At 73.0% G+C, this 55,670-nt stretch carries 55 protein-coding genes (1 of these 55 running past the window's edge); 33 read left to right on the top strand and 22 right to left on the bottom strand.

Going from position 1 to position 55,670, the window contains the following annotated elements; translation table 11 throughout:
* Positions 1–996, bottom strand: partial view of a pyruvate dehydrogenase (acetyl-transferring) E1 component subunit alpha gene (pdhA, locus tag ACPCK6_RS04905; RefSeq protein ID WP_013473399.1) — the 5' portion only. The gene continues 183 nt to the left of window position 1, outside the view; the window shows 996 of its 1,179 coding nt (coding positions 1–996); it begins with the start codon at positions 994–996; its stop codon lies beyond the left edge, outside the window.
* Positions 997–1,481: 485 nt separating this feature from the next.
* Between pdhA and ACPCK6_RS04900 the strand changes: the two genes are divergently transcribed.
* The gene (locus ACPCK6_RS04900) at positions 1,482–2,240 is read left to right on the top strand and encodes a hypothetical protein (protein WP_423480445.1); all 759 of its coding nucleotides are present in this window, start codon (positions 1,482–1,484) and stop codon (positions 2,238–2,240) included.
* A gap of 394 nt (positions 2,241–2,634) precedes the next feature.
* Here ACPCK6_RS04900 and ACPCK6_RS04895 read toward each other — a convergent pair whose 3' ends face one another.
* The 3 genes from ACPCK6_RS04895 to ACPCK6_RS04885 form a co-directional block, all read right to left on the bottom strand.
* Complete coding sequence (locus tag ACPCK6_RS04895; protein WP_423480444.1) at positions 2,635–3,861, bottom strand: hypothetical protein; 1,227 nt, start codon at positions 3,859–3,861, stop codon at positions 2,635–2,637.
* A 52-nt stretch (positions 3,862–3,913) separates the two neighbouring features.
* The gene (locus ACPCK6_RS04890) at positions 3,914–5,572 is read right to left on the bottom strand and encodes a GTPase (protein WP_423480492.1); all 1,659 of its coding nucleotides are present in this window, start codon (positions 5,570–5,572) and stop codon (positions 3,914–3,916) included.
* 136 nt (positions 5,573–5,708) lie between these two features.
* A complete protein-coding gene (locus ACPCK6_RS04885) occupies positions 5,709–7,526 on the bottom strand; it encodes a GTPase family protein (protein ID WP_423480443.1) in 1,818 nt (605 codons plus the stop codon).
* Positions 7,527–7,736: 210 nt separating this feature from the next.
* On the opposite strand from ACPCK6_RS04885, the gene dnaK reads away from it, so the two are divergent.
* From dnaK to ACPCK6_RS04860, 5 genes are all read left to right on the top strand, one after another.
* Positions 7,737–9,605 carry a molecular chaperone DnaK gene (gene dnaK, locus ACPCK6_RS04880; protein WP_423480442.1) on the top strand — a complete coding sequence of 623 codons (1,869 nt, stop codon included), beginning with the start codon at positions 7,737–7,739 and terminating at the stop codon, positions 9,603–9,605.
* A gap of 48 nt (positions 9,606–9,653) precedes the next feature.
* Positions 9,654–10,391 (top strand): nucleotide exchange factor GrpE, encoded by a 738-nt coding sequence (gene grpE / locus ACPCK6_RS04875; RefSeq protein ID WP_396881712.1) that lies wholly within the window; start codon positions 9,654–9,656, stop codon positions 10,389–10,391.
* A 79-nt stretch (positions 10,392–10,470) separates the two neighbouring features.
* The gene (gene dnaJ, locus ACPCK6_RS04870; protein WP_396881711.1) at positions 10,471–11,658 is read left to right on the top strand and encodes a molecular chaperone DnaJ; all 1,188 of its coding nucleotides are present in this window, start codon (positions 10,471–10,473) and stop codon (positions 11,656–11,658) included.
* A 24-nt stretch (positions 11,659–11,682) separates the two neighbouring features.
* Positions 11,683–12,123 carry a heat shock protein transcriptional repressor HspR gene (locus ACPCK6_RS04865; RefSeq protein WP_120572381.1) on the top strand — a complete coding sequence of 147 codons (441 nt, stop codon included), beginning with the start codon at positions 11,683–11,685 and terminating at the stop codon, positions 12,121–12,123.
* 177 nt (positions 12,124–12,300) lie between these two features.
* Positions 12,301–12,507 carry a hypothetical protein gene (locus ACPCK6_RS04860; protein ID WP_013283368.1) on the top strand — a complete coding sequence of 69 codons (207 nt, stop codon included), beginning with the start codon at positions 12,301–12,303 and terminating at the stop codon, positions 12,505–12,507.
* A gap of 196 nt (positions 12,508–12,703) precedes the next feature.
* Here ACPCK6_RS04860 and ACPCK6_RS04855 read toward each other — a convergent pair whose 3' ends face one another.
* From ACPCK6_RS04855 to ACPCK6_RS04840, 4 genes are all read right to left on the bottom strand, one after another.
* Positions 12,704–13,132, bottom strand: a complete 429-nt coding sequence (locus tag ACPCK6_RS04855) for a hypothetical protein (protein WP_135242700.1) — start codon at positions 13,130–13,132, stop codon at positions 12,704–12,706.
* A 164-nt stretch (positions 13,133–13,296) separates the two neighbouring features.
* Entirely contained in the window at positions 13,297–14,514 is a 1,218-nt protein-coding gene (locus ACPCK6_RS04850; RefSeq protein ID WP_396881710.1) for a cation:proton antiporter, read from the bottom strand.
* Between the two features lie 5 nt (positions 14,515–14,519).
* The gene (locus ACPCK6_RS04845) at positions 14,520–15,020 is read right to left on the bottom strand and encodes a cation:proton antiporter regulatory subunit (RefSeq protein ID WP_013283371.1); all 501 of its coding nucleotides are present in this window, start codon (positions 15,018–15,020) and stop codon (positions 14,520–14,522) included.
* Between the two features lie 68 nt (positions 15,021–15,088).
* A complete protein-coding gene (locus tag ACPCK6_RS04840) occupies positions 15,089–15,319 on the bottom strand; it encodes a winged helix-turn-helix domain-containing protein (RefSeq protein ID WP_120572379.1) in 231 nt (76 codons plus the stop codon).
* 253 nt (positions 15,320–15,572) lie between these two features.
* Between ACPCK6_RS04840 and ACPCK6_RS04835 the strand changes: the two genes are divergently transcribed.
* The 16 genes from ACPCK6_RS04835 (at position 15,573) to ACPCK6_RS04760 (ending at position 28,513) form a co-directional block, all read left to right on the top strand.
* Positions 15,573–15,890 (top strand): DivIVA domain-containing protein, encoded by a 318-nt coding sequence (locus tag ACPCK6_RS04835; protein WP_423480441.1) that lies wholly within the window; start codon positions 15,573–15,575, stop codon positions 15,888–15,890.
* A complete protein-coding gene (locus ACPCK6_RS04830; RefSeq protein ID WP_120572377.1) occupies positions 15,887–16,141 on the top strand; it encodes a hypothetical protein in 255 nt (84 codons plus the stop codon). Before ACPCK6_RS04835 ends, ACPCK6_RS04830 begins: the two co-directional genes overlap by 4 nt.
* A gap of 157 nt (positions 16,142–16,298) precedes the next feature.
* Entirely contained in the window at positions 16,299–18,890 is a 2,592-nt protein-coding gene (clpB, locus tag ACPCK6_RS04825) for an ATP-dependent chaperone ClpB (RefSeq protein ID WP_423480440.1), read from the top strand.
* 187 nt (positions 18,891–19,077) lie between these two features.
* A complete protein-coding gene (locus ACPCK6_RS04820; RefSeq protein WP_423480439.1) occupies positions 19,078–19,458 on the top strand; it encodes a hypothetical protein in 381 nt (126 codons plus the stop codon).
* Between the two features lie 81 nt (positions 19,459–19,539).
* Complete coding sequence (locus ACPCK6_RS04815) at positions 19,540–20,178, top strand: DUF4178 domain-containing protein (RefSeq protein WP_423480438.1); 639 nt, start codon at positions 19,540–19,542, stop codon at positions 20,176–20,178.
* A 1-nt stretch (position 20,179) separates the two neighbouring features.
* Entirely contained in the window at positions 20,180–20,674 is a 495-nt protein-coding gene (locus tag ACPCK6_RS04810) for a DUF2617 family protein (protein ID WP_396881704.1), read from the top strand.
* Positions 20,671–21,096, top strand: a complete 426-nt coding sequence (locus tag ACPCK6_RS04805) for a DUF4247 domain-containing protein (RefSeq protein ID WP_135242708.1) — start codon at positions 20,671–20,673, stop codon at positions 21,094–21,096. Before ACPCK6_RS04810 ends, ACPCK6_RS04805 begins: the two co-directional genes overlap by 4 nt.
* A 31-nt stretch (positions 21,097–21,127) precedes the next feature.
* Positions 21,128–21,550, top strand: coding sequence for a DUF350 domain-containing protein (locus ACPCK6_RS04800; protein WP_030269725.1), 423 nt, complete (start codon positions 21,128–21,130; stop codon positions 21,548–21,550).
* Positions 21,550–22,323, top strand: coding sequence for a hypothetical protein (locus ACPCK6_RS04795; RefSeq protein WP_423480437.1), 774 nt, complete (start codon positions 21,550–21,552; stop codon positions 22,321–22,323). The genes ACPCK6_RS04800 and ACPCK6_RS04795 overlap by 1 nt, the downstream gene beginning before the upstream one ends.
* Positions 22,320–23,888, top strand: coding sequence for a polyamine aminopropyltransferase (locus ACPCK6_RS04790; RefSeq protein WP_396881702.1), 1,569 nt, complete (start codon positions 22,320–22,322; stop codon positions 23,886–23,888). Before ACPCK6_RS04795 ends, ACPCK6_RS04790 begins: the two co-directional genes overlap by 4 nt.
* Before the next feature lie 67 nt (positions 23,889–23,955).
* Complete coding sequence (locus ACPCK6_RS04785) at positions 23,956–24,954, top strand: hypothetical protein (RefSeq protein WP_396881933.1); 999 nt, start codon at positions 23,956–23,958, stop codon at positions 24,952–24,954.
* Between the two features lie 67 nt (positions 24,955–25,021).
* Positions 25,022–25,777, top strand: a complete 756-nt coding sequence (locus ACPCK6_RS04780) for a hypothetical protein (RefSeq protein ID WP_423480436.1) — start codon at positions 25,022–25,024, stop codon at positions 25,775–25,777.
* A 72-nt stretch (positions 25,778–25,849) separates the two neighbouring features.
* On the top strand, positions 25,850–26,578 hold the full coding sequence (locus tag ACPCK6_RS04775; protein ID WP_396881700.1) for a hypothetical protein: 729 nt from the start codon (positions 25,850–25,852) through the stop codon (positions 26,576–26,578).
* A complete protein-coding gene (locus tag ACPCK6_RS04770) occupies positions 26,575–27,384 on the top strand; it encodes an SDR family NAD(P)-dependent oxidoreductase (RefSeq protein ID WP_396881699.1) in 810 nt (269 codons plus the stop codon). Before ACPCK6_RS04775 ends, ACPCK6_RS04770 begins: the two co-directional genes overlap by 4 nt.
* Positions 27,385–27,538: 154 nt before the next feature.
* Complete coding sequence (gene pyrE / locus ACPCK6_RS04765; protein WP_018785504.1) at positions 27,539–28,078, top strand: orotate phosphoribosyltransferase; 540 nt, start codon at positions 27,539–27,541, stop codon at positions 28,076–28,078.
* A 57-nt stretch (positions 28,079–28,135) separates the two neighbouring features.
* Complete coding sequence (locus ACPCK6_RS04760; protein ID WP_007454255.1) at positions 28,136–28,513, top strand: ArsR/SmtB family transcription factor; 378 nt, start codon at positions 28,136–28,138, stop codon at positions 28,511–28,513.
* 175 nt (positions 28,514–28,688) lie between these two features.
* Here ACPCK6_RS04760 and ACPCK6_RS04755 read toward each other — a convergent pair whose 3' ends face one another.
* Genes ACPCK6_RS04755 through ACPCK6_RS04745 form a run of 3 tightly spaced genes read right to left on the bottom strand, consistent with a single transcriptional unit; the run spans position 28,689 to position 33,561 of the window.
* Entirely contained in the window at positions 28,689–29,534 is an 846-nt protein-coding gene (locus ACPCK6_RS04755; protein WP_318331804.1) for a DedA family protein, read from the bottom strand.
* Positions 29,535–29,557: 23 nt separating this feature from the next.
* A complete protein-coding gene (locus ACPCK6_RS04750; protein ID WP_396881698.1) occupies positions 29,558–32,074 on the bottom strand; it encodes a polynucleotide kinase-phosphatase in 2,517 nt (838 codons plus the stop codon).
* Positions 32,071–33,561, bottom strand: a complete 1,491-nt coding sequence (locus ACPCK6_RS04745; protein WP_423480435.1) for a 3' terminal RNA ribose 2'-O-methyltransferase Hen1 — start codon at positions 33,559–33,561, stop codon at positions 32,071–32,073. Before ACPCK6_RS04745 ends, ACPCK6_RS04750 begins: the two co-directional genes overlap by 4 nt.
* 117 nt (positions 33,562–33,678) lie before the next feature.
* On the opposite strand from ACPCK6_RS04745, the gene ACPCK6_RS04740 reads away from it, so the two are divergent.
* Both ACPCK6_RS04740 and ACPCK6_RS04735 read left to right on the top strand, forming a co-directional pair.
* Complete coding sequence (locus ACPCK6_RS04740) at positions 33,679–34,161, top strand: SigE family RNA polymerase sigma factor (protein ID WP_396881696.1); 483 nt, start codon at positions 33,679–33,681, stop codon at positions 34,159–34,161.
* On the top strand, positions 34,161–35,213 hold the full coding sequence (locus ACPCK6_RS04735; protein WP_423480434.1) for an LCP family protein: 1,053 nt from the start codon (positions 34,161–34,163) through the stop codon (positions 35,211–35,213). Before ACPCK6_RS04740 ends, ACPCK6_RS04735 begins: the two co-directional genes overlap by 1 nt.
* A gap of 12 nt (positions 35,214–35,225) precedes the next feature.
* On the opposite strand, the gene ACPCK6_RS04730 is transcribed toward ACPCK6_RS04735, so the two are convergent.
* On the bottom strand, positions 35,226–35,435 hold the full coding sequence (locus ACPCK6_RS04730) for a hypothetical protein (RefSeq protein WP_120572362.1): 210 nt from the start codon (positions 35,433–35,435) through the stop codon (positions 35,226–35,228).
* 138 nt (positions 35,436–35,573) lie between these two features.
* Here ACPCK6_RS04730 and ACPCK6_RS04725 point away from each other — a divergent pair, with 138 nt between their 5' ends.
* Together ACPCK6_RS04725 and fbaA are read left to right on the top strand one after the other, a co-directional pair.
* On the top strand, positions 35,574–35,957 hold the full coding sequence (locus ACPCK6_RS04725) for a phage holin family protein (RefSeq protein ID WP_135242722.1): 384 nt from the start codon (positions 35,574–35,576) through the stop codon (positions 35,955–35,957).
* A gap of 162 nt (positions 35,958–36,119) precedes the next feature.
* Positions 36,120–37,142, top strand: coding sequence for a class II fructose-bisphosphate aldolase (fbaA, locus tag ACPCK6_RS04720; protein WP_194800169.1), 1,023 nt, complete (start codon positions 36,120–36,122; stop codon positions 37,140–37,142).
* A 92-nt stretch (positions 37,143–37,234) separates the two neighbouring features.
* Here the strand turns inward: fbaA and ACPCK6_RS04715 are convergent, their stop codons facing one another.
* A complete protein-coding gene (locus ACPCK6_RS04715; protein WP_396881694.1) occupies positions 37,235–38,446 on the bottom strand; it encodes an LOG family protein in 1,212 nt (403 codons plus the stop codon).
* A 262-nt stretch (positions 38,447–38,708) separates the two neighbouring features.
* Between ACPCK6_RS04715 and ACPCK6_RS04710 the strand changes: the two genes are divergently transcribed.
* A complete protein-coding gene (locus tag ACPCK6_RS04710) occupies positions 38,709–39,137 on the top strand; it encodes a DUF3151 domain-containing protein (protein ID WP_396881693.1) in 429 nt (142 codons plus the stop codon).
* Positions 39,138–39,188: 51 nt separating this feature from the next.
* On the opposite strand, the gene ACPCK6_RS04705 is transcribed toward ACPCK6_RS04710, so the two are convergent.
* Entirely contained in the window at positions 39,189–40,970 is a 1,782-nt protein-coding gene (locus tag ACPCK6_RS04705) for a MinD/ParA family ATP-binding protein (protein WP_423480433.1), read from the bottom strand.
* A gap of 74 nt (positions 40,971–41,044) precedes the next feature.
* The gene (locus ACPCK6_RS04700) at positions 41,045–42,043 is read right to left on the bottom strand and encodes a diacylglycerol kinase family protein (protein WP_423480432.1); all 999 of its coding nucleotides are present in this window, start codon (positions 42,041–42,043) and stop codon (positions 41,045–41,047) included.
* A gap of 121 nt (positions 42,044–42,164) precedes the next feature.
* Between ACPCK6_RS04700 and ACPCK6_RS04695 the strand changes: the two genes are divergently transcribed.
* The 3 genes from ACPCK6_RS04695 (at position 42,165) to purD (ending at position 45,959) form a co-directional block, all read left to right on the top strand.
* Positions 42,165–43,454 (top strand): adenylosuccinate synthase, encoded by a 1,290-nt coding sequence (locus tag ACPCK6_RS04695; RefSeq protein WP_013473426.1) that lies wholly within the window; start codon positions 42,165–42,167, stop codon positions 43,452–43,454.
* Between the two features lie 237 nt (positions 43,455–43,691).
* Positions 43,692–44,621, top strand: a complete 930-nt coding sequence (locus ACPCK6_RS04690) for a type IV toxin-antitoxin system AbiEi family antitoxin (protein ID WP_423480431.1) — start codon at positions 43,692–43,694, stop codon at positions 44,619–44,621.
* Between the two features lie 90 nt (positions 44,622–44,711).
* Entirely contained in the window at positions 44,712–45,959 is a 1,248-nt protein-coding gene (gene purD / locus ACPCK6_RS04685; protein ID WP_423480430.1) for a phosphoribosylamine--glycine ligase, read from the top strand.
* Here purD and ACPCK6_RS04680 read toward each other — a convergent pair.
* The 4 genes from ACPCK6_RS04680 to ACPCK6_RS04665 form a co-directional block, all read right to left on the bottom strand.
* Positions 45,943–47,442 carry a N,N-dimethylformamidase beta subunit family domain-containing protein gene (locus tag ACPCK6_RS04680; protein ID WP_423480429.1) on the bottom strand — a complete coding sequence of 500 codons (1,500 nt, stop codon included), beginning with the start codon at positions 47,440–47,442 and terminating at the stop codon, positions 45,943–45,945. The two genes, purD and ACPCK6_RS04680, sit on opposite strands and share 17 nt — an antisense overlap.
* Positions 47,443–47,518: 76 nt before the next feature.
* Positions 47,519–49,084, bottom strand: a complete 1,566-nt coding sequence (locus ACPCK6_RS04675; protein WP_423480428.1) for an AMP-binding protein — start codon at positions 49,082–49,084, stop codon at positions 47,519–47,521.
* A gap of 167 nt (positions 49,085–49,251) precedes the next feature.
* Positions 49,252–50,466 carry an acyl-CoA dehydrogenase family protein gene (locus ACPCK6_RS04670; RefSeq protein WP_423480427.1) on the bottom strand — a complete coding sequence of 405 codons (1,215 nt, stop codon included), beginning with the start codon at positions 50,464–50,466 and terminating at the stop codon, positions 49,252–49,254.
* A 1-nt stretch (position 50,467) separates the two neighbouring features.
* Positions 50,468–50,920 (bottom strand): SCP2 sterol-binding domain-containing protein, encoded by a 453-nt coding sequence (locus ACPCK6_RS04665; RefSeq protein WP_194800159.1) that lies wholly within the window; start codon positions 50,918–50,920, stop codon positions 50,468–50,470.
* 78 nt (positions 50,921–50,998) lie between these two features.
* Between ACPCK6_RS04665 and ACPCK6_RS04660 the strand changes: the two genes are divergently transcribed.
* Positions 50,999–51,637 (top strand): TetR/AcrR family transcriptional regulator, encoded by a 639-nt coding sequence (locus tag ACPCK6_RS04660; protein WP_396883783.1) that lies wholly within the window; start codon positions 50,999–51,001, stop codon positions 51,635–51,637.
* On the opposite strand, the gene ACPCK6_RS04655 is transcribed toward ACPCK6_RS04660, so the two are convergent.
* Positions 51,612–52,289: a DedA family protein gene (locus ACPCK6_RS04655; protein ID WP_396883784.1), complete on the bottom strand. Its 678-nt coding sequence runs from the start codon at positions 52,287–52,289 to the stop codon at positions 51,612–51,614. The two genes, ACPCK6_RS04660 and ACPCK6_RS04655, sit on opposite strands and share 26 nt — an antisense overlap.
* 160 nt (positions 52,290–52,449) lie before the next feature.
* Between ACPCK6_RS04655 and ACPCK6_RS04650 the strand changes: the two genes are divergently transcribed.
* Complete coding sequence (locus ACPCK6_RS04650) at positions 52,450–53,592, top strand: sensor histidine kinase (RefSeq protein ID WP_423480426.1); 1,143 nt, start codon at positions 52,450–52,452, stop codon at positions 53,590–53,592.
* Complete coding sequence (locus ACPCK6_RS04645) at positions 53,589–54,233, top strand: response regulator (protein ID WP_423480425.1); 645 nt, start codon at positions 53,589–53,591, stop codon at positions 54,231–54,233. The genes ACPCK6_RS04650 and ACPCK6_RS04645 overlap by 4 nt, the downstream gene beginning before the upstream one ends.
* A gap of 9 nt (positions 54,234–54,242) precedes the next feature.
* On the opposite strand, the gene ACPCK6_RS04640 is transcribed toward ACPCK6_RS04645, so the two are convergent.
* On the bottom strand, positions 54,243–54,857 hold the full coding sequence (locus ACPCK6_RS04640) for a DedA family protein (protein ID WP_423480424.1): 615 nt from the start codon (positions 54,855–54,857) through the stop codon (positions 54,243–54,245).
* A 24-nt stretch (positions 54,858–54,881) separates the two neighbouring features.
* Positions 54,882–55,670 (bottom strand): adenylosuccinate synthetase (locus tag ACPCK6_RS04635; protein WP_423480423.1); only part of this gene is annotated, 789 nt, incomplete at its 5' end.

Genomic DNA, 55,670 nt, shown 5'->3' with positions numbered 1-55,670 from the left:
GAAGAACGACTCGTCGGCGATCTTCTGCTTGGTCAGGAACGCCTTCATCCGGGCGATCGGATCCTTCGCCTGCCACGCCTCGACCTCGCTGGCGATGCGGTAGCGGGTCGGGTCGTCGGAGGTGGTGTGCGCGCCCATCCGGTAGGTGTACGCCTCGATCAGGCTCGGGCCCTGGCCGTTGCGCGCGTTGTCCAGCGCGTGCCGGGTCACCGCGTACGACGCGAGCACGTCGTTGCCGTCCACCCGGACGCCGGGGAAGCCGAACCCGCCGGCCCGCCGGTACAGCGGCACCCGGGTCTGCCGCTCCAGCGGCTCGGAGATGGCGTACTGGTTGTTCTGGCAGAAGAACACCAGCGGGGCGTTGAAGACGCTGGCCCAGACGAACGACTCGTTGACGTCGCCCTGGCTGGTGGCGCCGTCGCCGAAGTAGGCGATGACCGCCTCGCCGTCCTCGCCGCCGGTCTTGCCGTCCATGGCGACACCCATGGCGTACCCGGTCGCGTGCAGGGTCTGCGCCCCGATCACGATCGTGTACATGTTGAACTTGAACTCGTTCGGATCCCAGCCGCCCTGGTCGACGCCGCGGAACAGGCCCAGCGGCATGATCGGGTCGATGCCGCGGCAGTAGAGCACGCCGTGCTCGCGGTACGTCGGGAAGGCCATGTCCTGCGTACGCAGTGCCCGGCCGGAGCCGACCTGCGCGGCCTCCTGGCCCAGCAGACTGGCCCACAGTCCCAGCTCGCCCTGGCGCTGCAGCGCGGTGGCCTCGGCGTCCAGCTTGCGGACCAGCACGAGGTCGCGGTACAGCCCGCGGTACTCCTCGTCGGTGAAGTCGACGCGGTACTCGGTCCCGTCCGGGCCGAGCGCGCTCTCGATCCGCTCACCCTCGGGGGTCAGCAGTTGTACGAGTTCCGGTTCACCGGTCGCGGCGGCGCGTCTGGTGCGGGGTGCGGCCCGCTTGCTGCGGGTGGCGGCCCCGGGGTCGCCCTTTGCCATCCGTCTCTCCCTGTCTGTCTGCGCCGGCGCCGGGGGTTACCCGAGCCGAGCACCTCGTGCGCCCGCCCGGCTGGTGCCGGGTCGGTCCCTGGCGACCGCGCCTGACCCCGGTAGGGGTTGCCGCGCGGCGTGAGCCGGAGTCGGTCGGGGACAGACCCAGGCCCGGGAGCGCCGGCGCCGTTCCGCACCAGCCGCGGGGTACGCGGAGGTGGCGGCTGCGTTGCCGTCGTGTCTGAATGATTGCAGAGGAGGTGAGCGGGCCCACAGTATGGCCTCCCTCGCCGGTGAGGTTCGATCTGGTTCACGACGGATAAGCGCTTTTGTCCGCAGTGGTGGATGCGGGCGACGTACAAAATGTGTGTCGACACGCGGTTGCGGCTGGTGAACTGAGCGTCACTGGGTCAAGCTTGCGGTGAGCTGTTGCGCGGCATTTGTCCGAATATCCGCGCGTGCTCTTCGTCCGTCCGTGCGTGAGGAGTGTGCCGGTGTCCGAACCAGAGGGTCCGCCCGGTACGCCCTTCCTCGGCCGGCACCGGGCACTGCCCGCCTCCCCGTACCGCCGGGTCGTGGGCGCCCACCGCGCCACCGGAACCGGCGGTCCCAGCCGTGGCTACCTGCTCACCGTGGCGTTGCTCGCCGGCACCGCGTCGATGCCGATCCTCGCCGCGATCAGCACCGGATCCGCCACCGTCGGCAACAGCGCCCTCCCCGACACCAGCACCCCGTTCCTGCCGACGCCCTCGGTCGGCCCGGTGGTCATCCCGATGCCCCAGGGCACCCAGGCCCCGGCGCCGTCCACGCCCGCCGTCGACGTGACATCGGTGCCCCCGGCACGGCCGGCGCTCCCGGCGGCGCCGGCCCTGCCCGACGACAGCGACCTCGGCTCCCGGCACCGGTCCCGCCCGGTCGCCGCGCCCCCGCCGCCGGCCGCGCCGGTCCGGCCCACCCCGGTCCGCCCGCCGCGCCCGTCGCCGGTGCCCTCACCGTCGCCGTCGCACTCGCCGTCGGACCCGGCCACGCCGACGCCCGAGCCGAGCCCGAGCCCCGAGCCGTCGGTCACGACGGCCGAGCCGACGCCCACCTCCGAGCCCTCGTCGGAACCGACGTCCGAGCCCTCCGGCCCATCGGGTACGTCCGGTCCACCAGACCCGTCCGGTCCTGCCGACCCGTCCGGTCCTGCCGACCCGTCCGGCCCTGCCGACCCGTCCGGCCCGGCCAGCCCGTCGGTTTCCCACACCTCATGATCGACACCACTCCGGCGTAGTGGTGCAGTCCCGGCTGCCCCGATGCACCCACTTCGCCGAGCTGGTGTGGATCAACGGGGTTGGTGTGGTTCCGGCCGGCTCGATGCCGCCACCTCGGCGAGGTGGTGTGGATCAACGAGGGGTCGGGGGGCATGCCCCACTCGTGTCGGGGCGGGGTGGTCGGAACACAGGCGGGCGCATGATCGACACCATTACGGCGTGGTGGTGTGGTTCCGGCCGGCCTGATGCCGCCACTTCGCCGAGCTGGTGTGGATCAAGCGAGGAGCGAGTCGGTTCTCGCATGATCGGCACCACTCCGGGTTGATGGTGTGGTTCCGGGCGGTCTGATGCCGCCACCTCGCCGACGTGGTGCCGATCATGCGAACGGGAATGCCTAGGCCGGGTCGTCGGTGAGGCGGTGGCGGTTCGCCTCGATCCAGGCGTTCAGCGCCTCCGGGTCGTCCGGGTCCACCCCGTCCGCCATGAGCTGGGCCACCGCCGCGGTGGCCGGGCTGCGCCGCTCACCGGTGCTGTAGAGCCGCGCGAACTCCGGGACCATCTCGGTGATCGCCTCGTCCGTCCGGGCGGCGGCCGGCTGCGACAGCCCGCGCTGCCGGGCCGCGTACGCCGCCCAGGCGCGCAGCACCCGGGGCAGCATCGCCGCGTCGTCCATGTCCAGCACGGCCCGGCGGTGCACCCAGTCGAGCAGGAACAGCTCGGCCACCATCGGACTCCACCGCATCGGGTCGGCATCCGGGAAGCTGGCCGCGTGGTCGAGCAGCAGGCCGAGGCAGAAGTGCAGCGAGGCCAGCTCGCCGTCGGCCACCTCGGGCAGCCCGAACCGGGTCGCCTCGGGTGAGTCGAGGAAGGCGCGCACCAGGCGGGTGCGCTCCTCGTCGGTGGGCGGCGGCACGACCGCCGGACCGGCCGGCGGGGTCGGCCCCGGGAGTACGGCCAGCCGGGCACCCACGAGCGCCCGGTCGGTGGCCAGCGAGCCCTGTGCGGGCAGCTCGGTGAGGTCGTCGGTGACCGCCAGGTGGCGGCTCACCTCGGCGTGCATCCGGGCCGGATCCTCGGTGCGGAACCAGGTGAACTCGTCCTCGGTGCAGATCTCCCGGGCCTGCTCGACGATCCGTCCGGCCGGGCCGCCGACGAAGACGTCCTTGGTGATGCCGATGTTGTGGTCGACGAGGGCGACCAGGGCGTGCTCCGGGCCGCCCTCCTCCTCGTCGTCGTACGCGAACGTGGCGAGGTAGGAGGTCTGGTCGCCGTACACGTCGCCGTACGCCCAGGCGCCGGTGACGCGTACCCGGCCGAGCTGGCCGGCCCACGACGGGGCGTACGCCCCGGGCCGGACCCGGGCGGCGCCCTCGGCGTCGGGCACCAGCGCGGCGAAGACGGCTCGCAGTGTGGTCGCGGCGGCGCTGCGGCGCCGGGACGTGGCGGCGAGGAAGCCGCCGACGAACTCGCGGACGGCCTGCTCCCGGTCGTGCTCCGCGACGGCGTAGACGCTGCCCAGCAACGCGGCGCCGAGCATCTCCGCGTCCAGGGCCGAGTCGAGCCTCGTCACGTCGCGCGCGGCGTGCAGCACCGCGTCGTAGGGGGTCTGTGGCGTGGCCATGCATCGACCCTACGCCGCACCGGCCGCCCCCACACCGGTCAGCACGCCGGGTTCAGCGCCGTCCCGCCTCGCGCAGCGCGTCCCGGGCCGTGCCGTAGCGCGCCAGCACCGCCCAGACCGGGTCCAGCACGTACTTCTCGGAGACGCTGCCCACCGACGTGAGCAGGCGTTGCTCGGCCCGCGCCCGGGCCCGCCGGGCCGCCCACCCGATGACCGGCCGGGTCAGCGCCGCGATCAGCAGCCCGGCCAGCAGGCCGCCGAGCAGCAGGACCGTGGGCCAGGGCACCACGCCGAGCGCCGGGTGCTCCAGCGGCGGCAGGCCGAGCAGGCGCACCGCGTACCCGACGAGCAGCCAGACCAGGCCGGCCAGCGCGGCGAGGGTGACCACCCACTGGAGGGCGCCGACCACCCGCCACCACGCGGGCCGCCGGTCCATGCCCAGGTCGGTCGCGGCGACCGCGTGGTCGAGCGCGCCCGGCAGGTCGGCCTGCCGGGCCCGGGCCGCGGCGGTCACCGCGGCCGGCCACGGCGCCGGCAGGCCGCTCGCGGACCGCTCGGCCACCGCGCGGATCGCCAGCGTGACGGCGGAGCGCTGCGCGGCTGTCGGATCGGGTACGGAGGTGGCAGCGACCAGGCTCTCCGCCGGCGCGTCCGGATCCCGCCCGGCCAGGTGCAACCGGCGCAGCGGATCCGGCCGCAGCTTGCGCCAGCTCCGCAGCAGCGGCCAGCCGGTGTTGCCGACCGCCCGGTGCCGGTACGCGCCCTCGACCGCCGCCGCCACTGTCGGCACCCCGGCCGCCCCCGCGAGTGCCCGCGTCAGCTCCTGCGCCGAGGCGTCACCGGGCCGGGTGCGCGGCGGTTCCGGCCCCACGAGCGGTTCGAGATCGGCCACCACGGCGTCCACGTCGCCGGAGAGCCGGCGCAGCGCGGCCTGCCGTTCGGCGACCGTACGCTCCAGCTCGGTCCGCAGCCCCTCCAGCCCGTTCGGGTCCACCGCGACGGTCGGCAGCAGCGGCACCCCGCCCAGCCCGTCGGCGTCGAGCAGCCGGCGCAGGTCGTCGAGGACCTTCGGCAGCTCGGTCGGGTGCAGCCGGTCGGCCTGGTTGAGCACCACGACGGTGACGTCCTTGTGCCTGTGGAACTCGCGCAGGTAGCTGGTGTGGATCACGCGGTCGGCGTACTTCTGCGGGTCGACCACCCAGACCACGAGGTCGACCAGGCCGAGCAGGCGGTCCACCTCCAGCCGGTGGCCGTGCTGCACCGAGTCGAAGTCGGGCAGGTCGAGCAGGACGAGGCCGTGCAGCCCGGACTCGTCGTCGGCGTCCAGCGGGCTCTCCCGCACGAACCGGTGCCGGGGCAGCACGCCGACCCAGTCGAGCAGGCGGACCGCGCCGTCGAGCGGACCCCACACGCAGGCGTGCGCGACACCCGTCGTGGGCCGGCGTACGCCCACCGGCGAGAGGTCCAGCCGGGCCAGCGAGTTGAACAGGCTCGACTTGCCGCTGCCGGTCGCGCCGGCGAGCGCGACCACGGTGTGGCGGCCGGAGAGCGCGAGCCGGTCACCGGCGCGCTCGACCACCGTGTGCGCGGCGACGAGCTGGGCGTCGGGTACGTGGCCGTCCACCGCACCGAGGAACCGCTGGATCGCGGTGAGCCGTTCGATCAGGGTGTCCGGGTCGACCCGCTGCTCACCCCGCATCGCCTCGCGCATCCGTCCCACGATGTTGCTCACGGTTCCGTCCTTGCTCGCGACTGCGGGGCTCGCAGACCCGGCTCACTCCTCGCGCTCACGGGGCCGCTCTCTGCTCGCGACTGCGGGGCTCGCAAGATCGGCTCACTCCTCGCGCTCACGGGCGACCGTCCTGCTCGATGCTCGGGAACAGGCCGCTGCGGTGCCGGGCCCGCTCGACCTCGACGGCGGCCCAGCGCAGCGCCGCACCGGCGTTGGCGGCGGGACGCTCGGCCTCGGTGCGGCTCAGGTAGCGCTCGGCCTCCTCGGCCAGCAGCTTGCCGACCCGGTCGAGCAGGTCGACGCGGGCCTTGCGGGCCAGGTTGCGGACCGCCTGGTCGCCGAAGATCGCCTGAAGCACCGTCTGCCCGGCCACCGCCGTACCGGTGCCCGCAGCCACCTCCAGGCCGGTGGGGATGAACGCGGTGGAGGCGAACACGCCGATCATGACGGCGAGGCCGGTGGCGTTCACCGCGTACGCGGCCGTCCGGGCCACGAACCGCCGGTCGCCGCCCTCGACCCGGACCAGCTCCAGCACGCCGCGCTGCCAGTCGCGGACCAACTGCTCGGCCCGCTCCGGCAGGTCCGCCGAGGGGTGGGCCAGGTCCGGCTCCAGCAGCGCCGCACCCGCCGGGTGCGCCTTCCAACCGGTGTACGCGTTCTCCGCCGCCTCGGCGGCCACCCCGCGCAGCAGCGTGACGAGCTGGGACTCGATCGCGGTACGCAGTTCCGCGGCCGGAGCGGGCCGCCCGGTGACCGCCTTGACCACCCGGTCGCGCAGCCGCCCGATGCGGGCCTCCAGCCCGCGGAAGAAGTCGCCGGTGCCGATGAACTCCTGCCAGCGCGCCAGCACCTCGCCGCGCAGCAGCCGGCCGTCCCTGAGCCCCTGGTCGACGCTGCGCTCCGCGCTCCGGTACGCGGCCTGGACCCGCTCGTCCAGCGCGTCGGCGGCGCTCACCTGCTCGTCGGCGGCCTCGGCCAGCGCCTCCACCACCGGGTGCAGCGCGGCCAGCGCGCCGTCGAGCGTCTGCCGGACCACCGCGGCGCGGGCCTCGGAGTCGGCGGCGAGCCGGGCGAACCAGTCGCTCAGCGGCGCGGTGATCCGGTCCGGCAGCAGCCCCTGCCCGTCCACCCAGGTCTCCGGCAGCACGAACAGCGGCGAGGCGCCCAGTTCCTGCTCGGCGAGCATCTCGGACAGGTGGGCGGCGACCTCGTCGGCGGCCTCCGGGGGGACCCGGTCCAGGACCATCGCCACGGCGGTGCCCCGGGCGCGGGCGCTGCGCAGCAGTTCCCAGGGGACGGCGTCGGCGTACCGGGCGGCGGTGGTGACGAACAGCCAGAGGTCGGCGGCGGCGAGCAGTTGACCGGCGAGCGCCCGGTTGGCGTCGACCACCGAGTCGATGTCGGGCGCGTCGAGGAAGGCCAGGCCGGGCGGCAGCGCCGGCGCGGTGACCAGGTGCAGGGTGCCCGGCTGCTCGCTGGGCTCGGTGGTACGGGTCAGGCCGGGCAGCAGCTCGCCCTGCCGGAACCAGGCCGCGTCGGTCGGGCTGCACACCAGCACCGGGGAGCGGGTGGTGGGGCGGAGCACGCCCGCCGCGCTGACCCGAGCCTGGACCAGGCTGTTGACGAGTGTCGACTTGCCGGCGCCGGTGGAGCCGCCGACGACCACCAGGAGCGGGGCGTCGAGCCGGGCGAGCCGGGGCAGCAGGTAGTCGTCGAGCTGGTCGGTGAGGCTGGTGGCGGCGTGCCGGGCCGGCTCGGCCGAGGGAAGGGTGAGCGGAAAGCGGGCCGCGTCGATCGCCGCGCGCAGGCCGGTGAGCGCGGCGGGCAGGCCGTCGGCGGCGTGAGCAGGCTGGTCGTCGCCCGTGGTGGGCCCGGTGCGGGCTGCGACGGCGGGCGCGCCGGCACGGGTGGCGGAATCGCCATGCGTCGTCACCGCTAAAGCGTGCCCGACCGACGCAAGGTAAGACAACCGGACAGTAGTAACGGTCGGGTTGCGCCGGGTCGGCTCAACCCCGACTTGCGGATTGGCGATCGCGTGGCACTATTGAGTCAAGTTCACTCAACTTATGGTGCGGTCGCTTACCGGCGACCCGCCGGGCAGGCCGTCTGACCTGCTCACCCGTTACGAAGCGAGGAAGCGAACATGGCACGTGCGGTCGGCATCGACCTCGGCACGACGAACTCCTGCGTCAGCGTTCTCGAGGGCGGTGAGCCCACCGTCATCGCCAACGCCGAGGGCTCGCGTACGACTCCCTCGATCGTCGCGTTCGCCCGCAACGGCGAGGTGCTCGTCGGTGAGGTCGCCAAGCGCCAGGCGGTGACCAACCCCGACCGGACCATCCGGTCGGTCAAGCGTGAGATCGGCACCAACTGGACCGTCGACATCGACGGCAAGAAGTACACCCCGCAGGAGATCTCGGCGCGCACGCTGATGAAGCTCAAGCGGGACGCCGAGGCGTACCTGGGCGAGCAGATCACCGACGCGGTGATCACCGTCCCGGCCTACTTCAACGACGGGCAGCGCCAGGCCACCAAGGAGGCCGGTGAGATCGCCGGCTTCAACGTGCTGCGGATCGTGAACGAGCCGACCGCGGCGGCCCTGGCGTACGGCCTGGACAAGGGCTCCAAGGAGCAGACCGTCCTGGTCTTCGACCTCGGTGGCGGCACCTTCGACGTGTCGCTGCTGGAGCTGGCCGAGGGCGTGGTGGAGGTCAAGTCCACCAGCGGTGACAACCAGCTCGGTGGTGACGACTGGGACCAGCGCATCATCGACCACCTGGTGAAGACGTTCCGCGGCGAGCACGGCATCGACCTCTCGCAGGACAAGATGGCCATGCAGCGGCTCAAGGAGGCCGCCGAGAAGGCCAAGATCGAGCTGTCCGCCGCCACCACCAGCAACATCAACCTGCCGTACATCACGGCCGGTTCGGCCGGCCCGCTGCACCTGGACGTGACGCTCAGCCGCGCCGAGTTCCAGCGCATGACGCAGGACCTGCTGGACCGCTGCAAGGGCCCGTTCGAGCAGGCCGTCAAGGACGCCGGCATCAAGATCTCCGACGTCGACCACGTCATCCTGGTCGGCGGCTCGACCCGGATGCCGGCCGTGACCGACCTGGTCAAGCAGCTCACCGGCCGCGACCCGAACAAGGGCGTCAACCCGGACGAGGTCGTCGCCGTCGGCGCCGCCCTCCAGGCCGGCGTGCTCAAGGGCGAGGTCAAGGACGTCCTGCTGCTCGACGTGACTCCGCTGAGCCTGGGCATCGAGACCAAGGGCGGCATCTTCACCAAGCTCATCGAGCGCAACACCACCATCCCGACCAAGCGCTCCGAGGTCTTCACCACGGCCGACGACAACCAGCCGTCGGTGCTGATCCAGGTGTTCCAGGGCGAGCGGGACATCGCCGCCTACAACAAGAAGCTCGGCACCTTCGAGCTGACCGGTCTCCCGCCGGCCCCGCGCGGCGTGCCGCAGATCGAGGTCACGTTCGACATCGACGCCAACGGCATCGTGAACGTGCACGCCAAGGATCTGGGCACCGGCAAGGAGCAGAAGATGACGATCACCGGCGGCTCCTCGCTGCCGAAGGACGACATCGAGCGCATGCGCCGGGACGCCGAGGAGCACGCCGACGAGGACAAGCGCCGCCGTGAGGAGGCCGAGACCCGCAACGTGGCCGAGGCGCTCCAGTGGCAGACCGAGAAGTTCCTCGCCGAGAGTGGCGACAAGCTGCCCGGCGAGAACCGCGACCAGCTCAACGAGGCGCTCGGCGAGCTGCGCAGCGCCCTCGGCGGGCAGGACATCGAGAAGATCAAGTCCGCGCACGAGAAGCTGGCGCAGGTCTCCCAGCAGGCGGGCTCGCTGCTCTACGCCCAGCAGCAGGAGGGCGAGCAGACCGCACCGGGTGCGGCCGGGTCGGGTGCCGGCGCCGGTGCCGGTGCGGCCGGTGGCCCGAAGGCCGGTGGCGACGACGACGTGGTCGACGCGGAGATCGTGGACGAGGACAAGAAGTGACATCCGGTCCCGGACACGATTCGCACGGCAGAGGGATGAGGTAACCGCATGACGGACAAGCCACGAGCGGCCGACCCGGGTGCCACCGGGTCGGCGCCGGGTGCCGGCAAGGACACCGGCGACGAACCCCGGGTCGTCATCCGCGACAAGCGCAAGCTCGGCAAGGTGACCGAGCAGCCGGCGAACGACGCCTCGGCGGCCGACGCGGCCGCCGACGCGCCCGCCGAAGGGCTGGTCGAGGAGGCCGAGGTCGTGGTCGACGAGATCGGCGGCGAGGCCGAGGTCAGCGGTCCGGCCGTGGTCGACTCGCCCGCCGAGCCGAACGGCGGGACCGGCACGGACACGCCGCTCGGCGCCGAGCTGGAGTCGCTCCGCACCGACCTGGAGGAGCGCACCCGCGACCTCCAGCGGGTGACTGCGGAGTACGCCAACTACCGCAAGCGGGTCGACCGGGACCGCAACCTGGTGCAGGAGCAGGCCACCGGGGCGGTGCTCACCGCGCTGCTGCCGATCCTCGACGACCTGGACCGGGCCCGCGAGCACGGCGACCTGGTGGGCCCGTTCGGCAGTGTGGCCGAGCAGCTCACCGGCGCGCTGGCCAAGTTCGGCCTGACCGCGTTCGGCGAGAAGGGCGACCCGTTCGACCCGACCCGGCACGAGGCGGTGGCGCACCAGACCTCCGCCGACGTGACGGAGCCGACCTGCGTACAGGTCATGCGCCGTGGTTACCAGCTGGGCGAGCGGCTGCTGCGGCCCGCCATGGTCGCGGTCGCGGACCCGGAGTAGTGCCGACCCGTGACGTCCCGCCCGCCCGCACCGGGCGGGCGGGGCGACCGGGGTTCGACCCGTGGAAGGGGGTGGACCGGTGAGTTCCAAGGACTGGATCGAGAAGGACTACTACGCCGCGTTGGGCGTGGACAAGTCCGCCTCCTCGGACGAGATCAAGAAGGCGTACCGCAAGTTGGCCCGGGAGTCGCACCCGGACCACAACCCCGGCGACACCGGTGCCGAGGAGCGGTTCAAGACCGTCTCCGAGGCGTACGCGGTGCTCGGTGACGAGAAGAAGCGCCGCGAGTACGACGAGATGCGCTCGCTGTTCGGCTCCGGCGCCTTCCGGCGCAGCGCCCGCGGCGCGGGCCAGCCGGGCGGCATGCCGTTCGACGTCTCCGACCTGTTCGGCGGCGGCGCCGGGGGTGGCGACAACCGGTTCAGCGGCGGCGGCTTCACCGACCTGTTCAGCTCGATCTTCTCCGGTGGCGGGGGCGGCGGTGGCCCGGCGCGTCCGCGCGGCCCGGCCCGCGGCCGGGACGTCGAGACCGAGGTGGCGCTCGACTTCGACGACGCGGTACGCGGCGTCACGCTGCCGCTGACGCTGCGCGCACCAGGCGTCTGCGACACCTGCCACGGCAACGGCGCGAAGCCCGGCACCCAGCCGGTGGCCTGCCCGGTCTGCCACGGCGCCGGCGTGACGACCCGCAACCAGGGGTCGTTCAGCTTCTCCGAGCCGTGCCGCAACTGCCAGGGCGTCGGCACCGTCGTCGAGGAGAAGTGCCCGGAGTGCCACGGCACCGGCGGTGTCACCAAGACCCGCACGCTCCACGTGCGCTTCCCCGCCGGGGTGGCCGACGGGCAGCGGATCCGCCTGGCCGGCCGGGGTGAGCCCGGCGAGCGGGGCGGTCCGGCGGGCGACCTGTTCGTGCAGGTGAAGGTCCGCCCGGACGAGCTGTTCGGGCGCACCGGGGACGACCTGACCCTGACCGTCCCGATCACGTACGCCGAGGCGGTTCTCGGCACGGACCTGCGCGTGCCGACCCTGGACGGGACGGTGACCCTGCGGGTGCCACCGGGTACGCCCAGCGGGCGGGTGCTGCGTGCCCGCGGCAAGGGCGTCGTACGCAAGGACGGCCGCGCCGGTGACCTGCTGGTCACGCTCGACGTGGTGGTCCCGGCGAAGGTCTCGGACGAGGCGCGGGCGGCGCTGGAGACCTTCGCGGCGCAGACTCCGCCCGCCGCGCGGGAACATCTCGACGCGCGGGTACGTCGATTCAGTTGACGGCGGCACCGGAGGTGAGCGGGCATGTCGGAGGAGTACGTCGGCTCGGGTGACCCGGCCTACGAGGCCAAGGTCTTGATGATCTCGGTGGCCGCGCGGATGGCGGGGATGCACCCCCAGACGCTGCGCCAGTACGACCGGCTGGGCCTGGTGCAGGCCGGGCGGGCGTCCGGCGGCGGTCGCCGGTACAGCGTCCGGGACGTGGTGCTGCTCCGCGAGGTGCAGCGGCTCAGCCAGGACGACGGGATCAACCTGGCCGGGGTCAAGCGGATCATCGGGTTGGAGCGGCTGCTCGAAGAGGCGCAGCAGCGGGTGGCCCGGCTGGAGGCGGAACTGGACGCCGCGTACCGGCGGATCGCCGAGCTGGAGTCACTCGGCGGCTTCCCCCGCGGTGACCTGGTGCCCACCAACCGCACGTCCACCGCGCTCGTCGTCTGGCGTCCGCGCCGCGCTCCCGACCGCTGACCTCGTACCGGAAGGCCGGCGCGCCCCGCTCCCCCGGGGCCGCGCCGGCCTTCGTCGTTCCCCGGGCGGTTCGCCCGCCCGGGTCGGGGAAAGCCGGGGTACGGCAGAGCGGGGTCGACTAGGCTTTCCGCAGGGGCAAAAAGCCTCATAGCGGACTCCGGGCTGGCGGGGGGAGCCATGACGGAACCGGCGAAGAAGGTGGCCGAGCGCGCGGAGGAACGGCTGGAGAAGGTGGCCGAGAACGTCCGCGAGCGGTTCGACCGGGTCACCGAGGGACGCTTCAGCGACAAGGTCAAGGAAGGGCGCTTCGCCGACCAGACGGACCACGGTGTGGACCGGGCGCGGGACGACGAGCGGCGCAAGAAGCAGGGCGGGTCGACCTAGACGATCTGCCGACGTGCGGGCCGGGATCCACGGGGGATCCCGGCCCGTTCGTGTCCCGAGGGGCGAGCGGGACCACGCACCCGCCCTCGCGGTCGATCATGAAGTTGGCGGCGACAAACCGGACACCAAACACCGCCAAGTTCATGATCGACCAGGACGGTCGGTCGAGGTGGCTGGGCTACGCCTGATCCCGGCGTCAGAGGCGGCGGTTCTCGCGGACCAGGCCGCCCTCGCACCAGTCCCGGTAGACGAAGAGGTCCGGCCGGGCGAGCAGCACCCGGCTGTTGTGCGCCCAGTTGCGCATCAGGTCGTCGCCGGACTTCTCGGCCTGCTCGACCAGCTTGCGGAACCGGCGCTTGGGGTGGGCGCGGAAGTTCGTCCGGATGCCGTCGGCGGCGTAGATGTAGAGGCAGTGCAGCGCGAACCGCCGCGCCGGGCAGCCCTGGTCCATCGCCAGATCGAACAGCGTCTGCACCAGGTGGTCACCGGCGACCAGCAGATCCCAGTCCGGCGGCATCGAGGTCAGCGGCACCGAATCCGGCTGATACGCCCACGACCGAAGCTCGGCGGGCGAGGGATCGACCGGGTTGGCGAAGCCGCGGAACGTCTCTTCCTGCACGCTCACCGGCCGACCTTCCGCTTGCGCTGGCGGGGGCGCAGGCCACCCGCGGACCCTGGCTGCTGGGCCGAAACGTTAACGCGGTCGGACGGAGCAGGGGTAGACCTTCCCGGGATCAATTTGACAACGCCGGGCCGGATCTGCCCTCGGCTGATCCGGCCCGGCACCGGTCAGTCGCCGGAGCCCAGGGGCAGTGGCGCCGGCGGCCGTGCGGCGGCGGCGCGGGTGCGCAGCCACTGCTTGAACCACCGGGTGTCGGGCAGCCGGGCCAGCAGCGGCCCGGTCACCACCGTGATCAACACGTACGCGGTGGCGAGCGCGGCGAGCTTCGGCTCCACCGGGTAGACGGCCGCGACGGCCAGCCCGGCGATGACGATGGAGAACTCGCCGCGCGGGGTCAGCGCCAGGCCGGCCCGCCAGCGTCCGGGCTCGGCGATCCCGACCCGGCGGGCGGCCAGGTAGCCGGTCGCCACCTTCGTCGCCATGGTCACCACGGCGAGCAGCAGCGCGGGCAGCAGCACCGGCGGCATGTCCAGCGGGTTGGTGACCAGCCCGAAGAACACGAAGAAGACCGCGGCGAACAGGTCACGCAGCGGGGAGAGCAGCTCGGTGGCGTGGTGCGCCACCGGCCCGGACAACGCGATGCCCACCAGGAACGCGCCGACCGCCGCCGACACCTGGAGCTTGGCCGCGACGCCCGCCACCAGCAGGGTCAGGCCGAGCACCCCGAGCAGCAGCGCCTCCGGATCCTTGGCGGAGAGCGCGGCGGAGATCAGGTGGCCGTACCGGATCGCCACGGCCAGCACCACGACGACGGTGAACACCGCGATGGCGAGCGCGATGCCGCCCTTCATCAGGCCGACCCCGGCGAGCAGCGCGGTGACCAGCGGAAGATAGAGGGCCATCGCCAGGTCCTCGATCACCAGGACGGACAGGATCACCGGCGTCTCCCGGTTACCGACCCGGCCCAGGTCACCGAGCACCTTGGCGATCACGCCGGACGACGACACCCACGTGACGCCCGCGAGCACCACCGCCGCCACCCAGCCCCAGCCGAGCAGGAGCGCGAAGGCGAACCCGGGCAGCGCGTTGAACACCGCGTCGATCACGCCGGCCGGCGCGGCGGACCGGAGGTTGCCCACCAGTTCGTTGGCGCTGTACTCCAGGCCGAGCATGACCAGCAGCAGGATCACGCCGATCTCCGCGCCGACCGCGAAGAACTCCTCGCTGGCGTTGAGCGGCAGCAGCCCACCGTGCCCGAACGCCAGGCCGGCGAGCAGGTACAGCGGGATGGGCGAGACGCCGAAGCGACGGCTCAGCCGGCCGAGCAGGCCGAGCAGGAGCAGCAGCGCACCGACCTCGATGAGCAGGATTGTGGTTTCGTGCATACGCGTCAGCCGTCCGGATCGGTCTCGGCGAGGATCGCGGTCACGCCGTCGAGCCCCTGACGGGTACCGACCACGACGACCACATCGCCGGCTTCGAACCGGAAGGTGGGATCGGGCGAGACGTTCACGGCGCCCTGACGCAGCACGGCCACGATCGACGCGCTGGTCCGGGTGCGTGCCTTGGTGTCCGCGAGCCGCCTGCCGACGTACTTCGACCCCGCCGGCATGGCGATCTGCTCGGTCAGCAGCCCGGCGGCCTGCTCGCGCAGACCGGAGAGCTGACCCAGCATCAGCGACGCGCCGAGGATGTCGGCGAGCGCCTCCGCCTCGTCGTCGGTCAGGGGTATGTCGTGTTGGCAGGAGTCGGGATCGTCCGGGTCGTAGAGGACCAGGTCGCGACGGCCATTGCGGTGGGAGACCACGCCGAGCCGGCGGCCGGACTCCGTCATCAGATCATGACGTACGCCGATCCCGGGCAGGGCGGTCTGTTCGACACGTACTCGCACGCCGGTGAGGCTACTCCCGGCGCGCACCTGCCGCGTCCGGGGTGGATCGGGCGCCCGGTGGTGCGGGATCAGGGGGCGTCGTCGCGAGCGGTGACATAGGTGCCCTTGCCCTGATGCCCCTCGACCAGACCTTCGGCTTGAAGGATCAACAGCGCCGAGCGGACCGGCTCCGCGGACACCTGGTAGTGCGCGATCAGCTCACGCAGGGAGGGGAGTTTGTCGCCAGGGCCGTACTCACCCGAAGCGATCTTGTCTCTGATGTCCTGCGCGATTCTCTGACGATCCGAAACTCGGGGCATGGCGGCAACTCCTGGTAGGCCCCAAGATCTTCCCACGAGTCGGACCGGTCAGCCAACACTTCGCGTGCTAAGCATGCTCACTCCTTGTCATGCAATGCTTTGCATTGTATGTTCCTCGTGCGGATGCCTTCGGCAGAACGCCTGGTAGGCAAACCGGCCCTCCGGTTGGCACCCGTGGTCGGCGCGACTGGTCGTGCGCGGCCAGTCGTGTCGCCTCACCCGTCTCCTTTGGCCTGGAAGAAGGGGCAGCGTCGTGCGCAATCTCCTGCGAATACGTCCGAAGCGGCGGAAGGCGGGCCCGCCCAACTCCGCGCCGGTCGGCGCCTACCGCTCCGCGTCGTACCTTCCGCTGCGGCCCTGGCAGGTGCGGGGCCGCCGCTTCACGACGTGCCGTCGAGGGCTGGACCCCGCCGAGGTCGCCGCGTTCCTCGATCGCGTCGCCGGGGATCTCGCCGCCGCGTACGCCGAAGTCGCCCGGAGCCGGGACGAGACGGCGCGGATCAAGGGTGCGTTGCGTGAGTGGCAGTCCCGGCAGGCCCCGTCGATGCGCGACCTGGCCGGGCGGCCGTGACCGGGCGGTACGTGATCCATCTGCCGGTGCGTGCGGCTGACCTGGCCCGGGCGAAGATGCTCGGTCGCACCGCCGGGCGGTCGTTGGCGTTCCTCGCGGTGGTGGAGCTGGGCGGGATCACCGTCTCGGCCGAGGACGACCAGGCCGTACGCCACTGGGTGTTCTGCGACCGCAAGCTGGACGGCGGCCGGCGTTGCGTGCTGCGCGCCGACCACGAGACTCCTTGCCTCGCGCGCCTTCCACGTCGCTGAGATCTTGGTACGAAAGGGCCCCTGGAGGGGCCGTTTGCTACCAAGATCTACTCGCGCGGCAGCGGGCAGTGACTCAGGTCACAGGGGTGGACTTGAGCGGAATAGACTCAACTCTGGTTGTGTCATGTCCAGTGGACACGCCGATCCGGGGGAGCCCATGAACACGGAACGTCTCACCACCAAGAGCCGCGAGGCCATCACCGGTGCCGTCGCGCTGGCGAACCAGCGCGGTCACGCCACCGTGGAGCCCTGGCACCTGCTGCTGTCACTGCTGGACACCGAAGGCTCGACCGCCGCGGGCCTGCTGCGCGCCGTCGGGGCCGACCCCGCCGAGCTGCGCCGCGTCGCCCAGCGGTCGGTCGACGCGCTGCCCGCCGCCCGCGGGTCGAGCATCGCCGAGCCGACCCTGGCCCGCGAGTTCGTCAACGCCATCGGCGCCGCCGAGCAGATCGCGCGGCCGCTGGGCGACGAGTACACCTCCACCGAGCACCTGCTGGCCGGGCTGGCCCGGGTCGGCGGCGCGGTCTCGGTCGCGCTGAAGAACTCCGGCGCCACCGAGGAGAACCTGGTCGCCGCGTTCCCGACCGTCCGGGGCGGCGACCGCCGGGTCACCACCGCCGACCCGGAGCAGACCTACCAGGCCCTCGCCAAGTACGGCGTGGATCTCACCGCCAGCGCCCGCGACGGCAAGATCGACCCGGTGATCGGCCGGGACTCGGAGATCCGCCGGGTGATCCAGGTGCTGTCCCGGCGTACCAAGAACAACCCGGTGCTGATCGGCGAGCCGGGCGTCGGCAAGACCGCGATCGTGGAGGGCCTGGCCCAGCGCATCGTGGCCGGCGACGTGCCGGAGTCGCTGCGGGACAAGAAGCTCGTCTCGCTCGACCTCGGCGCGATGGTCGCCGGCGCGTCGTACCGCGGTCAGTTCGAGGAGCGGCTGAAGTCCGTGCTGGAGGAGATCAAGAACTCCGACGGCCAGGTCATCACGTTCCTCGACGAACTGCACACCGTGGTCGGCGCCGGCAAGGGCGAGGGCTCCATGGACGCCGGCAACATGCTCAAGCCGATGCTGGCGCGCGGTGAGCTGCGGATGGTCGGCGCGACCACGCTCGACGAGTACCGCGAGCACATCGAGAAGGACCCGGCCCTGGAGCGCCGCTTCCAGCCGGTGCTGGTCGGCGAGCCGACCATCGAGGACACCATCGGCATCCTGCGTGGGCTCAAGGAGCGCTACGAGGTGCACCACGGCGTACGGATCACCGACGCCGCGCTGGTCGCCGCCGCCGCGCTCTCCGACCGGTACATCACCGACCGGTTCCTGCCGGACAAGGCGATCGACCTGGTCGACGAGTCCGCGTCCCGGCTGCGCATGGAGATCGACTCGCGCCCGGTCGAGGTGGACGAGATCGAGCGGGCGGTACGCCGGCTGGAGATCGAGGAGATGGCGCTGGCGAAGGAGCCGGACGCCGCGTCCGCCGAGCGCCTGGAGCGGCTGCGCAAGGAGCTGGCCGACAAGCGCGAGCAGCTCACCGCGCTGTCCGAGCGCTGGCAGACCGAGAAGAGCCACATCACCAAGCTCTCCACCGCCAAGGAGGAGCTGGAGCGCCTCGGCGGCGAGGCCGAGCGGGCCGAGCGCGACGGCGAGCTGGAACGCGCCGCCGAGCTGCGGTACGGCCGGATCCCCGCGCTGCGGACCGAGCTGAAGCAGGCCGAGGAGGAACTGGCCCGGCTCCAGGCCGACGGCGCGATGCTCAAGGAGGAGGTCGGCGCGGACGACATCGCCGCCGTGGTCGCCTCCTGGACCGGCATCCCCGCCGGGCGGCTGCTCGAAGGCGAGACCGCCAAGCTGCTGCGGATGGAGGAGTCGCTGCGGGCCCGCGTGGTCGGCCAGGCCGAGGCGGTGGGCGCTGTCTCCGACGCGGTACGCCGCGCCCGGGCCGGCGTCGCCGACCCGGACCGCCCGACCGGCAGCTTCCTGTTCCTCGGCCCGACCGGTGTCGGCAAGACCGAGCTGGCAAAGGCGCTCGCCGAGTTCCTCTTCGACGACGAGCGGGCCATGGTCCGCATCGACATGAGCGAGTACGGCGAGAAGCACTCGGTGGCCCGCCTGGTCGGTGCCCCGCCCGGGTACGTCGGCTACGAGGAGGGCGGCCAGCTCACCGAGGCGGTACGCCGCCGGCCGTACTCGGTGATTTTGCTGGACGAGGTGGAGAAGGCCCACCCCGACGTCTTCGACGTGCTGCTCCAGGTGCTCGACGACGGCCGGCTCACCGACGGTCAGGGCCGTACCGTGGACTTCCGCAACGCGATCCTGATCCTCACCTCGAACCTGGGCTCGTCGGTGATCAGCGACCTGACGCTCACCGAGAACGAGCGCCGGGAGGGTGTGCTCGCGGTGGTCCGGTCGCACTTCAAGCCGGAGTTCCTCAATCGGCTCGACGACATCGTGGTGTTCGCCGCGCTCCAGGGCGAGGACCTGCGGTCGATCGTGGACATCCAGCTCGACCGGATGCGAACCCGTCTTGCGGACCGCCGGCTGGGCCTGGAGATCACCGACGCGGCCCGCACGTGGCTGGCCGAGCACGGGTACGACCCGATCTACGGCGCCCGCCCGCTGCGCCGGCTGGTGCAGTCGGCGATCGGCGACCAGCTCGCCAAGGCGCTGCTGGCCGGTGAGATCCGCGACGGCGACACGGTCCGCGTCGACCTGTCCGACTCCAAGGAGTCCCTGGCGGTCACCGCCGCCTGACCCGTACCACCCCGCGAAGGCCCGGCCGTCCCGGCCGGGCCTTCGCCGTTCCCGGCCGCGCCGGCAGGCGTGCCGTGGGTGCTGCGTGCCGTGGGTGTTAACAAGGGGCCCTTCCTCTACCGGAGGCGTTAATAGGGGGCCCTTCCTTGTGGTTGGAGGGGGTGGTGGGGTGGGCACATAGTGGGGCATGAGCGGGAGCTGGGAACGGGAACTGGACGCGGCGGCGCGGGAACTCGACGACGCGGACACCCTCGCCTTCGGCGGGGTGGGACTGGCGGGGCAGATCCTGCCCGCGACCGAGGCGTACCGGACGCTGGAGCAGGGGCTGCGGGAGCACCCGGAGGCGGCCCGCAAGCGGGTCGACAGGTTGCTCCGCAAGGGCTCCCCGGCCGGGCGGGCCTACGCGGCGACACTGCTGGAAACGGTCGACCCGGCCGCCGGGCGGGACGCCTGGGCGCGGCTGCGCGGCGACGACGGCGAGTTCACCACGTTCTCCGGCTGCCTCATGGGCCGCGCCACGCTGGGCGAATACGCCGCCGACCGGCTCGCCGGTGCCGAAGGTAGCTGAGCGCACACTCAGCGAACAGGACTTCAGAAGGCGTGCGTGCGGTTGTTACCGTTCCCGCCGAGCGCGTTGGGGGAGGCGGTAGTGAACGGTTCGTTGGCGTACGTGGTGACCACGCTGGGGTGCCTCGTCGGGGTGGCCGGTGTGGTGATCGCCGTGATCGCGGTACGGAAGTCCCGGTCGGCGTCCGGCCCGAAGACGAAGGCGGCGCCGGGTGACCCGTTCCGGGACCGGGACGCCGACGCGCTGCGTGGCGACCCGCGCGCCCTCAAGCCCGGTGACATCGTCGAGATCCGCTCGGTGCCGTACACCGTGCGCGGCTCGGTGCACCTGGTCGAGGGCGGCTGGAGCTGGGCGGAGCACCTGCTCGACGACGCGGGCGGGGTGAAGCGCTGGCTGTCCGTCGAGTCCGACCCGGACCTGGAGATGGTGCTCTGGACCAGCGAGCCGGGGGCCACCGTGACGCCCGGCGCCCCGACGCTGGAGATGGCCGGCCGCCGCTACAACTGGGACGAGTCGGGCCAGGCCCGCTACACCGCGACCGAGGGCACCGGCCTCGACCCGCACGGCACCATGCGCTACCACGACTACCAGGCGCCCGGCGGCGCACGGCTGTCGTTCGAGGCGTACGGGGAGGCCGGCTGGGAGGTCAACCTCGGCGAGGAGTTGCGTCGCGCTGAGGTGATGATCTACCCGCAGGGCGGCCCGGAGACGGTGCGCTGACGTGCTCGTCTGTCTGGACGCGCCGTACGTCGACACCAGCGCCGCCGATCTGAGCCTGGCCCTGGGCGGCCCGGAGCTGCCGGCGCTCGCCGTACGCGACATCGACCTGCCCGGCCTGCCCCGGCTGCGGCTGCGCCTGCTCGGCGCCTCCCACCAGGTGATGCTCGGCACGCTCACCGAGACGGTCGCCTGCCTGCCCGGCCGCCCGCCGCACCTTCCGGGCACGCTGCACGACGAGACGGCCGGCTACCGGTTCCTCGCCACCGTGCTCCGGCCGGAGGGCGACGGCCTGCGCACCCGGGTCGCGGCGCTGCGCGCCGAGCTGGCCGAGGACCCGTACGCGCTGATCGGCGTCTTCCCCGGCGACGAGGACGCGGTCACCGCGCTCTCCGTGCGGCCCGGCCCGCCGGACGGCGCGCTCGCCTGGCGCACCTGGCACGCCTACCCGCAGACGAATGAGCTGGTCCTGACCGAGACGGTGGTGGAGGAGCTGTGACGTACCGACGGTGGTTCGTGGTGGGCGTGGCGGTCGCCGTCATCGGCGCGCTCATCGCCGCCTTCACGATCTTCTACGGCAACTTCTCGCCCCGCGGCTACGTGGAGGACAACTTCTCCCGAGCCACCGGGCGGGACATCGGCTCGAACGCGATCGCGTACACCTCGAACAAGGCGCCGAGCGACGTGTCCAAGCAGATCACCGACGCCTGGAAGCCGGCCGACCAGTACGTCGACGGCAGCGGCGTCTACCTGCGCTACGACGACGACTCGGTGGTGATCCTCCCGCTCGCCGTCGGCTCGGTGATCCTGCTGGAGCGGATGACCACCGCCTACCCCCGGTACCACAGCGTCGTCGGCAACAGCTGGGGCTGGGGCCGAGGCAGCACGGTCCGGGGCGGCGGCCCCGGTTCCGGCAAGTAGCCCCTCCGACCCCCTCAACCTGGAGTCTCCTGTGCAGCATCTCGTCACCGACCTGCTGGTCACCCTCGCCTACGGCGCGGTCGGCGTCGTCCTGATGGCGATCGGCTACGTCCTGGTCGACCTGGCCACCCCCGGCAAGCTCCACGAGCTGATCTGGACCGAGCGCAACCGCAACGCGGCGCTGCTGCTCTCGTCGAACCTGCTCGGTGTGGGCACGATCGTGGTCGCCGCGATCGTCGCGAGCGACGACGACTTCACGCTGGGGCTGGTCGGCGCCGCCGCGTACGGCATCCTCGGTCTGGTGATCATGGCGGCGGCGTTCGTGCTGCTCGACGTGGCCACCCCGGGCAAGCTCGGTGAGCTGCTCGTGGATCCGGAGCCGCACCCGGCGGTGTGGGTCTCCGCCACCGTGCACCTCGCCACCGGTGCGATCATCGCGGCCGCGATCATCTGATGAGCGGAAAGCCCGCACAGCATTCGGCGGGGAAGGACAAGCGCACCCAGACGGTGATCTGGTCCGTGGTCGTGGGGGTCGTGGTAGTCGTCTGCGCCATCGGCGCGTTCAGCGGCGACTCGGACACCTCCGTCCCCGCGCCGGCCGCCGACGAGCGCTCCGGCACCGTGCCGATCCTCCGGGCCGCCGCCGACAGCCAGGGCATCTGCTACGGCTGGGAACTGCTCGACGTGTACGACGAGGTGAGCGTCGGCTCCAACCTCGGCGACGGCACCACAGTCGTCGACGCTCCCGGCTGCGCGCGCTGGATCGCGGTCTCCGCGAACGTCAGGTACACCTCGTCCAGCAGCGAGTCGGAGGACTCCGCCACGATCCGGATCAAGGGCTCGGACGACATCGAGTTCGCCGACCTCGCCGCGATCGAGACCCGGCTGGGCCGCTTCGGGCTGGACGAGGACGCGTTCGTCGACGACCCGGGCTGGGCCGTCACCCGGGCCGCCACGATCCTGCCGCTGCTCGCCGCCGAGCGCGGGCTCGCCGAGCCGGCCGCGACGCCCACCGCCGCGCCGTCGACGGCCGCAGCGCCGCTGCCGGACGCCGGAAACGACTTCTGGCGGGACCGCTGGATCTACGTCCTCAGCTCGGTCGGCCTGTTCCTGCTCGCCGCGCTGTTCCTCGCCGTGGGCGTGCGCCAGCGTCGCAACCACCGGGTACGGGTGCCCGCGCAGCGCCCCGGGGCGGGAGCCGCCGGACGTACCCGGAGCAGACGGTGACCGCCGACGTGGCCGCACGGCCGCGGTGGCGCCTGGCCCGCTCGGCGGTCCTGCTCGCGGTCTTCGTGTGCGCGGCCTGCGGCCTGGTGTACGAGCTGGCGCTGGTCGCGCTCGGCAGCTACCTGATCGGCGACACGGTCGGCCAGGCGTCGATCGTGCTCGGCGTGATGGTGTTCGCGATGGGTGTCGGCGCGCTGGTGGCGAAGCCGTTGCAGTCCCGGGCGGTGGTCTCGTTCGCGGTGATCGAGCTGACGCTGGCGCTGCTCGGCGGCCTGTCGGTGCTCGGCCTCTACGCCGCGTTCGCCTGGCTCGACCTGTACGGCCCGGCGCTCGTCGGCACCGCGTTCGTGCTCGGCCTGCTGATCGGCGCGGAGATCCCGCTGCTGATGGTGATGCTGCAACGCATCCGGGAGCAGTCCGCGGGCAGCGCGGTGGCCGACCTGTTCGCCGCCGACTACGTGGGCGCGCTGCTCGGCGGGCTGGCATTCCCGTTCCTGCTGATCCCGGTCTTCGGCCAGCTCAAGGGCGCGCTCGTGGTGGGCGCGGTGAACGCGGTCGCCGGTGTGGTGCTCGTCTTCACCGTGTTCCGCGCCGAACTCGGCCGCCGGGCGCGGGCCGCGCTGGGCGCGGCCACCGTCGTGGTCGGCCTGCTCCTCGGGTACGCGTGGGTGACCGCCCACGACTTCGAGGTGACCGCGCGTCAGCAGCTCTACCGCGATCCGGTCGTGCACGCCGAGCGCAGCCGCTACCAGGAGATCGTGCTGACCCGTTCGGTGCGCGAGCCCGGCCACTCCGACACCGACCTGCGGCTGTTCCTCAACGGCGACCTCCAGTTCAGCTCGATCGACGAGTATCGCTACCACGAGGCGCTCGTGCACCCGGCGATGCGCGGGGCGCACGGCGACGTGCTGGTGCTCGGCGCCGGGGACGGGCTGGCCGCGCGGGAGCTCCTCAAGTACCCGGACGTGCGCTCGGTGACGCTCGTCGACCTCGACCCGGCAGTGGTCGAGCTGGCCCGCCGCGAGCCGCAGCTGCGCGTGCTGAACCGGGAGTCGCTCACCGACCCCCGGGTACGGGTGCTCAACCTGGACGCGTTCGCGTGGCTGCGTACCGCCACGGACCGCTTCGACGTGGTGATCGCCGACCTGCCCGACCCGGACGAGACGGCCACCGCGAAGCTCTACACGATCGAGTTCTACACGCTGATCCGGCCGGTGCTGGCCCCCGGCGGGCGGCTCGTCGTGCAGTCCGGGTCGCCCTACTTCGCGCCCCGGTCGTACTGGTCGATCGAGCGGTCGATCCGCGAGGCGGGCTTCGCCACCGTGCCGTACCACGTCGACGTCCCGAGCTTCGGCGACTGGGGGTTCGTGCTCGCCGCGCCGGGTGACGTCGCGCCCGAACTGGCGCTGCCGGACGATCCGCCGCCGCTGCGTTTCCTCACCCCGGCGGTGCTGGCCGCCGCCGGCACGTTCCCCGCCGACCGGGCCCGGATCGACGTACCGGCCTCCACGCTGTTGCGCCCGAGGGTGCTGGACTACGCCCGCGAGGAGTGGCGCGGCTACTAGGTTTCGGGACATGCCACCCGAATCGTCGGCGCGACACCGACCGGGGTTCGGCTGGCTGGTCCGCCGGCTGCCGACCCGGGCGGTCGAGGCGGCCTCCTCCCTCCAGGCGTTCGTGCTCTCCGGCGTGGTCACCGTGCTGGCCGTGCGGGCGTACCTGAAGGCCACCGACTATCCACAGCTCGGCGGCGGCGGGCTGCACATCGCGCACGTGCTCTGGGGCGGCCTGCTGCTCGCCGTCGGCCTGGGCATCCCGCTCGTCTTCCTCGGTGGCGGCGCCCGCAGCGGCGGGGCGGTGATCGGCGGCATCGGGTTCGGACTGTTCATCGACGAGGTGGGCAAGTTCGTCACCACCGGCACCGACTACTTCTACGCTCCCGCCGCCGCCATCATCTACGTCGCGTTCGCGCTGCTGGTCCTGCTCACCCAGGCGGTACGCGGGCGCACCGGCCGGTCCCGGCTGACCCCCGCCGAGCGCACCGCGAACGCGCTGGACATGGTGCTCAGCGGCCTGCCGGGCGGACTGACCGACCGCCGCCGGATCGCCGTGCTGCGGCTCGTGCAGGGCACCGGACCGGCCACCGAGACGGCGGTGGCGCACCTCCTGGACGCGGTGCCCCGCCGGGAACCACCGCCGGTGCCGCTCTGGCAGCGGGCGGCGGACCGGGCCCGGCGCCTCGCCGTCTGGGCGGCCGGCCGCCGCTGGCTGGTCTGGCCGGTGGTGGTCTACCTGGTGGTGGAGCCGGTCCTCACGGTGGTGGCCGTGTTCCTCGACGGCGTGACCGGGAAGCTGGACCAGGAACGGGAGTGGGGCGCGGTGCTCGGCGTCAGCGCCACCGCGCTCGTCACCGCCGTGCTCGGCCTGTGGGCCGCCTGGCTGCTGCGCCGCAACCGGGCCGAGGCGTTCCGTCTGTTCAAGCTGGCGCTGCTCGTCGACCTGCTGTTCGGGCAGGTCTTCAACTTCACGGTGAACCAGTTCGGTGCCGTCTCCGCCGTCGCTCTCGATCTCGCGCTGCTCGGTGTGGTCACCGCCGAGCACCGCCGGTTGCGGCGCGCCGCCGAGAGGTGAGCGGTTCCGGCGTGCTGAGCTGGTCGAAGATCGCTACGGTGGGCATCTGATCCAGGAAGGGAGAATCATGGTCGATGCTTCGGGCACCCCGCCCCGCACGCGCCCCGGCGTGGTGACGCTCTCCAGTTGGCTGCTCATCCTCGTCGCCGCGATCCAGGTGCTGAACCTGATCGTGGCGCTGGCCGTCGTCGGCAAGATCCGCGATGTTCTCACCGACGCCTACGCGGGTACCTCGGCCGAGTCGGCCGCCGACATCGCGTACGCGTTCAGCATCATCACGGCGATCCTGTCGCTGGTGATCGCGGCCGGCCTCGTCGTCCTCGCGCTGTTGAACAACCGGGGCAAGAACGGCTCCCGGATCACCACCTGGGTACTGGGCGGCATCCTGTTCTGCTGCACCGGCGGCGGGTTGCTGACCGGTCTCGGCGGTGGCATGACGGGCGGCGGCAACACCACCGGCGACGTGCCCAGCTCCGAGGAGATCCAGCGCCGGCTGGAGGACGCGCTGCCGTCCTGGTACACCCCGGTCAACCTGCTGCTGGGTCTGGTCGCGCTGCTCGCCCTGCTGGCCGCGCTGATTCTGCTGGCGCTGCCGCAGGCGAACGAGTTCTTCCGCAAGCCCAAGGCCGGCTGGGAGCCGCCGGTGCCCGGTGGCGCCTACCCGGCGTACCCGTCGCAACCGGGCCAGTCGGGAGACCCGGCGTACCCGTCGTACCCGCCGGCACCCGGTGGTCAGCCGCCGTCCGCCGGTGGTCAGCCGCCGTCCGCGCCGGGCGGTCAGCCGGGTGAGCGCCGCGATCCGGAGCCGCCATCCGGAAGTTGACGTCCGGATTGCAGCGACGCCGACGATCCCTCCGAGTAGGTTGCAAGCCGACGCCTACCGGAGGGATCAGTCGTGTCGTACCCCGAACGGGCCGCACCCCGCCGGCCGGGCACTGTCGTCGCCGCGGCGGCGCTGCTGCTGGCGATGGCGGTCGGTGCCGTGGCGTACGCGGTGGTCAACCTGGCCGTCGGCGGCGGCACGGTGGACCGGTTCCGGGACGCGGCGGCGGAGCGGACCGGCGCGAGCGGCGGCGACATCGACCAGGTGGCCGGCCTGCTGCGCGGCTCCACAGTGCTGGCCGCCGTGCTCGGCGTGCTCGCCGGGCTGCTGCTCGCCGGGCTCGCGCTCGGCCTGCTCGCCGGACGTTCGGGGGCCCGCACGGCGACCTGGGTGGTCGCCGGGACCGGCCTGCTCTGCGGTTGCTGCGGACTGGCGGTGCTGGTCGGCCAGCGCGCCGCCCCGCTGCGGCTCGGCGCGGACGACCGGATCACCGCCGAGTTGCTGGGACTGGTCGGCGACGCTTATCCGTCCTGGTGGATCCCGGTGAACGCGACGCTGTCGGTGGCGCAGATCCTCGGCTACCTGGTGGTCGCCGTGCTGCTCACGCTGCCGCCGTCCGGCGCGTTCCTGCGCCGCCGTACCGCGCCGCTGCGGTTGTCCGGCTACGGCGCGACCGTCTCCGGCGCGGCCGCCCCCGGGCCGACGCCCTGGGGACCGCCGCCCGGTCTGAACCCGCCCCCGTCCGTCCCGCCCGCGCCCCCGCCGGGTGGGTTCCCGCCACCTCCGGAGGACCGCCGATGACCGGTGACACCGACCCCTCCCGGCGCCGTGCCCTGGTCACCGGCGCCAGTCTCGGCATCGGCGAGGCGTTCGCCCGCCGGCTGGCCGCGGACGGCTGGGATCTCGTCCTGGTGGCCCGGGACGCCGCCCGGCTGGACGCGCTGGCGGCCGAGCTGACCGGCCGGCACGGCGGCGACGTGGAGACGATCGCCGCCGATCTGTCCACCGAGGACGGCTGCGCGGCTGCGGAACAGCGGCTGACCGCCGGTACGCCGATCGAGCTGCTCGTCAACAACGCCGGCATCAGTCTGAACACGTCGTTCGTCCGGTCGTCGGTGGCGGACGAGGCGCGGCTGGTGCGGCTCAACGTGCTCGCGGTGCTGCGTCTGACCCACGCCGCCCTGGGTCCGATGACCGAACGAGGGCACGGGGCAGTGATTAATGTCTCTTCCGTTGCGGGCTTCGGTGTCCCCATGCCGGGATCCACGTACTCGGCCAGCAAGGCGTGGGTGACGAATTTCAGTGAATCGATCGGCCAGTCCGTCGCGCCGCTGGGTGTGCGCGTGATGGCGCTCTGTCCCGGCTACACGCGAACCGGAAATCACGAACGCGCGGGCATCGACATGTCGCGCCTGCCCGCCTGGGCCTGGCTGCGCGCCGACGATGTGGTCGCCGAAGGGCTCCGTGACCTGCATAAAGGTAAGTTCGTGAGTGTTCCGGACTGGAAGTACAAGGTGGCGGTGGCCGGGCTGCGGCACGCGCCGAAGCGGCTGCTGCGCGGCTTCCGGCGGGACACCCGGGGGGCGGTCGGTCGTCAGCGCGGCTGACCGGCGGAGGTACGCACCCGAGCCGGTTCGGTGGCCGGCCGGGATGGACGGTCGCACAGCGTAGCCGCTCATCGCCACCCGTCGGTCGCCCGCAGGGTTGACCAGGGCGGACCCGAAACACGGCGCTCAGACTTGCGAAGTACGCTCTGGGGCCATGGGCGACCACGACGACCTGCGCAAATTCATCACTGACCTTGCTGTGGTGCACGGCCGGGTGGTGCTCTCGTCGGGCCGCGAGGCGGACTGGTACGTGGACCTGCGCCGCGTCACGCTCCATCACGAGGCGGCCCCGTTGATCGGTCGGGTCATGCGTGACCTCACCGCCGACTGGGCGTACGACGCGGTCGGCGGCCTGACCCTGGGTGCCGATCCGGTGGCCGCCGCCATGCTGCACGCCTCGGCGGGCACCGGCCGCGCGGTCGACGCCTTCGTCGTCCGCAAGGAGGGCAAGGCCCACGGTCTCCAGCGCCGGATCGAGGGACCGGACGTCTCCGGGCGACGGGTGCTCGCGGTCGAGGACACCTCCACCACCGGTGGAAGTGTGTTGACGGCCGTCGAGGCATTGCGTGAGGCAGGGGCCGAGGTGGTGGGTGTGGCGGTTATTGTTGATCGAGGTGCCGGCGACGCGGTGCGAGCCGCCGGATTGCCCTATCGGGCGGCCTATACGTTGGCTGACCTCGGCCTTGTGGCGTAAAAGTTTGCCGATTCGGATCTGCTGATATGCAGGCGGATCGATGCTGCTGGTGGAAGGATGGAATACGTGGGAACTGCGTTGGCTGAAATGACCATGCCTCAGATCTCGCCGCTTGCCGGCGAGCCGATCGAACGCGCCGACGCCGAGCGGCTTGCGGGGGTCCTCAAGGCCCTCGCTGACCCCGCCCGGCTGCGGCTGCTCAGCCTGATCCAGTCGGCTCCCGAGGGGGAGGCGTGCGTGTGTGACCTCACCGCGCCGCTCGGCCTCTCGCAGCCGACGGTCAGCCACCACCTGCGAATCCTCACCGAGGCCGGCTTGCTGGAGCGGGAGAAGCGCGGGGTCTGGGCGTACTACCGGCTGGTGCCGTCCGCGATCGCCACGATCGCGGATCTGCTCACCCCGCCGCGGAAGCGGGCCACGAAGAAGGCTCGCTGAAACCTCCGGGCCGGCCCGACCGAGGGTCGTCCCGACCGGGTTACCGGTGGCGTGCGAGGGGTGGCGCCATCAGCGCACGGTGACTGCTGTCGTCGTCCGTGTGACCCGGCTGGAGCAGTGATGTCGAAGGCCGGTCCTCGTCCGAGGGCCGGCCTTCGGCGTCCGTACGACGTGCTCAGCGGTGGTGCTGACCGCCGTGCCCGTCACCGTGCCCGGGGCGGTGCTCCTCGATACCCTCCCGGGCCGCCTCCACAGTGCCGGCCACCGTCGCCGCGGTGATGACCGCGACCGCCTCGCCGCGCTTGCGTGCCCGCCGGTCGCGGAGGAACTCGAAGAAGATCGGCAGCACCGAGATCACGATGATCAGCGCGACCACCGGCAGGATGTACCTGTCGATCTTGTCGCCGATGGCGTCGTAGATCTGCCGGGCCAGCAGGTAGCCGACCAGCAGGATGCCGTCCACCCAGAGGACCGCGCCCACCACGTTCCACACGAAGAACTGGCGGGCGGGCATGCCGAGCACCCCGGCCACCGGGTTGAGGAACGTCCGCACGATCGGGATGAACCGGGCCAGCACCACGGCCTTCGCCGGGCCGAACTTCTGGAAGTAGTACTCCGCCTTCTCCACGTACTCCCGCTTGAACAGCCGGGAGTTGGGCTTCTCGAACATGCGGCGGCCGTACCGGGCGCCGAGCCAGTGCCCGAGCTGGGCGCCGACGATGGCGCAGATCGGACCGCCGATCATCAGGCCGGCCAGGGACAGGCGGGTGCCGTCGCCGAAGATGGCGTCGGCCACCGGCGAGGCGGCCACCCCGGCCAGGAACAGCAGCGAGTCACCGGGGAAGAAGAAGCCGACCAGCAGCCCCGTCTCGGCGAAGAGGATCACCCAGACGCCGATCATGCCGAAGGTGTGGATGAGGTCCTTCGGGTCGAGCGGGTTCAATGCCACGCTCTCGGAGAACATCCGGGTCTTCTCTGCTGTGTCCACGGCCACACAGGGTACCCCGGCCCGGTCCGGCATTTCGGCCGGACCGGGCGTCCTCGTCAGAGGCGGGGGTCCACCGGCTCGGACTCGCAGGCGAGGATCGCGAACACCAGCTCGTGGCGGCGCCAGAGCGGGGCGTCCTCGGCCAGCGCGTCCAGGGCGGCCAGGCCGAGACCGTGTTCCCGCAGGGCGAGCCCGCGCTTGCGCCCCAGCGACCGGCGGCGCAACGCGGCGAGCTGCGCCGCCTCGGTGTACCCGGGACCGTAGATGATCCGCAGGTACTCCCGCCCGCGGCACTTGATCCCCGGCTGGAGCAGCGAGCCCTTCGGCGAGCGGGCGGCCAGGCCCGCGTACGGCTTGACCACCATGCCCTCGCCGCCGGCCGCGGTGAGCGCCAGCCACCACTCGGTGGCGTCGGCCACCGCCGACTCGTCGGCCAGGTCCACCACCCGGCGCCGGGTCGGGGTGAAGAACTCCGGGTCGGCGGCGCAGAGCCGGTCGGCCAGCGCCAGGTGCCAGCCGTGGTCGCGGTCGGCGTAGCTCACCCCGGCCCCGGCCAGCACCGCGAACGGTGCCAGCGTCACCCCGCGCAGACCGTCCGTCGGCCGGACGTACGCCCGGTAGGCAGCCGAGTAGGCGGTGATCTCGGCGGCCCGCCCGGCCATCCGGTCGCGCAGCCCGGCCACCGGCATCCCGCGCCCGGCGGCGGTGTCCAGCGCGGCGAGCACCGCGGGCAGCGCGGCCCGCCCGGCCGCGCCGACGCCGGCGTACTGCTCGCGGATCAGCCCGCTCGCCTTCGCCGACCAGGGCAGCAGCTCGGCGTCGAGCAGCAGCCAGTCGGTGCCCAGCTCGGCCCAGAGGCCGGCGGCGGTGACCGCGGCGCGCACCCGGGCCAGCAACTCGCCGTCGAGCGGCGGGTCGAAGAACGGCCTGCCGGTACGGGTGTGCACCACGCCGCCGCCGAACCGGCCCGGCTCCCGCTCCACGAGCACCACCGCTCGCGAGCCCATGTGCTTCTCCTCGCAGACCACCCGGTCGACGCCCGCCGCGCGGTAGTCGGCGAACGCCTCGGCCGGGTGCTCCAGGAACCCGTCCACCGCCGACGTGGAGCAGGGCGCCATGGTCGGCGGCAGCCACACCAGCCGGCCCGGGTCGACCGCGAACCGGCTCATCACCTCCAGTGCGGCGGCGGCGTTCTCGGCCGGCACGGTCAGCGACCCGTACGCGTGGGTGAGGTGCCGCCGTCCGGTCACGTCGGCCAGGTCCAGTACGGTGTCCGGCCGCGACGGCGTGACCGGGACCAGCGGGCGGGCCGGGGCGTACCACTCCTTCACCGCCGGGACGGCCACCAGCTCCTTCTCCGGGTAGCGCAGCGCGGTGAGCTGCCCGCCGAACACGCAACCGGTGTCCAGGCAGATGGTGTTGTTCACCCACTCCGGCTCCGGCGTCGGCGTGTGCCCGTACACGACCATCGCCGAACCCCGGTAGTCCCGCGCCCACGGGTAGCGCACCGGCAGGCCGTACTCGTCGGTCTCGCCTGTGGTCTCGCCGTAGAGCGCGAACGACCGCACCCGGCCGGACGCCCGCCCGTGGTACGCCTCCTTCAGCCCGGCGTGCGCCACCACGAGCCGGCCGCCGTCGAGCACGTAGTGGCTGACCAGGCCGTCGATGAACGTCTCCACCCCGGCGACGAACTCCGGCGGCTCGGCCGCGAGCTGCTCCATCGTCTCGGCCAGGCCGTGGGTGAGCCGGACGTCCCGGCCGCGCAGCTTGCGCAGCAGCTTCTGCTCGTGGTTGCCCGGCACGCAGATCGCGTGGCCGGCCGCCACCATGCCCATCACCAGGCGGAGCACGCCGGGCGAGTCCGGGCCGCGGTCCACCAGGTCACCGACGAACACCGCGGTACGCCCCGACGGGTGCGCCGCGTCCACCGGGCGGCCCGCGTCGTCGTGCCGCAGTACGTAACCGAGCCGGGACAGCAGCGCCTCCAGCTCGGTACGGCAGCCGTGCACGTCCCCGATCACGTCGAACGGACCGGTCAGGTCGCGCCGGTCGTTGAACAGCTTCTCGTAGCGGATCTCCGCGGCGTCGATCTCGTCCACGCCGCGCAGCACGTGCACCTTGCGGAAGCCTTCGCGGGCCAGCCGGCCGTACGACTGCCGCAGGTCGCGCCGCATCCGGTTGAGTACCTGCCGGCCGTGCGTGCGGTCGGCGCGCGCCTCCGTACGCTCCCAGGCCACCGCCTCCGGTACGTCCAGCACGATCGCCACCGGCAGCACGTCGTGCTCCCGGGCCACCCGGATCAGCCCGGCGCGGGCGTGCGGCTGGAGGTTGGTCGCGTCGACCACAGTGAGCAGCCCTCGGCGCAGCCGGATGGCGGCGACGTGGTGCAGCGCGTCGAACGCGTCGGCGGATGCGGACTGGTCGTTCTCGTCGTCGGCCACCAGGCCGCGGAACGTGTCCGAGGAGAGCACCTGGCTGGGCGCGAAGTGCCGCCGGGCGAACGTGGACTTGCCGGAGCCGGAGACGCCGACGAGCGCCACCAGTGCCAGCTCGGGGATGTCCAGGACGGTCATCGGTTCGTCGCCTCCTTCCGGTCGGTGCTGGTGTTCTCATCGCGGTCGGCGCGGGTGAGCACCGCCATCTGGGTCGGCGTGCCCACCTCCGGGTCGTCGTCGCCGACGCCCCCGAGCACCGCCGTGTAGCCGTGCGCCGCCGCCACCCGGTCCACCCAGGCGGCGAACTCGGCCCGGGTCCACTCGAACCGGTGGTCCGTGTGCCGGAACCGGCCCGGCGCGAGCCCCTCGTAGCGCACGTTGTACTCGACGTTCGGAGTGGTCACCACCACCGTGCCCGGCCGCGCGTGACCGAACACCGCGTCCTCCAGCGCCGGCAGGCGCGGCGGGTCGAGGTGCTCGACCACCTCCATCAGCACCGCCGCGTCGTACCCCCGGAGCCGGTCGTCCCGGTAGGTCAGCGCGGACTGCCACAGCCGGATCCGGTCCCGCTGCCGCTCCGGAAGACGATCCAGACGCAGCCGCCGGGCCGCCATGCCGAGCGACCGGTCCGACACGTCGACGCCCACCACCTCGGTGAACCGCCGGTCGGCGACGAGCGCGGTGAGCAGCGCGCCGCCACCGCAGCCCAGGTCCAGCACCCGGCTCGCGCCGCTGCCCCGCAGCGCGGCGAGCACCGCCTCCCGACGCCGTACCGCCAGGGAGGCGCGGCGGACGTCCTCCGCCGTCCCGGCCCCGCCGCCCGACGACTCGGCCGGCTCTCCGGTCGGCGGCTCGATGCTGTCGTCGGCGGGCGGCTCGTCAGCCAGCCGTAGCTCGGTCAGCCGGGCCATCGCCTCGCCCGCGAGCGCCCGGCGGTGCGCCAGGTAGCGGCGCGTGATCAGGCCCCGCTCGGGGTGCCCGGCCAGCCAGCCGGCGCCCGCGCGCAGCAACTTGTCCACCTCGTCCGGCGCCACCCAGTAGTGCTTGGCGTCGTCGAGCACCGGCAGCAGCACGTACAGGTGGTTGAGGGCGTCCGCGAGCCGCAACGTGCCGGTCAGCGTCAGGTCGACGTAGCGGCTCTCGCCCCACTCCGGGTACGTCTCGTCGAGCGGGATCGGGGTGGCAGTCACGGTCCAGCCCAGCGGGGCGAAGATCCGTACCGCCAGCTCGGCGCCGCCCCGGCAGCGCAGCACCGGCACCCGTACGGTCAGCGGGATCGCGCTCGCGGCCAGCTCGGGACGATCGCGCGACTCACCCCGCAGGGAGGAGCGGAACACCTTCGCCAGCGCCGACGAGAGCAGGCTGGACGCCGCGTACGGACGGTCGTTGACGTACTGCCCGAGCGCGAAGCCCTCCGGCGCGCGGTTCCGGCGGCCGCCGCCCAGCTTGAGCGGATCGACCTCGACCAGCAACGCCGCCGTGCAGCGCGCCTCGTCCGCCTCCGGGTAGAACACATGCGCGGCACCGGCGGGCAGGTCGAAGGTCTGCACGCGGTCCGGATGTTTCACCAGGAGGTGGCCGAGGTCGGTCGCCGGGCGGTGGGTCGTGGTGAGGGTCAGCAACACTTGTCGATGATCTCTTGCGTTTCTGGGTTCTGTCGTGGGGGTTTCCGGGCAGCCGCGACGCCACCGCAATGTTCCGCCTGCCCGGAACCGTCCATCAATCGGACACCGGGAGGTGCAGTGACGTACGAGGAGTTCGCCGACGCGCGGTTGGGCGCCCTGCTGCGGTACGCGGTCATGCTGACCGGGGACCCGCACCAGGCGCAGGATCTGGTGCAGGACACCCTGGTCCGGGTCCAGCTCAACTGGCGGCGGGTGGCCCGCACCGACGCCCCGGAGCGGTACGTGCGCCGGATGCTCACCAACCAGTTCATCGACTGGCGGCGCGGATCGTGGGCGCGGCGGGTGCTGCTGCGCGGCGCGGCCGACGAATCGGTGCCCGCGCCGGCGGACCACGCCCAGTCCGCGGTGGACCGGGACCAGATCCGGTCCTGGCTGTCCCGGTTGCCCCGGCGTCAGCGCGCCGCGCTGGTGCTGCGCTACTACGAGGACCTGCCGGACGCGGAGATCGCCGAGATCCTCGGCTGCGCCGTGGGCACCGTCCGGTCCAGCATCTCGCGTGCGCTGGCCACCCTCCGAGCCGAACTCGTGGAGGTCTCCTGATGATCGAGGACGAGCTGCGGGCCGCGTTCGCCCGCCTCGAGGAGTCGACCCCGCCCGTCGGCCCGGTCCGGGCCGCCGTCGACCGGGCGGTGATCATCCGCCGCCGGCGTCGCCGGCGCGTACGCCTGGCCGGCACGGCGCTGGCGGTCGCCGCCGCCGCGCTCGTCGGTTTCACCGCGATGGCGCCCCGGCCACCGGCGCCCACGGCGGCGCCCGCGCCCGCCACGCCGGCGCCGGAGACCGGCGGCGCGCTGAACCTGCTGCTGCTCGGCGTCGACCAGCCGGTCGGCAGCCGGCGCGCCGACTCGGTGCTGCTGGTGCACCTGCCGGCCGACCGGAGCCGGCTCTACCTCGTGTCGTTCCCGCGTGACCTGCTGGTGCCGGTGCCGCCGCAGGGCGGGACGGAGAAGCTCAACGCGACGTTCTCCCGCGCCGCCGGGTCGGGCACCGACCTGACCGCCGGCTACCGGGCGACCCGCGAGGCGGTCGCCCGGCTGACCGGGGTACGCGTCGACGCCGGCGCGGTGCTCACGTACCCGGGGGCGCGCGAGCTGACCGACGCGGTCGGCGGCGTGCCGGTCTGCCTGCCGGCGCCGGTGCGTTCGGTGCACACCGAGCGGCGGTTCCCGGCCGGATGTCAGCGGCTCGACGGCCCGGCGGCGGTGGACCTGCTGCGGCAGCGGTACGGCCTGCGCGACGGTGGGCTGGACCGGGACCGCAACGCGGCGCGCTACGCCGCCGGCCTGCTCCGCCAACTGCGGGAGCAGGGCACGGCGACCGATCCGGCGCAGCTCGGCCGGCTGCTCCTACGGATCGGACCGGCCGTCACGATCGACACCGGTGACCTGTCGCTGCCGGCGCTGACCGCCGCGAGTGGTCGCGCAGCCGTGGCGGAGCCGGCCGCGCTCGCCTTCCCGGTACGCGACGAGTGGAACGGCCGCGGGTACGAGCCGGACCCGGAACTCGCCCCCGGATTCCTGGACGCGTTACGGGCGGACCGGCTGGCGCAGTGGGCCGCCGCCCACCCGGGGCAGGTCACCGCCCTGCGGTGAACGGGCCCCGGATCAGCGGTAGTCGTCCTCGTCGGCCGTGACGACGCGGGCCTGCTCCATGGCGTCCCAGTCGTCGACCTCCATGCCCCGGTGCGGCTCACCGTCCGTCTCGTCGGTCACCGTGGTGGCCTGCTCGACCGCGTCGGCCGGCTCGGCCTCCAGATCCCGCTCCTCCGGGGCGAGGTGGTCACTGGGGGCGAAGTCCTCGTCGGGCTGACCCATCGTCCCTCCCTGTTCTCCGTGCGGGCATCGTCCCCACCACCGTACGGGCTGCTCCGGGCCCTCGCTGGGCGGCGGGCGGAACGGCGGAGTCGGCGATTGTCCCGCTCCCGGCGCGCGGCCGGTGCCAGGATGGGAGGCATGGGCTTCCTGATCCGACTGGCGATCACCGCGGTCGCGTTGTGGATCGCGACCCTGATCGTGCCCGGAGTGGAGGTGAGCGGCCGCAACACCGGCAGCAACGTGCTCACCCTGATCGTGGTGGCACTGGTCTTCGGTGTCGTGAACGCGGTGCTCAAGCCGCTCATCAAGGTGTTCGGCTGCGTGTTCTACCTGCTCACGCTCGGCCTGTTCGCGCTCGTGGTGAACGCGCTGCTGTTCCTGCTGACCGACTGGATCGCCGGGGTGCTGAAGCTCCCGTTCCACGTGGACGGCTTCTGGGCCGCCTTCTGGGGCGCCATCGTGGTCGCGGTGGTGAGCTGGCTGATCAGCGTCGTCGTACCGGACCGGCTGGAGAACCGGTGAGCGGCGTCCGGGCCGGTTGTGCCCCGCTCACGCTCCTGCGGGATACTGCCCGCGGTGGACAGCGCGGTCCGGCGCAACCGTGGACGTGAGCGACCGGAACGGTCGCGCCCATGGAAGACAGCGGCCTGCACGGCCGAGAGCGGTTAGTAAGGAGCGTTCGACATGCCCATCGCTTCCCCCGAGGCTTACGCGGAGATGCTGGACCGGGCCAAGGCCGGCCGGTACGCGTACCCCGCGATCAACGTGACCTCCTCGCAGACGCTGAACGCGGCGCTCAAGGGCTTCGCCGACGCGGAGAGCGACGGCATCATCCAGGTCTCCACCGGTGGCGCGGAGTACCTGTCCGGCCCGTCCGTGAAGGACATGGTGACCGGCGCGACGGCGTTCGCCGCGTACGCGCACGAGGTCGCCAAGAAGTACCCGGTGAACATCGCGCTGCACACCGACCACTGCCCGAAGGACAAGCTGGACAAGTTCGTCCGTCCGCTGATGGCCATCTCGCAGGAGCGCGTCAAGAACGGCCAGGAGCCGCTGTTCCAGTCGCACATGTGGGACGGCTCGGCCGTGCCGGTGGCGGAGAACCTGGAGATCGCCGAGCAGCTCCTCGCCGAGGCCGCCAAGGGCAAGATCGTCCTCGAGATCGAGGTCGGCGTCGTCGGCGGCGAGGAGGATGGCGTCGAGAACGCCATCAACGACAAGCTCTACACCACCGTCGAGGACGGCCTGGCCATGGTCGACGCGCTCGGCCTGGGCGAGAAGGGCCGCTACATGGCGGCGCTGACCTTCGGCAACGTGCACGGCGTCTACAAGCCGGGCAACGTCAAGCTGCGCCCCTCGGTGCTGCACGACATCCAGGTGGCGGTGGGCGCCAAGTACGGCAAGGACAAGCCGCTCAGCCTGGTCTTCCACGGCGGCTCCGGCTCGCTGCTGTCGGAGATCCGGGAGGCGCTGGACTACGGCGTGGTGAAGATGAACATCGACACCGACACCCAGTACACCTTCACCCGCCCGGTCGCGGACCACATGTTCCGCAACTACGACGGCGTGCTGAAGGTCGACGGCGAGGTCGGCAACAAGAAGATGTACGACCCGCGCGTCTGGGGCAAGGCCGCCGAGGCCGGCATGGCCGCCCGCGTGGTCGAGGCCTGCGAGCACCTGCGCTCCACCGGCACCACCATGAAGTGACACCCCGCGTGTAAGGAAGGGCCCCTTGTTAACGCTCGGCGTTAACAAGGGGCCCTTCCTCTACCGGAGGCGTTAAAAGGGGGCCCTTCCTTTCACTGCACCAGCACCCGGACGGCCTCGTGCACGTCGTCGGTCAGGTGGATCGTGTGCGACAGGTCGCCGAACGGGGACGCGGCGAACAGCGGCCGCAGCAGCGACTCCACCGGCAGCTCCGTGGTCCAGTACGTGCGGTCCAGGAAGACGTACGCCCCGCTCGCCCCGTCGGTGCCGTAGAACGTCTTGGTGGCCGCCTGGAACACCTCCTGCACGGTGCCGGCCTTGCCGGGCGCGAACACGATCCCGCCCCGGGCCAGCCGCAGGATGGTGTCCTCCCGGATGGCGTTGGAGAAGTACTTCGCGATCCGGCCCGCGAACAGGTTCGCCGGCTCGTGGCCGTACAGCCAGGTGGGGATGGCCAGCCCGCCGGACCGGGCCCACTCGGTGCCCGGTGCCGACGGGCGGGGCGAGGGCAGCGACGTGCCGTCCGCGTACCGCTTGCGCACCGCCAGCGCCGCCGCCGTGTACCGGTCGTGGTCGGTGAAGTCCGGCGCGACGGCGAGCACGTCGATCGCGGCGGACAGCTCCTCGGCCGGCCAGGCCGCGAGGAACGCGCCGAGGTTCGCCGCCTCCATCACGCCCGGACCGCCGCCGGTGACCACCAGGCGGTCGGCCCGCGCCAGCTCCCAGCCCAGCACCGCGGCCATCCGGTACGCGACGCTGCCGCGCGGCACCGCGTGCCCGCCCATCACCCCCACCACCGACTGCGGCCCGTGCGCGGCCAGCCACGACCGGGTGGCGTCGGCCAGCGCGTTGTCCACACCGTGGTCGTGCAGTCGCTGCCCGAGCGCCTCGCGTACGTCCGGCAGCGCGCCGCCGTGCGCCCGGAAGTGCGCGTACACCCGGGTGTCGTACATCTCGGCGAACCCGCCCTCGGCGAACCCGGCGGCCAGCTCGTCGGCGGTGTAGAGGTGCGACGGCTGGGTCGGGTAGGGCAGCCCGGAGAACGGCGGGACCACGTTGGCGCCCCGGCGGACCAGGTCCGCGCCCACCTCGCGGCCGGCGAAACGGCAGCCCACGAAGAGCGTGCCGGTGACGTCGACGTCGCGCAGGTCGGGTACCGGGTCGAGGTCGAGGCGCAGGCCCTGCACGGTCAGACCGGCCAGGGTTCCCCCGGCCAGCCGCTGCTCGAACGCGGTGCGGGTCTCGATCTCGTTGACGTGGGGCGCGTGCGGCTCGATGACGTCCGCGGGTGGTGGGGTCGGCACCAGGCCATCCTGCCCCCGCGCGGCAAGTGCCGAAACCGGGACGGGGAACGACAGGAGCCCGGCGGGCACGCCGCCGGGCTCCTGCGTAACCGGGTCCTGGGGAGGCTCCGGATCTGTATTTGTAGTGCAAGAACCACGGCGGCGGCATGGGCCGCGGGTACGTGTGCTCCCGCCGCAGGCGTGACGAAACCCTCAGCCGTTCAGCCAACCGTCCGGGCGGGGCCCCTCGCGTACCCGTGGGCGAAGCGGGTTGAATGGGGCGATGCAGAACCTGTTGCCTGAGCCACCGGCCACCCTGCTCCCGGTCCACGAGGAGGCCGACGTCGCGCTGGCGGCGGCGGCCGAGCAGGGCACCGACGAGGCGTACGCCGAGGTCGCGGCCCGCTTCCCGACCTACAGTGCGGCCTGGGCCGCGCTGGCCGGCCGCTCGCTCGCCGCGGGTCAGGTCGTGACGGCGTACGCGTACGCCCGCACCGGCTACCACCGGGGCCTGGACCAGCTGCGCCGCAGCGGCTGGAAGGGCCACGGCCCGGTGCCCTGGTCGCACAAGCCCAATCGGGGCTTCCTCCGCTGCCTCTACGTGCTGTCCCGCGCCGCGGGGGAGATCGGCGAGGCGGACGAGGCGGCCCGGTGCGCCCAGTTCCTCCGCGACTGCGACCCGGCCGCCGGAGACGCGCTCTCCGGCGACTGACCACTGCCGCGACGGCCGGTCCCGATCCGGGCACCGGCCGTCGCGCCCGTCCTACAGCCCTTCCGCCACCGACGCGGCGATCTTCAGCCAGGCGTCCCGGGTGGCGGAGGAGAGCTGCCCGTACCGCAGCGGCTCGCCGGTGTCGATGAGCCGCTCGTACGGTGCCAGCAGCACCGCCCGGGTCCGCGCCGCGAAGTGGGCCTGGATCGCGGGCAGGTCGATCTCCTTGCGGGACGGCGGCATCGAGACCACTGTCACCGCCTGCCGGACCAGCCGCTGCCGGCCGCTCTGCTCCAGGTGGTCGAGCATCCGGGCGGCGGTCTCGGCCGAGTCGTTACGGGCCGACATGGTCACCACGAGCTGGTCGGTGGCGTCCATCGCGGCTTGCCAGTTCTGCGCCCGGACGTTGTTGCCGGTGTCCACGAAGATCAGCTTGTAGAAGCGGCTGACCACTTCGCGGATCTCCGCGAACGCGGCGGCGGTGAGCATCTCGCCGCCGGTCGCCGACTCGTCCGAGGCGAGCACGTCGAACATGCCCTCGCCCTGCGAGCGGACGTACTGCGACAGGTCGCCCACCCGGCCGTGCGCCCCCTGGAACTGGGCCAGGTCGCGCAGCATGTCCCGCACTGTACGGGCGTGGAAGTCCTGCTGGGCCCGCATGCCGAGGGTGCCCTGGGTCTCGTTGTTGTCCCAGGCCAGCACGTATCCGCCGCGCTTCTGGCCGAACGTCATGGCGAGCAGCAGGATCGCCACCGTCTTGCCGGCGCCGCCCTTCGGGTTGACCACTGTCACCTGGCGCAGCCCACCGAAGTTGCGGCGGACCATCTCGATGTCGCGCTTCATCTCCTGCTCGTGCCGCCCGGGCGCGAGCCGGACCAGCCCGATCTTGTTCACCACCGCGCGTACGCCCATGGTGGCCACCGGGTCGACCGGCCGGGCCTGGCGGCGGCGGGCGAAGTCCTCGGCGGTCGGGGGTACCGCCTGCTGCGGTGTCCAGCTCTGCTCCGGGTGGGGCGCTCCGGGCTGAGGCGGCGGTGGCGGCACCACCGGGCCGGACACCGGCGCCTGCGGCGGCGTCGGGCCGCCCGGCTGCGGTGCGCCGGCCTGCGGAGTCCAGCCGGGCGGCGGGTACCAGCCGGGCTGACCAGGTTGCGGCTGGTACGCGGACGGCGGGTAGCCGTTGCCGTACGGGGAGGGCTGCGCCGGCACGCCCGGCGACGGTGGGAACGGCCCGAGGCGGGGCGTCTGCTCGGGCGTGCCCGGCCCTGCCGGTCCGGTGCCGGAGGCCGGTGACGGCTGCGTCCCGGCGACGGTGGCCCGGCCCGCGGCGATGCCGTCGGCAGGGAGGGCGTCGGACGGTGGGGGCGGTGCCGGGGTGACGGTGGCGCGGCCGGACACCGTGCCGTCCTCGGGGAGGGCGTCAGGTGGCGGGGGCGGTGCCACGGTGGCCCGGCCGGAGGCGGTGCCGTCGGCCTCCGCCGCCTCGGACGGCGGAGCTGCTGCCTCGACGGGAAGCGGGTCCGGCGTGGTGGCGGAGTCCGATCCGGCCCGCTGCGGCGGCTGTGCCCACGGCGAGGTGGCCCGTCCGTTCCCGGCGCCCTCGCCGGCGGTCGCCGTTGCGGCAGTGCCGGGGGCGGGCGTGGCCGCCGGGACGTCCGCCGCCACCGGCGTGGGAGCGTCGGCGGGCGGGAGTGGCCAGGGCACCGACGCCCACGGCGGGATCGTGGCCGCCGCCGCATCGGTCTCCTCCGGCGGCCACAGCGGCTCGACGTCCCGCTGCGGCACCTGCGGCCGGCCCGGTACGTGGGCCCGGTCGTCGTTCTCGTGCACCACGGTTCCTCCCCATTCCTTCCGCCGAGGATAGGCGGTCCGGCCAGCGCCGCGAGCCGGGTGGGGATCGACCGAGGTCAGCCCGTCCAGACCGCCCAGGCGCCCGGCTCGGTCCACCAGGAGCGCTTGCGGCTCAGCTCGCCCTCGACGCCGTCGTCGAGGAAGGGCACCCTCTCGTCGCGGGGCACCACCGCCACCGCGCGTCCCCGCGCCCGGCGTACCTCCAGCCGGACCTTCTTCCGGCCCAACGCCGACCGGGTCACCACTGGTACGGCGACGCCCACCGTCACCCGCCCGTCGGCCGGATCCGGGCCGCCCAGCAGGTCCACCTCGCCGAGGCGCGCGTACCCGCCCGCGTTGCCGATCGCGCACGCGGTGATCGGCTCCGAACCGTCGCTGAGCACCGTGCCGTCGACCTCGACCCGGGCCCGCCAGTGCAGTGGGCGGCCGGCGTCGTCGGCGGCGCCGAGCAGCGCGCCGTCCAGCGTCACCGAGCCGCCGTCGTTGCGCAGCAGGTCGAGCCGCCGGGCGGTGCCGTCCAGCACCGCGGCGGCCACACCCGCCGGATCCCGGGGCAGCCCGAGCTGCGCGGCCAGGTCCCGCGCCGTCCCGGACCGGGCCGGATCGAGCGGCAGTACGCCGACCGGGGGCAGGTCGGGCACCGTACGGTCGTCGGCGAGGTCCGCGGGGCGACGGCTCGGCGGCGGAGCGTACCGGCGCACCAGCCGGCGCAGGACGGCGCGCAACTGACCGTCACTCGCCGTGGCGACGATGAGCCGGGTCTTGCCGTCGGAGTCCGGCCAGGTGAGGCCGTCGGCGCGCGGCGGGCCGTCGAGGCGGGCCAGCACCTCGTCGATCTCGGAGTCCGACCGGGCGGTCACCGTGGTCACCCGGGCGCCCCTGGCGGTCAGCTCGTCCGCACAGGCCAGCACCGGTACGCGCGGCGTCTCGCAGCGCTCCTCGCCGGTCTCGGCGGCGGTGTCGTCCGCGCCGCCGCAGCAGGCGCCGCCGCTGCCGCAGCCACCACCGGGAGCGTCCCGGTCCGAGCCGAGGGTGAGCAGCACCACGTCGTACACGAAGGAGCCTCCTGCTTCTCGACCAACCCCTGCTGGTCCCGCCGTCACTACTTGTTAGCCTGACACCCCGGGCTCGCTGACCGGTCGCCACCTGGCACCCGAGCCTTCTGGAGGCGAGAAGATGCCAGCGATCGTGCTGCTCGGCGCCCAGTGGGGCGACGAGGGCAAGGGCAAGGTTACCGACCTGCTGGGTGAGCGGGTCGACTACGTCGTGCGCTACTCCGGCGGCAACAACGCGGGCCACACGGTGATCACGCCGGACGGCCAGAAGTACGCGCTGCACCTCATGCCGTCCGGGGCGCTGTCACCGAGCGCGATGATCGTGATCGGCAACGGTGTGGTGGTCGACCCGAAGGTGCTGCTGCAGGAGATCGACGGGCTCGCCGAGCGCGGCGTGGACGTGTCCCGCCTGCGCATCTCCGGTGACGCGCACCTGATCATGCCGCACCACCGGGCGCTGGACCGGGTGGTCGAGCGCTACCTGGGCAGTTCCCGCATCGGCACCACCGGCCGGGGCATCGGTCCCGCGTACGGCGACAAGGTCGCCCGGATGGGCATCCGGCTCCAGGACCTGCTCGACCCGGGCATCCTGCGCAAGAAGCTGGAACTCGCGCTGCGCGAGAAGAACCAGCTCCTGTTCAAGGTCTACAACCGCAAGGCGATCGACGTCGAGGAGACCGTCGAGGAGTACCTCCAGTACGCCGAGCGGCTGCGCCCGTACATCGCCGAGACCCGGGTGATGCTCTGGGACGCGCTCGACCGCGGCGAGACCGTGCTGCTGGAGGGCGCCCAGGCCACCATGCTCGACATGGACCACGGCACCTACCCGTTCGTCACGTCGTCGAACCCGACGGCCGGCGGGGCGTGCGTGGGCGCGGGCATCCCGCCGACCGCGATCACCAAGGTCATCGCGGTGAGCAAGGCGTACACGACGCGGGTGGGCTCCGGCCCGTTCCCGACCGAACTGTTCGACGACAACGGGCAGCACCTGCGCAAGGTCGGCCACGAGTACGGCACCACCACCGGCCGGGAACGTCGCTGCGGCTGGTTCGACGCCGTGGTGGCCCGGTACGCGTGCCGCCTCAACGGCGTCACCGACCTGGTGGTCACGAAGCTGGACGTGCTGACCGGCCTGGCCAAGGTGCCGATCTGCGTCGGGTACGAGATCAACGGCGAGCGTTTCGACGACATGCCGATGACGCAGACCGACTTCCACCACGCCACGCCGATCTACGAAGAGCTCGACGGCTGGTGGGAGGACATCACCAAGGCGCGCACCGAGGACGAGCTCCCGGAGAACGCGAGACGCTACATCGCGCGGATCGAGGAGCTGACCGGCACCCGGGTGAGCGTGGTGGGCGTAGGCCCAGGCCGAGAGGAGAACGTCCTCCGCCACCCCCTCCTCCCCTAACCCCACCCCCACCCACCCACCCACCCACCCACCCACCCACCCACCCACCCCGCCCTCCCGGCCCCACCCCAGACCACCCCAGACCACCCCGTTGATCATGAAGTTAGCGGCCGTTTTGTAGATCCACATCGCCGCTAACTTCATGATCGACGGGGCGAGGGCGAGGGTTATCCACAGGGTGGGGTGGGTTGTCCACAGGGGCCCCGTGGGGGTGGGGTGCGCGGGGACGCTCGGTGGGTGGAACGGGCTTGGGTGATCCGGCAGATCGCGAGTGACCAGGGTGGCGTCGTCACCCGTGCGCAGGCGCTCCGGGCCGGCTACAGCCGGCACGAGATCGACAACCTCGTCACCTCGCGTCGGTGGCGGCGGCTGGCTCGCGCGACCTACGCCGTCGAGCGCACCGGATCCGACGGCGTGGAACGGCGTCGTCAGATCCGGGCGGCGGTCCTGTCGCTGGGCCCGCAGGCGCACGCCGTCCTCGGCACCGCTGCCGAGCTGTACGGGATCGCGGGGCTGCCGAGAACGGGCGCGATTCACGTCGCGGTCCCGGGGCGCGCGGCCCGGCCGTCCCGCGTCAGGGATCCTGCCGTGACGCTGCACCAGTTCGAGCATCCCGAGCAGGCGCTGACGACCGTCGACGGCATTCCGGTGACGGCTCCCACGCACACGCTCGCGGGCCTCGTCCTCCGGGTGCGTCGCTACGTCGCGGTGGCTCTGCTCGACTCGGCGCTCAACCAGGGGAGGATCACCGAGGAGGAGTTCGGTGCCATCCCCGCCCTGATCGCGGGGCGGCGGGGCGTGGTGCACGCACGTCGCCACCTGGCCGAGGCGAACGGAGCCGCCCAGTCGCCGCTGGAGACGCGTACCCGGCTGCGGTGCGTCGACGGCGGCGTCCCGCCGGACGCCCTCCAGATCGAGGTACGCGACGCCGACGGTTATCTGCTCGGCGTCGGCGACATGGGCTGGCGGGCCGCCCGGGTGATCGCCGAGGCGGACGGGAGTGGTCCGCACTCCACGCCCGATGCCCTCTTCGACGACCGGCAGCGGCAGAACCGCCTGACCAACGCCGGCTGGACCGTCCTCAGGTTCACCTGGCCCGACACCCTCCGCCCCGACTACATCCCCCAGGTCGTCCGTGCGGCGCTGGCCGCAAGGATCCGGCGCTGACCATGAAGTTGACGGCGATGTCGATCTCACATCCTGCCGTCAACTTCATGATCGACGGGGTGGGGTGGGGCGGTCAGTAGGATGCCGGTCGTGCGCGTACTTCTTGTGGGTGGTGGTGGGCGGGAGCACGCTCTCGCGCTCGGACTCGCCGGGGATCCGGCTGTCGAGGCGCTCGTCGCGGCTCCGGGGAATCCGGGGATCGCCGCGGTGGCCGAGCTGCGGGAGGTGACACCCACCGACCCGGCGGCGGTGGCGGCCCTCGCCGTCGAGGTCGCGGCCGACCTGGTGGTCATCGGGCCGGAGGCGCCGCTGGTGGCGGGCGTCGCCGACGCGGTACGCGCCAAGGGCATCGCGGTGTTCGGCCCGAGCGCGGAGGCGGCCCGGCTGGAGGGCTCGAAGACGTTCGCGAAGGACGTGATGACCGCTGCCGGTGTGCCGACCGCCCGCGCGTACACCTGCGAGGACGCGGCGGCGGTGGCGCACGCGCTGGACGAGTTCGGCGCGCCGTACGTGGTGAAGGACGACGGGCTCGCCGCCGGCAAGGGCGTGGTGGTCACCGACGACCGGGCGGCCGCCGAGCGGCACGCGGCGGAGTGCGGCCGGGTGGTGATCGAGGAGTACCTGTCCGGTCCCGAGGTCTCCCTGTTCGTGGTGACCGACGGCGAGGCGGCGGTGCCGCTGCTGCCGGCGCAGGACTTCAAGCGGGTCGGCGACGGCGACACCGGGCCGAACACCGGCGGCATGGGCGCGTACACGCCGCTGCCGTGGACCCCGCCGAACCTGGTCGACGACGTGATGCGCGACGTGGTGCACCCGACGCTGGCGGAGCTGCGCCGCCGGGGCACACCGTTCGCCGGCCTGCTCTACGTGGGCCTGGCGATCACCCCGTCCGGCCCGCGTGTCATCGAGTTCAACGCGCGCTTCGGCGACCCGGAGACGCAGGTCGTGCTCGCCCTGCTGGAGACGCCGCTGGGTGGGCTGCTGCACGCCGCCGCCACCGGCACGCTGGGCGCGCACCCGCCGCTGCGGTGGCGCGACGGCGCCGCTGTGACGGTAGTGGTGGCGGCCGACGGCTATCCGGCGGGCCCGCGTACCGGTGATGTGATCACCGGCGCGGACCGCGCCGGGATCATCCACGCCGGCACCCGCCGGGACGCCGACGGCACGTTGCGGTCCGCCGGCGGCCGGGTCCTCTGCGGTACGGCGACCGGGCCGGACCTGGCCGCCGCGCGCGACGCCGCCTACGAATTGGTACGCGACGTGGAGCTGGCCGGTTCCCACTACCGCACCGACATCGCGGCGGCGGCGGTGGACGGCCGGATCACGATCCCGGGCTGAGCGTCCCGCGCCGGCGGCCGGCCATCCGGTTGAGCACGTTCGCCGTGGCCCGCTCGATGCGCGGGTCGCGGTGCCCCTGCCGGTCCAGCGCCAGCGTCCAGCCGAGCGTGCCGCTGGCGAACACCACGGCGCCGCGTGCCGTCTCGTAGACGTGGCTGCTCTGGAGCCGTCGGCCGCCCTGCTGCGCCGGGTACGGCGACGCGCTGAGCGTGGTCCCGGCGGGCCGGGCGAGGGCCGCGTGCAGCCCGTCCGCCTCGCCCGCCACCACGCCCGGGATGCGGTCACCGTCGGCGACGCCGGTGCCGGACCACACCCAGCTGTCGGCACCGCGCACCACGAGCGGCTGCGGGGTCAGCACGATGCCGTTGTACTGCACGCCGAGCAGCGCCTGTTCCGGCCGGTCGAGGTCGCGCCACGTCAGCGTCGGGTCGCCGGTGCCGGCGCCCGGGTCGGGGAGCGTCTTGGCGCACTCCACGATCCGTTCGGGGCGGCCGCCGGCGGCGGGGCGTACGCGGACGTGCCAGTAGACGCTGTTCGCGCCGAGGAACGCGAGGCTGGTGCCCCCGTCCAGGCCGACCTCGGTGGCGCGGCGCATCTCGGCCGACCAGTACTCGTCGTGCCCGCAGAACACCAGGCCCCGGTACCGGGCCGGGTCGAGTCGCCCGGAGTGCAGGTCGAAGCTGGTGGCGTAGCTGACGTCGTAGAGGTTGCGTTCCAGCCACCGGACCGCTGCCTCGTCGCGGTCGAAGTGGGTGGGCAGGCCCGCGTCGGCGTACGGGCGGTCGAACGAGACAGCGCGTGCCCGCAGCGCCGGGTCGCGCCGCCCGTCGGGCCGGTAGCCGTTGTAGAGGCTCTTGCCGACGCGCCGGTCGCGCGGCCACTGGTTGTACGCCTGCCAGGTGGTCACCGGCAGCACCACGCAGAGCGCGGCCGGGCGCCTGTCGTCGCGCACCACGAACGGCGTGCACGCCCGCCAGCCGCCGGCCGAGGTGAAGACCGCCTGGTAGAGGCCGGAGGTCCAGCCGTGCGGGACGGGCAGGCGCCACGACACCGGCCACCGGCAGTCGAGCACGCCGGTGTCCGGGTCGGCGACCGGCACCGGCTGCGGCTCGCCTCTCAGTGCGGGGCTGGTCAGCATCGTGCGGGCGCCCGCGCCGTCGTACCAGCCGATGCGGTGCACGCTGATCCGGAACCGGCCGCCCGGGTTGACGGCGACGTGGAAATCGATCACCTCGCCGGGGGCGACGCTCGTCGTCGAGGCGTACCCCTGGATCTGACGCCGCCGGTCGTCGGCGGCCCGGCCGCCGCGTTCGGGCCACCACGCCTCACCGGCGGCGCGGTTCTCCCGCTCGACGGGCGGAACCGGCCACCGGGTGGGTGGGTCGTCGGGCCGTCCGTGGACCGGGTCGAACGAGCCGAGCGCGGCGGCGGACGCGCCGCCGACGAGGAGGCCGAGCGCGGTACGCCGCCGAAACCGGTCCATTGTGGTGCTCCCCGTTCCCCGTTCGATCGGGAGAGAAGGTAGCACCGGGTGGCCAGGGCTGTCCGACCGATGTTGATCAATCGAAGTAGCGGCGCAGCTCCCGGGTGAGCACCTTGCCGGTGGCGTTGCGCGGCAGGTACTTCACGAACACCACGTCGCGGGGCACGGAGAAGCGGGCCAGGTAGCGCCGGACGTACTCGCGGACCGCCTCCGGGTCGAGCGTCTCGCCGGGGCGCAGCGCGAGGAACGCGGCCAGCCGCTGGCCGTAGTCGGGGTCCGGTACGCCGATCACCGCGACCTCGCGGACCTGCGGCAACCGGGCGATCAGATCCTCCACCTCGGACGGGAAGACGTTCTCGCCACCCGAGACGATCATGTCGTCGGCCCGGCCGTCGACGAAGAGCAGTCCGTCGGCGTTGAGCCGGCCCAGGTCGCCGGTGTCGAGCAGTCCGTCGCGGCTCTCCCGGCCGGTGCCCGAGGTGTAGCCCTCGAACAGCATCTCGTTGCCGACGAAGATCCGTCCGACCTCGCCGTCGCGGACCGGCCGGCCGGTCTCGTCCAGGATGGCCAGCCGGGTGCCGTGCGGCGGCCGGCCCGCGGTGGTGGGTGCGGCGCGCAGTTCGGCCGGGCCGGCGATGGAGGCCCAGGAGACCTCGGTCGAGCCGTAGAGGTTGTAGAGCACGTCGCCGTAGCGGTCCATGAAGGCGGTGGCCAGGTTGCCGGGGAGCGCGGATCCGCTGACCGCCACCACCTTGAGCGGCGGCCGGGGCTGCGGCGGCGCGACCTCCATCAGTCGTTGCAGCATCACCGGTACGGCGAACATCGCGTCGCACCGCTGGTCGACGAGCGCGGCGAGCGTGGCGGCCGGGTCGAAGCGCCGGTGCAGCACGACAGTGGCGCGCAGCGCGAACGAGACCTGGAGTGCGGCGTACCCCCAGGTGTGGAAGATCGGCGCGGCGATCATCACGGTGTTCTTCGCGTGCAGCGGAATTCTGTCGATGATCGACACCAGCGGGCCGAAGCCGTGCGGGGTGGGCCGGCGGGCACCCTTGGGCGCGCCGGTGGTGCCGGAGGTCAGCACTATGGTGCGGCCGTCGCGCTCCGGCGGCTGGAGCTTCTCCCCGGGCACGGCGGCGGCGATCAGCTCCTCCTGCCCCCGCTCGTCGACCCGGTGCAGCTCGGCCGGGAGGCCGAGGACGCGTTCGGTGAACTCGCCGTCGTGCACCAGGACGCGCAGGCCCTGTTCCTCGGCCACAGTCACCAGTTGCGCGGCGGACAGGCCGGTGTTGACCAGGACGGCGTCCGCGCCGAGCAGCATCGTTGCGACTATCGCCTCGATCAGGCCGTGGTGGTTGCGGCAGAGCACCCCCACCCGGTCGCCGGTCTGCACGCCGAGGTGGGAGCGCAGCGACCGGGCCAGCCGCTCGGAGCGGTCGAGCAGTTCCTGGTACGTCATGGTGGCGCCCTGCTCGTCGACCACGGCGACGCGGCCGGGGTCGCGGGCGGCGGCCTGGCGCAGCTCACCGGCGAGGCTCCAGCCCCACCGGCGCAGCGCGTTGAGCTGGGAGACCACGCGGATCGGTCCGCCCGGGGCGAGCAGTCCACGTCGGGTCAGCGTGGCGGCGATGAACGGCAGGTCCACGGCGCAACTCCTTCGCGTTCGTGGTTCGTCGACCAGGCTCCGGACGGTCGGCCGTCCGGTTCGGCGTGATCTTGTGCCCGATCGCGGTTCGGGTCGGCCCGGGAGCGGCGGCCCGGCCCGCGACGACGTTCCCTGCCGTCACGGGCCGGGTCGCGGCCCGCCGGCGCTCAGCGGATCTGCATCCCGGAGATGGCGCGGGAGATGACCAGCCGCTGGATCTCGGAGGTGCCCTCGAAGATGGTGTAGATCTTGGCGTCGCGGTACCACCGCTCCACCGGGTGGTCGCGCAGGAAGCCGGCGCCGCCGAGGAGCTGGACCGCCTTGTCGGTCACCGAGACGGCCACCTCACCGGCCTTGAGCTTGGACATCGAGCCCTCACCGGCGGTGAACGGCCGGTTGTTACGGCCCATCCAGGAGGCGCGCCAGACCAGCAGCCGGGCCGCGTCGATCTCCATCTTCATGTCGGCGAGCGCGAACGCGACCGCCTGGTTGGCGATGATCGGACGTCCGAACTGGACCCGCTCCTTGGCGTAGTCCAGGGCGTACTCGTAGGCGGCGCGGGCCACGCCGAGCGCCTGCGCGCCGACTGTCGGGCGGGACAGCTCGAACGTCCGCATCGCCGCCTGACCGGAGGCGCGCTGCCCGGACCGGGCACGGGCCAGACGCTCGTCGAGCGCGTCCTTGCCGCCGAGCAGGCAGCGGCCCGGCACCCGGACGTCGTCGAGGAAGACGTCCGCGGTGTGCGAGGCGCGCAGCCCTAGCTTGCGCAGCTTGCGGGTGGCGGTCAGACCGGGAGTGCCTGGGGGTACGACGAACGCAGCCTGGCCGCGCGAGCCCAGCTCCGGCTCGATCGAGGCGGTCACGACGTGCACCCCGGCGATGCCGCCGTTCGTGGCGTACGCCTTCTGCCCGTTGAGCACCCACTCGTCGGTGGCCTCGTCGTAGACGGCGCGGGTACGCATCGAGCCGACGTCGGACCCGGCCTCCGGCTCGCTCGTGCAGAACGCGGCCACGGCCGGGGAGTCGACGTCGCCGAAGCACTGCGGCACCCACTCGACGAGCTGCTCGGGGCTGCCGGCGCCGTAGATCGCAGCGACCGCGAGGGAGGTGCCGAAGATGCTCAGGCCGATGCCGGCGTCACCCCAGAAGAGTTCCTCGCTGGCGATCGGCAGGGAGAGGCCGGTGGGGTCGGCCCAGCAGGTGGCGAGGAACTCGAACCCGTACAGGCCGACCTTCGCGGCCTCCTGGATGATCGGCCAGGGGGTCTCCTCCCGGGCGTCCCACTCGGCCGCGGCCGGGCGCACGACTTCGGCGGCGAAGCCGTGCACCCAGTCGCGAAGGTCCCGCTGTTCCTCGTTCAGGTCGAGCGAGAACTCGGCCATGTCAGGCCTTGGGGATGTCGAACAGGTTGGCGATGTTGGCGGCCAGGCCCAGGTCGCCCTTGGCCTTCAGCTTGCCGGTCATGAACATCATCACCGGGTTGGCGCCACCGGAGACGATCTTCAGGAACTCGACCGGGCCCATGGTGAGGCTCAGCTTCGGGTCGCGGGTCGCGGTCTCCGAGACGGTGCAGGTGCCGTTCTCGATGACGATCTCGTAGGTGTCGGTGCCACCGTCCGGACGGCCGGTGATGTTCCAGTGGATGACCGCGTTCGTGGCACCGGCGCGGTCGGCGCGGAACAGCGTGGGCATCCGGTTGAAGACCTCGCTGAGGATCTTGCCGCGCGCGTCACCGGACATGATCTCGGCGATCTTGGCGTCCGGCGTGGACTTGACCAGCTGCGCGAACTCCTTCGGGCCGACGTTCGCGAAGTTGGCCGGGTCGAAGTCAGTCATGGGGGATTGCACCTCTCGGGCGGGGCCACTTTGGTTACTCTGGCGTAACCTTACGCACGGGTAGGTATGCTCGCAAGGGTGTCCAGCACGCCGACCTTCAAGCGCCTCCCACGCGCCGTACGCGAGCAGCAGATGCTCGACGCGGCGGTGAAGGTGTTCTCCCGCCGCGGCTTCCACGCCGCCAGCATGGACGAGATCGCCGACGACGCCGGCATCTCCAAGCCGATGGTGTACGCCTACCTCGGCACCAAGGAGGAACTCTTCATCGCCTGCCTGCACCGGGAGAGCACCCGGATGATGGAGGCGATCGCCGGCGCCGCCGCCCCCGACCTGCCCGCCGACGAGCGGCTCTGGCGCGGGCTGCGCGCCTTCTTCGGCTTCGTCGGCGCACACCGCGACGGCTGGGCGGTGCTCTACCGGCAGGCCCGCGGCTCCCAGCCGTTCGCCGCCGAACTCGCCGCCATGCGGGGCCGGCTGGTCGAGGTGGTCGCCGGGATGCTCGACCACGCGCTACGCGCCTCCGGCCGCGAGATCGGCGCCACCGACCTGGAGGTGGTCGCGTACGCGCTGGTCGGGGCCAGCGAGTCGCTCGCCGACTGGCTGGCCGACCACCCGGAGGCGGACGCCGGGAAGACGGCGACGCGGATGATGAACGTGGCCTGGCTCGGCGCCGACCAGCTCCTGCGCGGCGTCACCTGGCATCCGCCGGCGGCGTAAGGAAGGGCCCCTTCTTAACGTCTCCGGTAGAGCAAGGGTCCCTCCTTAACACCTGCGGCGCGCGGCGCCCCCGGGCCCAGCGCACCACCTCCACCACCAGCGTCACGGTGAGCGCGAGCCCCAGCCCGAACAGCAGGCCACGGACCGGATCCCGCTCGAAGGCCAGCCCACCGAGATAGCCCACCGACGCCGAGTAGGTGCCCCAGGTGGCGGCGGCGAGCGCGTCGAAGGCGAGGAACCGCCGTCGGGGAAAGCGGGTCGCACCCATGGTGAGGGTGACCGCGGTCCGGCCGCCCGGCACGTACCGGGCGACGGTGAGGACGAGTCCGCCGCGCACCGCGATCCCGCGCCGGGCCCGGTCCACCGCGGCCCGCCGACGGCTCTCCCGTGGCAGCCGGTCCAGCAGCCGTGCGCCGCCGTGCCGGCCGATCGCGTAGGAGACGTGGTCGCCGACCAGCGCGCCGAGCGCGGCCACGCTGATCACCAGCGGCAGGTCCGGCTGGCCGGTGGCCGCGAAGACGCCCGCCGTGATGACCGCCGTCTCGCTCGGTACGACGGGGAAGAACCCGTCCACCACGGCGATGGCGAACAGCGCCAGATAGACCCACGGCGAAGAGATCGTGTCGTGGAGCAGTTCGAGAGCGGCATCCATGGCGTCGATGCTGGTCCGGCCGGCGTACCGGGGAATCTGCCGTCGGTCGGCCGTGGGGGTCCACTTTCGTCGTGCCCTACCCGGAGAGCGTCTCGGGGTGGCCACCCAACCCTCCCCGAGCCCGTCCCCGGCGCGGGCCGATCCGGCCTAGGCTCGCCCGATGACCACCTGGCCCGGTGCCGTACGGCGGGTCGCGCCGTATTCTCCGGTGCTGTTGGCACTGACGGTGGCCGTCGCCACCTGGGCCTCGGCCACCGGCGGGCTCGGCGCCCGTTCGCCGCTGCCGCCGGTGGTGATCGTCCTGATCGCCCTGGCCACCGGCGCCTCGGTGCTCAGCGCCCGGCGCTGGGTGCTGCCCGCCGCCGCAGCCGCCTGCTGGCTGGTGCTGGTCGCCTGGGCGCCCGTCGTGCTCGCCTCCTGGCGAGCCGGCACCGGCCTGCGGGGCCGGCAGCTCGCCGCGTACCTGATCGGGACGTTCCCCGTCATGCTCGCGGGCATGGCGGTCGGCAACGCGCTGGGCGGCCAGCGCCGCCTTCTCGTCGCCGGCCCGGGCAACGCGATGATGTCCTACGCCTGGCTGGTGATCGCACCGGCGCTCGTCGGGCTCTGGATCGGGGCCCGGCGGGACGCCCTGACCGCGTTGCGGGACCGCGCCGAGCGGCTGGAGCGCGAGCGGAAGGCACACGCCGAGCGGGTGCGTGCGCAGGAGCGGGCCCGGATCGCGCGGGAGATGCACGACGTCGTGGCGCACCGGGTCTCGCTCATGGTGGTGCACGCGGGTGCGCTGGAGGTGACCACCGCCGATCCGGCCACGGCCGAGGCGGCCGCGGTGATCCGGTCCACCGGCCGGGCCGCCCTGACCGACCTGCGGGAGGTGCTCGGCGTACTCCGGCAGGAGCCGCCGCTGCCGGTCGCCGGCTGGGACGGGATCGACGAGTTGATCAGTGAGTCGCGCGCCGCCGGCCTGCGGGTCGACCGCGTGGACGATGGGACGCCCGGGCCGGTGTCGGACGCGGTGGCCCGGACCGCGTACCGGGTGGTGCAGGAAGGGCTGACGAACGCGCGCAAGCACGCGCCGGGCGCCGCGGTCGGCGTCCGCGTGCGTCACCTGCCCGACGGGATCGAGGTCGCCGTCCGTAACGACAGGTCCGACGGCGCCGGTCCGGTCCTGCCCGGCGCCGGTCTCGGTCTGGTGGGCCTGCGGGAACGGGTGGAGCTGACCGGCGGGAGGCTCGCGGCCGGTCCGACCCCGGACGGGGGATTCCTGCTGCGCGCGTTGGTGCCGGTCGGGGAGGCGACGTGATCCGGGTCGTGATCGTGGACGACGAGCAGCTCATCCGCGCCGGGCTCCGGCTCATCCTGGAGGCCGCGCCGGACATCGCCGTGGTCGGCGAGGCCGCCGACGGTACCGAGGCGCTGGCCGCCGCTGTCCGGCTACGCCCCGACGTGGTGCTGCTGGACGTTCGCATGCCCGGCGTCGACGGGCTGGCCGCCGCCCCCGGAATCGTGGCCGCCGGACCGAAGGTGGTCATGCTGACCACCTTCGACCTGGACGAGTACGTGCACGAGGCGCTCCGGGCCGGCGCGGTCGGCTTCCTCCTCAAGGACACCCCGCCCCGGGAACTCGCCGCCGCCGTACGGACCGTCGCGGCCGGGAACGCCATGCTCGCGCCGACAGTGACCCGGCGGCTGATCCGCTCCTTCGCCGAGCGTGGTCCGGCGCGACGGGAGGCGGCCCGGCAGCGGCTGTCCCGGCTGACCGAGCGGGAGGCGGCGGTCGTGCGCGAGGTGGCCCGGGGTGACGGGAACGCCGAGGTGGGCCGCCGGGTGGGTGCCAGTGAGGCGACAGTGAAGACGCACGTCAGCCGCGCGCTGGCCAAGCTCGGCGTGGCCAACCGGGTGCAGCTCGCCATCCTCGTACACGACGCCGACCTGCTGGAGTGACGGCTCCGGTCAGCGGCCGGCGGCGCGCTCGCGGGCGCGCCGCCGCGCCCATCGGACCGCCTCGAACAGGCCGGTGACGGCCAGCGAGATGGCGACGCCCGCGAGCAGCCCGGACAGCGGATTGTGCTCGAACGCCAGCCCACCGAAGTAACCCAGCAGCCCGCAGTAGACCCCCCAGGTGAGGCACGCCAGGCCGTCGTACAGCAGGAACGTGCGCGCGGGATAGCGGACCGCGCCCATGGTCAGCGTGACCGCGGTGCGGCCGCCGGGGACGTACCGGGCGGTGGTCAGGATCATCCCGCCGCGCCTGTCGACCGCCCGGCGGGCCCACTCCGAGCCGGCCCGCCGCCTGCTGTCCGCCGGGAAGCGGGCCAGCCGGTGCGCGCCGCCGCCGCGCCCGATCGCGTACGAGATGTGATCGCCGACGAGCGCGCCGAACGCGGCGGTCAGGATCACCAGTATCAGGTTCGGTTCGCCGCCGGCCGCGAAGACCCCGGCGGTGATCACCACGGTCTCGCCGGGGACCGCCGGGAAGAACGCGTCGACGGCGGTGACCGCGATGATCACCAGGTACACCCACGGCGACGTCACCGTGTGGTGCAGCAGGTCGAGTGCGTCCCCCATGCACCCATGCTCGGTGGTGCGGTGTTAAGCAGGGGCCCTTCCCATACAAAAGGCGTTAACAAGGGGCCCTTCCTTCTCCTCGGCCGTCGGCCCGTGCGACGTGAGCACCACCGGCGCGCCCAGCGCCTCCGAGACCGCCGCCGGCCAGTCGGCGGGCGCCTCGTCCAGCACCGGCCGGGCCCGCAGCAGCCGCTCGGTGAGCGCCGCCTGCCGGTCCAGGTCACCGGCCGGGCCGGGGACGAGCCGGTCCACGCCCTCGTACCGGCGGCAGATCCGCAGCTCGGGCCGGGCCAGGTCGAGGTGGGTGAGCGCCAGCCCGTCGACGCCACCGGCGACCTCCAGCGCGTACCGGTGGGCGACCGCGTCGAAGTGCCCGAACCGGAACCGGCCCTGCCAGGGGTTCGTCCCGTTGTGCCGGTCGGCGAACGGCAGCGCCGCGTCCTCGGTGACCAGCGGTCCCGGACCGTGCCGGGTGGTGGTCGTGCGCAGCACGCCGAGCCGCTGCGCGGTCCCGGCCAGGCCCGCCTCGGCGAGCAGCGTCTCGGCGTTGGCGAACGTCGTGGTGCTCCACGTCGTGTACGGGTGGAAGCCGTGCCACTCGTCCAGCAGCACCCCCTGGGCGCCCTCGAACACGCAGGTGCCCTCGCGCAGCGCGCTCGCGAGCCAGGTCCGGTCGACGATCGCGACCCGGCGCGCGAAGGCCGCGTACGCGGGCAGGCAGTCCTCCACCGGCGGCGCGTCGAGCGGGCCCAGTTCGGCGGTGAGCCGGTCCCGTAGCGCGGTCAGCCGCCGGCGCAGCACCGCCGGGCGGCG

Source organism: Micromonospora sp. AB353 (genome assembly GCF_049538395.1).
Lineage (GTDB): Bacteria > Actinomycetota > Actinomycetes > Mycobacteriales > Micromonosporaceae > Micromonospora > Micromonospora aurantiaca.
Note: the sequence above shows the minus strand (reverse complement) of the source record. Positions and strands in the feature narration are given on the sequence as shown.

Bases quoted from the DNA above. Each gene is read 5' to 3' on its own strand.
- ACPCK6_RS04895 (WP_423480444.1), bottom strand. From the start codon at position 3,861: ATGGCCACGCCACAGACCCCCTACGACGCGGTGCTGCACGCCGCGCGC.
- ACPCK6_RS04890 (WP_423480492.1), bottom strand. From the start codon at position 5,572: ATGCGCGAGGCGATGCGGGGTGAGCAGCGGGTCGACCCGGACACCCTG.
- dnaK (WP_423480442.1), top strand. From the start codon at position 7,737: ATGGCACGTGCGGTCGGCATCGACCTCGGCACGACGAACTCCTGCGTC.
- grpE (WP_396881712.1), top strand. From the start codon at position 9,654: ATGACGGACAAGCCACGAGCGGCCGACCCGGGTGCCACCGGGTCGGCG.
- ACPCK6_RS04865 (WP_120572381.1), top strand. From the start codon at position 11,683: ATGTCGGAGGAGTACGTCGGCTCGGGTGACCCGGCCTACGAGGCCAAG.
- ACPCK6_RS04860 (WP_013283368.1), top strand. From the start codon at position 12,301: ATGACGGAACCGGCGAAGAAGGTGGCCGAGCGCGCGGAGGAACGGCTG.
- ACPCK6_RS04850 (WP_396881710.1), bottom strand. From the start codon at position 14,514: ATGCACGAAACCACAATCCTGCTCATCGAGGTCGGTGCGCTGCTGCTC.
- ACPCK6_RS04840 (WP_120572379.1), bottom strand. From the start codon at position 15,319: ATGCCCCGAGTTTCGGATCGTCAGAGAATCGCGCAGGACATCAGAGAC.
- clpB (WP_423480440.1), top strand. From the start codon at position 16,299: ATGAACACGGAACGTCTCACCACCAAGAGCCGCGAGGCCATCACCGGT.
- ACPCK6_RS04820 (WP_423480439.1), top strand. From the start codon at position 19,078: ATGAGCGGGAGCTGGGAACGGGAACTGGACGCGGCGGCGCGGGAACTC.
- ACPCK6_RS04795 (WP_423480437.1), top strand. From the start codon at position 21,550: ATGAGCGGAAAGCCCGCACAGCATTCGGCGGGGAAGGACAAGCGCACC.
- ACPCK6_RS04780 (WP_423480436.1), top strand. From the start codon at position 25,022: ATGGTCGATGCTTCGGGCACCCCGCCCCGCACGCGCCCCGGCGTGGTG.
- ACPCK6_RS04770 (WP_396881699.1), top strand. From the start codon at position 26,575: ATGACCGGTGACACCGACCCCTCCCGGCGCCGTGCCCTGGTCACCGGC.
- pyrE (WP_018785504.1), top strand. From the start codon at position 27,539: ATGGGCGACCACGACGACCTGCGCAAATTCATCACTGACCTTGCTGTG.
- ACPCK6_RS04760 (WP_007454255.1), top strand. From the start codon at position 28,136: ATGGAATACGTGGGAACTGCGTTGGCTGAAATGACCATGCCTCAGATC.
- ACPCK6_RS04755 (WP_318331804.1), bottom strand. From the start codon at position 29,534: ATGCCGGACCGGGCCGGGGTACCCTGTGTGGCCGTGGACACAGCAGAG.
- ACPCK6_RS04750 (WP_396881698.1), bottom strand. From the start codon at position 32,074: ATGACCGTCCTGGACATCCCCGAGCTGGCACTGGTGGCGCTCGTCGGC.
- ACPCK6_RS04735 (WP_423480434.1), top strand. From the start codon at position 34,161: ATGATCGAGGACGAGCTGCGGGCCGCGTTCGCCCGCCTCGAGGAGTCG.
- ACPCK6_RS04730 (WP_120572362.1), bottom strand. From the start codon at position 35,435: ATGGGTCAGCCCGACGAGGACTTCGCCCCCAGTGACCACCTCGCCCCG.
- ACPCK6_RS04725 (WP_135242722.1), top strand. From the start codon at position 35,574: ATGGGCTTCCTGATCCGACTGGCGATCACCGCGGTCGCGTTGTGGATC.
- fbaA (WP_194800169.1), top strand. From the start codon at position 36,120: ATGCCCATCGCTTCCCCCGAGGCTTACGCGGAGATGCTGGACCGGGCC.
- ACPCK6_RS04710 (WP_396881693.1), top strand. From the start codon at position 38,709: ATGCAGAACCTGTTGCCTGAGCCACCGGCCACCCTGCTCCCGGTCCAC.
- ACPCK6_RS04695 (WP_013473426.1), top strand. From the start codon at position 42,165: ATGCCAGCGATCGTGCTGCTCGGCGCCCAGTGGGGCGACGAGGGCAAG.
- ACPCK6_RS04680 (WP_423480429.1), bottom strand. From the start codon at position 47,442: ATGGACCGGTTTCGGCGGCGTACCGCGCTCGGCCTCCTCGTCGGCGGC.
- ACPCK6_RS04670 (WP_423480427.1), bottom strand. From the start codon at position 50,466: ATGGCCGAGTTCTCGCTCGACCTGAACGAGGAACAGCGGGACCTTCGC.
- ACPCK6_RS04665 (WP_194800159.1), bottom strand. From the start codon at position 50,920: ATGACTGACTTCGACCCGGCCAACTTCGCGAACGTCGGCCCGAAGGAG.
- ACPCK6_RS04655 (WP_396883784.1), bottom strand. From the start codon at position 52,289: ATGGATGCCGCTCTCGAACTGCTCCACGACACGATCTCTTCGCCGTGG.
- ACPCK6_RS04650 (WP_423480426.1), top strand. From the start codon at position 52,450: ATGACCACCTGGCCCGGTGCCGTACGGCGGGTCGCGCCGTATTCTCCG.
- ACPCK6_RS04640 (WP_423480424.1), bottom strand. From the start codon at position 54,857: ATGGGGGACGCACTCGACCTGCTGCACCACACGGTGACGTCGCCGTGG.